The sequence below is a fragment of the Chryseotalea sp. WA131a genome (genome assembly GCA_025370075.1).
Taxonomy (GTDB): Bacteria; Bacteroidota; Bacteroidia; order Cytophagales; family Cyclobacteriaceae; genus ELB16-189.
On record CP073016.1, the window covers coordinates 2364532 to 2422202 of the forward strand.

Sequence of the window (57671 nt, forward strand, 5' to 3'; positions counted from 1 at the left end):
CTGACTTCTGCGTTTTGGTTGCGATTGGTACTGTTTTGGTTAGCTGTTTTTCTTCTTCGCTGGCTACTTTAACAATTTGTATTTGTGTGGATGGAGGAAACTCGATCGGCATCAACGCTTCGGGAATGTGAATAGTGTTTTTGGTTCGGGTAATTGCCACATAAAGCAGATTGATTTCTTCATTGAGTTTGCCATGATTTATTTCTTCGGCTTTCTTTTCGTTTTTTATGTTCTCTAGTTTTTCTTCTGATAGGAAGTCGTTCACTAGTTCAATGGAGTCATACTCCATCCCTTTGCAGCGGTGCACTGTGGAGAAAACCATTTCAGCTTTTTCTTTTTCATTGGTGTCAACATGTTTTTCTTTAATGGCTTTGATGATGTCTGGAATTTCATTTCCATATTCTCGTACGATTTCAACCATCATGGCAAGCTGTACATCTTCCGTTTTTTCAATATAGTCCTCCAACTCGTCAAGATCTTTCATGGCTTTGATGAGTTTGTCTTTTATCAGATCATGCTTTTTGTTGTAAAGATGTAGCACATCATACAGAGAGGCACCTTCTTCGGCATAGGTGTACGAGTTGATGTTACCTTCAAAATAGATGCGCTTTACTTTTTTCTTTTCGGTCACATACTCAATGGCTTTCAGCAACAACCCTAGATTGGTTCTGGCGATAACGGCTTGGGTTTTAATTTCCGTGTTAGTCCCTTTTCCGATGATGTTTACAGGTATGTATCTATTGATATGGTTTTTGAATTTCAAAACTTCTACGGCAAGGTTTGCTATGTTTTGACTGAACCTAAAACTGGTGGATAGATGATAGGTTTTAAAATCCAATTTTTCGAGCGAGTTAATAGCAAAACGCCAGCCATAAATTTGTTGGTGCGTATCGCCCACAATTACTTTGGTTGCTTTTTGCTTAGAAAAAACATCAAGCATGGCAGCAGAAGCATCCTGCCCTTCGTCAAAAAGTATAAAGTCGTAGCGCAGTGTTGGGTTTGAAAGCTGGAATTTTTTCAGGTAGAAGTCGTGTGTTACTTCAATCTCTCCCTTGTCCATTTTGCCCAACAGCAACCTGGTTTGTTTTACGATGTACTCATAAAAAGTAGACACAAAAGTTTTGGCTTTCGCATCGGTGATGGTGTCAAGATAGTTTAGATCCTGAACTTTCTGTTTGTCACTATTGCAGAAGTAAGCAATAAACTTGTTGATATGGTTTGCGATAACATATTCCGTATGCTTTTCTTCATTGCCTTGTAGATTGAGGAGTTCGGCAATTTCATTTGTCTTGTATGCCTGCGCTTTTACATTGTAATGGTTTTGAAAAACAACGTGCTTATAAGCAAGGGAATGAGCCGTTTCAACTCTTACGTTGTGAAGCCCTCTTGCGCTGAACTTTTTGGCCGCCTCAAGTTTTACAGATTTGTTGAATGCGAGGTATAGAATTCTGCTTGTGGAGGGCCGCGTTTTTGCATATTCTATCACCGTTGTCGTTTTTCCAGAACCAGCAACTGCATTGATTTTAATGTCGCCCGTGGACTGAAGTATCTCTATTTGCTCTTTTGTCAACTCCATAACTACAATGTCTAGCTTTTCTGTTCATTCAAGATAAACAGATAAACATTCTTTGTTGACAAGGTAAATTTTGTCAACGTATTCAAAAATAACAAAATAGTCGCCCCAAAGGAGTAAGAGTATATAATCGCGAAAAGCAAAACCATTAGCTTTGCTCCGTGAAAATTCCAAAATTCAAGTTTGAAGAGGCCATCTTGTTTCAAAACGATGATTATGTGCTTATCAACAAACCTCCGTTTATCTCAACCTTAGAAGACCGCAACGACCCCAATAACATTTTGGCTTCGGTAAGGCAACATTTGGCCGATCCGCAAGTATGCCATCGGCTGGATAAAGATACTTCTGGCGTGCTGGCCATTGCCAAAAACCCAGAGGCGTACCGTCACTTAAGCATGCAATTTGAGAATCGAGAAGTGAAAAAGGTATATCATGCGGTGGTGGATGGATTACATCAATTTGAAAATAAGCACGTAGATGCCGCTATTTTAAAACTAAACGATGGCACAGTAAAAATATCCAGGGATGGAAAATCGGCCCAAACCTCGTTTACAACCTTGGCCACTTACAAAAACCACTCTTTGATTGAATGCCGCCCGGTAACAGGGCGCATGCACCAAATCCGCATCCATTTGCGTTTGCTCAAGGCGCCCATTGCGGGCGATGAGGTATATGGTGGAAAGCCTTTTTTTGTTTCGTCTGTGAAGAGGGCCTTTAACCAAAAAAAAGAATCGGAAGAAAAACCCCTGATAACCAGGATGGCATTACACGCTTTTTCCTTAGAATTTGCCCTTTTGGATGGAAATGAACTTAAAACCGAGGCGCCTTATCCAAAAGATTTCAAGGCACTGGTTCACCAACTATCTGAAAATAAGCGATAAAAGGGACATAAGGCCATTAATTACCAAAAATCAAATCAGTGGGTGTTGGATATTCAGTTTCTTGCACCTACTTTTGTGTCCCTTTTTAAAGGGGGAACTACGTATTTACAAGTTTAACACATAAAAAAGTGGACCACAATAGTTATAAAACCACCAATACAAACAATGCCACCGCAGATAAGCAGTGGGTGTTGGTAGATGCAAAAGACCAAGTTTTGGGTCGTGTAGCCAGCCAAATTGCCCGTGTATTGCGCGGCAAACACAAGCCATCCTACACCCCTCAAACCGATATGGGCGATCATGTAGTGGTGATCAATGCCGAAAAAGTAAGAATGACAGGTAAGAAGTGGGACAACCGCTTTATGTTCTTTTACTCAGGGTATCCGGGTGGCCAAAAACAAATTTCCCCCAAGATGATGGTTCAAAAACATCCTGCACGTTTAATTGAACATAGCGTGCGCGGCATGTTGCCAAAAAATACCATGGGCCGTCAGTTGTTCAGAAGCTTGCACGTTTATGCGGGCACCGAGCATCCGCACACCTCACAACAACCCAAAGAAATTAAATTCTAAACATGGAAATAATCAACACACTTGGAAGAAGAAAGACCTCGGTAGCCCGGATTTACATGCAGCCAGGCAAAGGTCAAATCATCGTTAACGAAAGAGAGTTAAAAGATTATTTCCCTTCAGAAATTTTACAAACTACCGTGCGCCAAGCATTGACGGTGGTGAAGCAAGAAGCCAACTACGATGTAAATGTAAATGTAGAAGGTGGCGGCAGCAAAGGACAGGCAGAAGCCATTCGCTTGGCCATTGCCCGTGCGTTAGTGACGATCAACAATGAAAATCGTCCTGCTTTGAAAAAAGAAGGATTGATGACCCGCGATTCGCGCATGGTGGAGCGCAAGAAACCAGGTCGCAGAAAAGCAAGAAGGAAGTTCCAATTCAGCAAGCGTTAATCGATAAGCATGGAGAAGATAACAACACAAAGTTTAATGGATGCAGGTGTTCATTTCGGGCACTTGACCAGAAAGTGGAACCCCAAGATGGCCGAGTACATCTACATGGAGAACAACGGTATCCACATTATCGATTTGAACAAAACCTTGAGCTGCTTGGAAGAAGCAACGTTTGCCATCCGCAACATTGTGCGCAGCGGCAGAAAGGTGATGTTCGTTGCGACCAAAAAGCAAGCAAAAGATGTAGTGACCGAAGAGGCTACGCGTTTGAACATGCCTTTTGTTACTGAAAGATGGTTGGGCGGTATGCTTACCAACTTTGCTACCATCCGCAAGTCGTTGAAGAAATTGGCGCAGATTGAGAAAATGATGAAGGACGAGGCTTATGAAAACTTGACCAAAAAGGAAAAGTTGATGATGAGCCGCGAGAAAAGTAAGTTGACCAAACAGTTGGGTGGTATCAGCGATTTAAACCGTTTGCCTGCTGCTCTTTTTGTGATTGATGTAAAGCGCGAGCACATTGCTGTGGCAGAAGCACAGAAGTTGAACATCCCCGTTTTTGCGATGGTGGATACCAACTCTGATCCTTCCGATATCGATTTCCCGATTCCGGCCAATGACGATGCTTTCAAGTCGATCTCTATCATCACCGGATATTTGGGCAAAGCCATCGAAGAAGCCTTACAAGAACGCAAGAAAGATAAAGAAGAGGCTGGCCAGAAGAAGGAAGAGGAAGACAAGAAAAAAGTAGACGAGGCGGTGCACGAAGCATGAAAATGAATTGATTGGCCGATGTCTGCTTATCGGCAGACAGGTGCTAATGTGCGAATACAAAAAAGCATCGGTCGAAAGCCGATGCTTTTTTTTGAGGTAGCCAAAGCGTAAAAATTTGATAACAATACCAACAGTAAAAGTGAGTTTTTAAAAATCGTAATTCGTAAATCTTAAATCATAAATAACTATGTCAGCAATTTCAGCACAAGATGTAAACAAGCTGCGCACCATGACGGGTGCCGGTATGATGGATTGTAAAAAAGCATTGACCGAGGCCAACGGAGATTTTGAAAAGGCCGTAGAGATATTAAGAAAAAAAGGACAGAAAGTTTCGGCTTCCCGCTCTGACAAAGATGCCAAAGAAGGTTCTGTATTCGTAAAACTTTCAGACGACAAAAAAACCGCAATTTTGATTGCCCTAAATTGCGAGACTGATTTCGTAGCCAAGAACGAGGAGTTTCAAAACTTGGGCAGGTTGATTGCTGAAACAGCTTTCACAAAAAAATCGGCAACCAAGGAAGCGTTGTTGGCTGAACAACTGGGTGGATTGACCATCAACGACAAGATCACTGAATTGGTAGGAAAGATTGGGGAGAAATTAGAGATCAGTGCCTACGTGCAAATGAATGGTGAAGCAATTGTTCCCTACATCCATGCTGGTAGTAAATTGGGTGTATTGGTTTCGTTGAAAGGCGTAAATGGTCAGGATGTAACGGATGCTGGCAAAGATGTAGGCATGCAGATTGCGGCCATGAACCCCGTTGCCGTTGACGAAAAAGGAGTGGATCAGGAGTTGATCCAAAAGGAAATTGAAATTGCCAAGGCGCAAATTTTAGCGGAAGGCAAGCCTGAGCACATGGTAGAAAAAATTGCGCAAGGCAAATTGAACAAGTTCTTTAAAGACAGCACCTTGTTGCCACAGGCTTTTGTAAAGGATAACTCAAAAACTGTTGCTCAATACTTAGATAGCGTTAGCAAAGGCTTAACAGTAGCTGAGTTTAAGCGTGTAGCGATTGGATAATCGTTATTGATTTTGGTTTGAAAGGGGAGGCTGTCTCAAAAGTAGAGACAGCCTTTTTTGTTAAGAAGTCTTTGCTGGTTTTTAATTAAGGGTGTATGTTTCTAGAGAAAAAAATGATGGATGATTTTATACCGCTAGCTTAGCCAGGTTGTGTGCTAACGCAAGCAATCCAGTTTCTATTTTGACTTTTACTAACCATTTGATTATGAACCTTTTGATTTTTTTGTTATGCTTAATGTTGGTAAAAGCAGGTTTCACATCCACTCCTCTTAGTCTGCGTCAGATAATCCCTTGCTCGCTTTTCAATCGCTCTTCCGCGTTGTTGTTTTAACCCCCTCAGCCCTTAAACTTTTTCAATAAAGGGCCTATGTTAGCACCGGATGTTTTTCCGTTAAGAGCTCCCCCAGGTTGAGGAAAAGCATCACCGCCTGGTCGGGCGCAGTAATACTACTTTTGGATTAGCACACACCAGCGAGATAGCGACTTGCACCTAAAGAGGAATGCTTCGGTTGCCCTTTTTTTTCTGAAAATAACAAAACAGGCTGCTCTTTTGAGACAGCCTCTCTATTTTTGCCATGGATTGAATGCAACCTCGCCCATAGGAATTTTTGACAGCGGCATTGGCGGCCTTACGGTAGCTCATGCTATTCGTAAAGCACTGCCCAACGAAAGTTTGGTCTATTTTGGTGATACCGCCCACCTACCTTATGGGGATAAATCAGAAGCAGCTATACAAGCCTACTCGATAAAGATTGCGGAAGTGCTATTGAAAAAAGGGTGCAAGGTGATTGTGATTGCTTGTAATTCTGCTAGCTCGGCAGCGTATGAATTGCTCAAAGAATATGTGCGCAACCAAGCACATATAGTAAACGTGATTGACCCAATGGTAGAGCTTGTAAAAGGTAAATTTAGTGGTAAGCGGGTAGGGCTAATTGGCACCAAGCGAACGGTTCAATCATCTATCTATTCAAAAAAGTTAGCCGCGCTAGATCCATCCATATCACTTCAACAATTGGCTACCCCGTTGCTGGCACCTATGATCGAAGAAGGCTTTTACAATAATAAAATAAGTCATGATATTATTGGTCAATACTTGCAAGATCCATTATTGCACAATATAGAAGCCTTGATATTGGCCTGCACACACTACCCTTTAATCAAAAAAGAAATTGAAAATTTTTTTCATCATCAAGTTTACATTTTAGATTCCTCCATTGTGGTAGCCACTAAATTAAAGGAATATCTAACGGCTAACCAGTTGATAAATAGCTCATCCGAGATTTCGCATTATTTTTACGTTTCGGACTACACGGAATCCTTTGAATCGGCTACGCAACTGTTTTTTGGAGCCAGGGTTCAATTAGTGTTGCACCGATTATGGTCGTAACTAATCAATTTGATGTAAGTTTTGAACAAATATTACCTATTTTATCATTCCTAAAACACTGACATTGCCTGAATAATCATTGTTGTGAAACGTTTCATCCACCTCACCTTTTCTACTATTTTATTTGCCAGCAGTGGCTTTTCTCAAGGCAAAATTGATAGCCTCAAAAACCTATTAAATGGTAATCTCTCCGATTCCTTGCGAATTAGAGCTCTTATTGTGGTTTCTCAAGAATATCAATTTATAGATATTGATAAAAGCATTCAATACGGTAAAGAAGCAACCACACTAGCTGATTCCAAAAATTACAAATGGGCGAAGCCATTAACCTACATAAATTTGGGTAGCTACTATAGTATCCAAGGAGATTATGCGTCTGCCTCCAAGCTAGTCAACCTTGCGCTGGGAATTGCCTACGAGTTAAAGGATAGCTCTCAAATTTCTGCGTGTTATAATAATCTAGGCACATACAATATGAAATTGGGAAGATTTGATGAAGCGTATTATTTTCATACCCAGAGTTACCGCATCGCTTCGCTTAGGAACGAAAAGCTTCAGCAAGCCATAAGTCTACATAATATTTCAGGTGTGTTTAAAGAACTTGCTCAATACGAGCGGGCAATTGACTACCTGCGACTTTCAGAAAAAATGAGCAAAGAAATAAATGATCACGAAGGAGAGGCTTACAATTTTGATGAGCTAGGTGATATATACCTCCGAAAAAAACAGTACGACTCTTCATTGGCTGCGCTGATGAAATCGTTGGAAAAAGCTAAAAAAGTAAACCTAAGAATTAACGAACTAAAGGGTGGCACATTTACCAAAATTGCGAAAGCTTATACAGGGAAAGGCGAAATTGTAAAGGCCTTTGCCTACTACGATAGTGCCAATAATTTTTTTGTAAAGAATAAGAGCGAGTTTGGCCAGGCTGAAGTAGAGCTAGGAAGAGGTATTTTGTTACTCAACCAAAAAAAGTTTGCCGAAGCAGAAACTACCATTTTGAAAAGTGCGAAAAAAGCGCATGAGCTAAAAGCGTGGACGTTGGAAATCCAGTGCTATCAAAAGCTATCAGAATTGTACGAAACGAAGAACGACTTTAAAAAATCACTTTCCTTTTACAAGCAAAATCAACAACTCGAAGACAGTCTCTTCAGTCAAGGGATGCAATCAAAGCTATTGCAGAGCGAAATTCGCTTTGAAACAGAATCAAAAGAAGAACAAATCAAAGCATTGACTAGGTTAGAAGAATTGCAAAAAGGTCAGATCAAAAAACAAGATTTGATTCGCAATATTCTGGTAATTGTAGTGGCCCTTACGGTCATTCTATTGTTCTCAGTTTATCGTAGCGGACAACGGAGAATTCGCATCAATAAATTATTGCTTCAGCACCAAGAAGAAATTAAGAAAAGAAGTGCCGAACTGGAGCAGCTCAATCAAGTGAAGGATAAATTTTTCTCTATCGTTTCACACGATTTACGCTCGCCCATGAATGCCCTAGCAGGTGTGTTGGATTTAATGAACAAAGACCAGATCACAGAAGAAGAATTTAAAACAATTGGTAAGGAATTGCAATTGCGTTTTAACCATACCCGGAGGTTAATCAATAACTTATTGGATTGGGCACTTTTGCAAATGGACAAATTCAAGATACAAGTTGAAAAAATAAATCTGAAAGACTTAATCGACTCCAATGTTGCCATGATTGAGTCGTTGCATCTAAAAAAGTTGCAAATTGAAAATTTAGTGGACCAGAGCTTAATCGCAACAGGCGATAAGGACATGATCAATTTAGTGATTAGGAACTTGGTCATGAACGCCATTAAATTCTCTGAATCAGGAGATAAAATTACCATTGCCGCAAAAGAGGACATCGATTTTTACATACTATCAGTGAAAGACAGCGGGGTGGGCATAGCGCCAGAAGTTCAAAAAATACTTTTTGAAAAAACTACCGGCTATAGTACCCGTGGCACTGCCAACGAAAAAGGTACTGGCCTTGGCCTGATCCTTTGCAAAGAATTTGTAGAGCGCAACGGTGGTAAGATTTGGCTAGAAAGTGAACTTGGTAAAGGAAGCACGTTCTTCTTTACAGTGAAGAAAGGGTAAGATTCTTGCCCCACCTTCCTACTTTTTTCTTCTACCCTGCCGATTGATTGGCATTGCTACAGTAGCAGTAGGCGAAAATGATAGCAGTTGTCTGATTGGAAATGCTATGACATTGCTGAGTACCTCTTGACCCAAGTTTGGCACCCCATAGTTAGAATGATAAAGCAGTTGTTTGTGGGAAGTGTTCATACACTGCTGACTCGTATCTTTCTTAATTACCAATGACAAATCCGATTTCTTTTCTGCATTCCCTAAAAAGCTTTCAACATCTTTTTTATCATGGATATTAAAGACTTTTACTTGAGCATTAACTGCCCTGCCATTCTCAAGAACCAACAAGAGCAGCATGAACAAAAGAAGTTTCATACTTCGTTTTTTAAACCAAAATCAATTTGCGCGAATGGCAATTACTGGATCTAACCGGGCAGCCATGGCTGCTGGCACAATGCCTGCAATCATGCCGATTACCGATGATACAGTAAGCCCCAAAATAATATTCTTCGCTCCCAATACAATTTGTAAACTGCCCAACGGGATAAAAGTGATGAGGTAAACTAAAAATAGCCCGGCCAAACCGCCCAACAAGCAAAGGAAAATAGATTCAAACAAGAACTGTGTAAGGATAAAATAATTTTGAGCACCTAATGATTTTTGTAAACCAATAATGCTTGTGCGCTCTTTTACAGAAACAAACATAATATTGGCAATGCCGAAGCCACCAACCAGCATCGAAAAACCTCCGATGATCCAACCGGCAATGGTTAAGATATTGAACACGGGGGCGATTGCTTTCATAATCCCTTCTGGGCGGTTCATCACAAAATTCTCTTTGTCCCAAGGCTTTAGCCCGCGTTTTACCCGCATCAAACCTTTTGTTTCATTTTCAAGCTCCACAAGACTTACATCGTCTTGCTTTCCTTTTAATCCTACAATCGAGCGGCTTTGAAATTCATTCCAGCGGCCTGTGCCGGTTTGGTAAATTTTTCGGAAAGCATCATACGGAATATAACATACATAGTCGCCATTATCGCCACCAAAAGCATTTTGACCTTTCTTCTTCATCACCCCAATCACACCAAACTTCTTGTTCTTAATTTTAATCTGCTTTCCATACGGATCTTCACCGTTGGGGAAAAGCGCGTTGGCCAATTCAAATCCAACAATCGCCACATCTCGGCCAGAGGACAATTCCGACTCACTAAAATATCGGCCATTGGTTAAACTAATGTCAAAAACCTTATCATAACCATCCGATGCACCCGTGACTTCAATCTGCCCAATACTGCTTTCATTTCGCTTTACAATTACATTTCCCACTTCCGCGTACACACAGATAGATGAATTTTGTTGCAGGTTGGCTTTCAAAAACCGATATTCATTGTAAGAAGTAGTTGGCCATTTGATATAACTTTTCCACCAGTCGCGGCCGCCACCGCCACCATCCCATGGAAATTTATCGATGTAGATGACATCTGAACCCAGTGTACTCAAACTGTTTCGTATGTCCCGTTCAAGTGAATCAACCAAGGTAAGCACGGCAATAATGGAAAAGATGCCAATGGTTACGCCCAGTAGTGATAAAATGGTACGAAGCAGATTCGACCTTAAGGCTCGCCAAGCAAATCCTAGGCTCTCAAATATTAAACGTAGTGTAAGCATGGCTTTTTAACGCAATTTTGCCCCTTTCGGGTTAACAATTTCTAAATTTATTTCAAGTACCAAACAAATCCCTATTTTTGCAACCTCAAATTTAAAAGTACGGAACGAACCGTGCTTTAAAAGCCCGTAAGCTTATTTATGAAACTGTCAGAATTCAAGTTTGATCTCCCCAGCAGCCTTATTGCCAACCACCCAGCCGAAAACAGAGACGATGCCCGCATGATGGTGTTACACCGCGCCACGGGAAAAATTGAACATAAAATTTTTAAAGACATCGTTAATTATTTTGATGATGGCGATGTGATGGTGGCCAACGATACCATGGTTTTCCCTGCCCGCTTGTACGGACGCAAAGAAAAGACTGGTGCAAAAATAGAGGTTTTCTTATTGCGCGAACTGAATGCCGAAATGCATTTGTGGGATGTGCTTGTTGACCCTGCCCGCAAAATCCGCGTAGGCAATAAATTATACTTTGGCGATGGCGATTTAGTGGCCGAGGTAATTGACAATACCACTTCGCGCGGAAGAACCATCCGCTTTTTGTTTGATGGCGATTCGGTAGCCTTTGACAAAGTGGTGGAGACATTGGGCGAAACCCCACTTCCCAAATACATCAAAAGAAAAGTAGAGCCTGCCGATAAAGAACGTTTCCAAACCATTTTTGCTAAGAACAAAGGAGCAGTTTCCGCTCCCACTGCTGGCATGCATTTTACCAAACAATTGGTGAAACGCTTGCAATTGAAAGGAGTGGACATGGCCAACATCACCATGCATATTGGTTTAGGTACTTTCCGAGCGGTAGATGTGGAAGACTTGACCAAGCACAAAATGGATTCAGAGAATTTTATTGTGGGTGCAGAACCCGTTAAAATTGTGAACCAAGCATTGGATAATAAAAACAAAGTGTGTGCCATTGGCACTACTACCATGCGCTCATTAGAATCTGCCGTATCGGCCAATAACCGATTGAAAGAAAAAGAAGGTTGGACAGACAAATTCATTTTCCCTCCCTACGAATTTAAAATTTGCAGTGCATTGGTAACTAACTTCCATCAGTCAGAATCAACCTTGTTAATGATGGCTGCTGCCTTTGGGGGATTTGATTTGGTGATGAAAGCCTACGAAACCGCCAAGAAAGAGAAGTACAAGTTCTTGACTTATGGCGATGCGATGTTAATCATTTAAGCATTCGGAATTAGCAGTGGTAGGTTATGCTTCATCTTTAATGAAGAAAAGAAATAGCCCAATTGCCACTGGGTATACGAGCACATAAATGGCGGAGACTTTTATGAAGCCCATCAAAATAGTTGTAGGCAATAGCAACAAAAAAATCCCAATTGCCAAAATCCAACCTTTGTTAGAACTGTAGGAGCGGTACACTTGCATCAGTCTGTAAACCATATAGGTGATAAGGGCAACATTGAAGGCAATTAAAAGAACTCGTAAAATCAGCATGGTAGCGTTGTGTTTGTTTTAAATTTTACTTCTAAATTTAGCAGAATACATTTCACTTAACAAGAAATTGTCTTGACCCGCGAAACAGCCCTCATTGTTGCCGGTGGCAAAGGCACCCGAATAAAAAGTGCATTGCCCAAGCAGTTTATAGAACTGCACGGCAAACCTATTTTGCTGCACACCCTCGAAGCTTTCATCCGCTACTCCCCCACCATTCCGATCGTATTGGTGTTGCCCGAAGATGATTTTGAAATCTGGCGCAGCATCTGCAAAAAATTCAATTTCACGTATCCCATCCTTTTGCAGAAAGGTGGTGAGACGCGCTTTCAATCAGTAAAGAATGGCTTACAGAAAATTGAAGAAGGATTGGTGGCCATACACGATGGGGTACGCCCACTGGTGAGCGAAGATATCATCGGTGCCAGTTTTCGATTGGCGGCTATTCACAAATGCGCCATTGCCGCTGTGCGCTTGAAAGAATCCATCCGCATGACCGACCAAGACAATACCAAAGCTGTGGACCGTTCGCGCTTTCGGTTGATACAAACGCCACAAACTTTTCAAGTGGACTTAATTAAAAAAGCCTACGAACAAAAAGAAGACAACAGCTTTACCGATGACGCCAGCGTGGCCGAGCGCGCAGGAAACATCATTTCTTTATTTGAAGGAAGCTATGAAAATATCAAGATTACAACACATGAAGATTTGGTGGTGGCGGAGGCGTTGATGGGAAAGAAGTATTGAGGTTAAAATTCAACAATTAAAATTTGCGGTTTACTTTATATCTTTGAATACCGCAACAAAAAATCCTGCCATGAAATTGCAAATATTAAAAGATAAAGCTGGCAACCAAACAGGAGTTTACATACCTGTTGAAGAGTGGGAATCTATCAAATCTGCCTACCCAGATATTGAAAACTTAGACCAAGAATTACCGCAATGGGAAAAAGATTTGATAGATAGAAGGCTGGATGCAATTCGCAATAACCCTGAACGTCTTAGACCTATTGAAGAGCTATTGACTGAACTTAATCGTAAAATCTAATGGCCTATCGGCTACAGTTTTTTGATGAAGTTATTGTTGATATTCAAGAGGCAAAAAATTGGTACAAAGAACAAAAGGACGGCTTAGAAATAAAGTTCTCGCTAGCGGTTGAAATTGCACTCGAAAGGATAACGAAATTCCCCACAGCTTATTCGATTCGATACAAGAATATACGTCTGATTTACACAAAAACTTTTCCATACGTAATTCACTATTATGTAGATGAACTTCATCAATTGGTGGTTATCACTGCCATCGTACATAGAAAAAGACATCCGGATACTGCTCGAAAAAGAGTATAGTACTACGGCTAACGATAAACAAAAAAGCCCCGACCAGCAGGGCTTCTAAATTCTGTCTTTCAAATTCTAAATTCTTCTAATACTCGTCCTCATTAAAAAAGAAGTCCTCTTTGGTCGGGTAGTCAGGCCAAATCTCTTCGATGCTTTCGTAGGGTTGGCCATCGTCTTCCAACTCTTGTAAGTTCTCTACCACCTCCAGCGGTGCGCCCGAGCGGATAGAAAAGTCGATCAACTCATCTTTGGTGGCGGGCCAAGGTGCATCCTCCAGATACGAAGCCAATTCAAGTGTCCAATACATATCGTCCCCTGTTAATTTTCCGCAAAAATAGAATTAAATACAGCATAGTCAATAGCTGTGGGTGCATGGCGGTAATTAAAAAAAAGTAACCCCAAAACTAAAATCTTGGCACGGCCAAAAGCGTGGACTATTGGCTTAAAAAAGCCATATTTGCCCCACTAACGAGCTACTACCGATTATGGCAGATGAAAAAATAATTTTTTCGATGGCTGGTGTAAACAAGATTTACCCGCCCCAAAAACAAGTTTTAAAAAATATTTACCTCGGCTTCTACTACGGTGCCAAGATTGGTGTGCTCGGTCTCAATGGCTCGGGCAAGTCTTCGCTACTGCGGATCATAGCCGGAATCGATAAAGAATTTCAAGGCGAGGTAGTTTCGGATTTGAGCTTTAGCGTAGGCTTGCTAGAGCAAGAGCCACAACTGGATAAAACCAAAACGGTGCGTGAGATTGTAGAAGAAGGCGTAAAGGAAACCGTGGCATTGCTAAAAGAATTTGAAGCCATCAACGAAAAGTTTGGCGACCCCGAAGTGCTGGAGAACCCCGACAAAATGGACAAACTGATTACCCGCCAAGCAGAGGTGCAGGATAAGCTGGATGCAGTGGACGCGTGGGGATTGGATGCAAAGCTAGACCGTGCCATGGACGCGCTGCGTTGCCCCCCATCGGATGCAAAAATAGAAGTGCTATCGGGTGGTGAAAAAAGACGTGTGGCGTTGTGCCGATTGTTGTTGCAAGAACCCGATGTGTTGTTGCTGGATGAACCAACCAACCACTTGGATGCCGAATCTGTCTATTGGCTGGAACAACACTTGAAACAATACAAAGGCACAGTGATCGCGGTAACGCACGATCGTTACTTTTTAGATAACGTGGCGGGCTGGATTTTGGAATTAGATCGTGGTGAGGGAATTCCGTGGAAAGGAAATTATTCGAGCTGGCTCGATCAAAAGCAAAAACGGTTAGCGCAAGAAGAAAAGTCAGAATCGAAAAGACAAAAAGCATTGGAGCGTGAGTTGGAATGGGTGCGCATGAACCCGAAAGGCCGACAAGCAAAAGGAAAAGCGCGCTTGAGCAACTACGAAAAATTAATCAGTCAGGAGACCCGAGAGAAAGAAGAGAAACTGGAGCTGTTCATTCCACCGGGGCCGCGCTTGGGCAATAAAGTGATTGAAGCGAATGGCGTATCAAAAGCGTATGGAGACAAGTTGCTCTACGAAAATCTAACTTTTTCCCTTCCTCCTGCTGGGATTGTGGGCATTATCGGACCGAATGGTGCGGGTAAGACAACACTTTTCAAAATGATCACAGGTGTGGAGAAGCCAGATGCAGGAACGTTTGCCGTGGGCGAAACCGTAAAATTTGCTTATGTAGATCAAGAGCATGATGATCTGAAACCAGAGGATACAGTTTTCCAAGCCATCACTGGTGGCAGTGACCTGCTGATGGTGGGCGGAAAAGAAATCAACTCCCGTGCGTATGTAAGCAAGTTTAACTTCAGCGGAACCGATCAATCTAAAAAAGTAAAGGAACTGTCTGGTGGTATGCGCAACAGAGCACACTTGGCCATTGCACTGAAACAAGGTGGAAATCTGCTATTGCTTGATGAGCCTACGAACGACTTGGACATTAACACACTTCGTTCATTGGAAGAAGCATTGGAAAATTTTGGTGGCTGTGCCGTCATTATCTCTCACGACCGGTGGTTCTTAGATCGGGTGTGTACACACATCCTCGCCTTTGAAGGCGACTCACAAGTATTTTGGTTTGAAGGCAGTTTTAGCGAATACGAAGAAAATAAACGCAAGCGCTTAGGCGATGAGCAGCCGAAGAGGATTAAGTACAAGAAACTTGTTAAATAATTTGAAAATTACTCAATTTGAAAATTTGAAAATGAGTTAGGGCTTTGACGAGACAGTGGGTGTATTTTGTTTTTAAGAAGTAGTTCAACTTGAAAATGAGCTAATTTGAAAATGGAGTATTCGATTTAGGAATCCAATAGATACCTTACTCCATTTTCAAATTGATAAATTCTCAAGTTAATTCCCCTCCTTATACCACCGAATATTTTTGGAGAAATACATGATCACCGCAATAATCAAGAACAAGCCAATGCTGCCCAGCAATAACGAGTAATCTTGCATTTGAATGATCACAAAAATGAAGGTGTAGAAAAATGCCAAGAACGAACTGAAAATCAGCACCAGTTTACGCGTCACCAAAAAGGTTATGGCATACAAACTCACCAAGGTTACGGTGGCAATCGTAGCTAGTAAATAGGCAATATCATATCCCACATGTTCGGAGAAAGAAAGCAGCAATGAATGGTAAATGATCAATGCCGCACCAATCAAAATATATTGAAAGGGATGGATGCGAACTTTACGCATGATCTCGACTAAAAACAACGCAACGAACGTGAGCAAGATTACCAACACGCCATATTTTGCTGTGCGCATACTTTTTTGATATTGGCCAACCGGTATCAGCAACTTTACACCAAACTCTGAACCCGAAAGTTTTTGCCCGTCTCCAATCCATTGCTGAGAAAAGGGGCGGTTGTAGTGGAGGATATCCCACTCGGCCAAAAAGCCTTTCTCGTTTACTTCACGTTTTGAAGGAGAAAAATTTCCTGTAAAACTCGGGCTTGGCCATGCGCCTTCCACTTTCACATGTGTAGTTTTACCGACTGGCACAAAATACAAAAGCGTGCTTCCTTTCAATCCCAATGTAATCAATACGTCTTTCTTAAAATCTTCAGCCGTAGTCCACTGAAGGGGAACAACCACCCCATTTTCGGTAGTGAATGATTGGGCATAAGGAACAACCGCTTGCTCTCCTTCATAGCTATCATTTGGCGATTTATGGAATTGGGTGGAAAGCCCGATTTGGTTGGAGGGTTCTGAGGTTTTTTCTATTCCTCCAGCAGTTATTATCGGATTCTTGCTAATGCCCCGAAGGTCATTGATGCCTACCACCAACCGTGCTTCTTTCCATCGCACGTCATTTTCTTCTACATTCAGTTTTGCGAAATCGGGTTTATCAAACTGGCTTTGCATGCTGATATCCGATTGATACACGGCTGCCTCAAAAATGCCTCGGTACAAAACTTCGGAGTTAACTTTTGATTGTACGTTGAGGTTATTGGGTAAAAAATAGGCTGTCTCCATCCATTCCTTGATTTCAATACCGTCCTTTCCCTTATCAATTCTCTCACGCTTGGTAAATGGAATGATAAGTACAGGACCCGATACCGTTTGCTCGCCTGACCATTTTTCGGAAATTTCTTTCACCACTGATTCGGCCCGCGACTGTCGCTCAACAATCAATGACTCGATCCAGGTAGTAGGAATCAGCAAAATCAAAATTAAAAAGCCGATCGACATCAGTTTGATGGTGACCGACTCTTTGATCCAATTGTTGAGCCGCTCGAAAAGGTTAGGCGATGGTGTGATGGTTTCCATAAGGATAATTTTTGGTTTTAGATTTATGATTTTTAAAAAGTACTTTGCATTTAAAAGTTAAATGGTAAAAAAATTATTTCTTCTGTTGTTTGATCAGTTCTTCCATCGCGTCCAAATGTTTTTTGAAAGCGGCTCTCCCCCTTTCAGAAATTTTGTAGCGCGTGTTTGGCTTACGATCTATAAACGACTTGCTGATTGAAATATACTTCTCCCGCTCCAGCGCTTTTAGGTGCGTGGCCAAATTCCCATCAGTCGCATCCAATAACTCTTTCAAGCCCGTAAACTCATACGATTCGTTGGCCGCCAATACAGAAATAATCTGCAGGCGCAACCGATGTTCTAACACTTTATCTAGATTTTCGAACGGATTCTTCACAATCAAAAATTAATCAGCGATCGTATTTTTTATACATCATACTACCATAGAGAATGTGGAGCAAACCAAATCCTATCGCCCAAAAATACAACCCAAAACCTGGCCAAAGCGCGGCACACACACCTACAATCAATTCACAATAACCCAGGTAACGAACTTCGTCATACAAATTTGAGCTGGCGTTGACCAAAGCCAATCCATAAAACAACAACACCGAAGCAGCGATTAAATTATAATAGCCATAATCGACCATGATCAAGGTAAAAAAACCACCAATCGATAGCGGCACGGCCAAGTTGATGAGCAACCGCTTACTGGTGCTGTCCCACATTTTCGTTTTTAACTTTTTTGCTTTGCGATAACTGAAGAACCAGCCTGTAACCAGTGATGCAGCCAAAACCAAGGTAGCGATCAAGAATAGACTTTTAACCATTGGGAAATGACCTCTATAATATTCTACCGTGCGCACTACTCTACCCGAATAAATTTCTCTGTAGGCCAACACCGCTCCTATCAAAGCATAAATCCCAGCCAAAATACCTGAAAGGCCACTAAGCGAAACAAACTTTACTGACCGCTCCATTAACTGGCGTATGGATTCTAGGTTTTGATGGACGGATTTATTCTCCATATAAAAGTACTTTTATTTTCAAAGTTAAAGAACGCAGCGAAACTTGCAAGGTTTCACTCATTAATAAATTTGTTGTGGGCAATCAGAGTCAGAAGCTATTAAGATAGAGCGATGGATAAAAAACCAAAAAAGTAAGAATTTGATTAAAAAGATCATCGCAGGAATACCCCTTTATGGGCCTGTAGCTAATTTGGTCAGGGTTTCAATTTGATTATCCCCAAAATTTAAAGCCTTGTTTTGATTATTGGCGGCCAATCCCGTAATATTGTAGCCTCAAATCCAGCAACACTCTCCCTTAGCTCAGCTGGTTAAGAGTCCCGCACTTGCGGGATTAATCGGAGATCAAGTGCAAGTATTTTACATTTACATCTTGTACTCTTCGTCTTCGGACAGATACTACGTTGGATATACTTCTGATTTTCGAAAACGGCTTCTGGAACACAATGATACGTCTAAAGGGAAAAGTTCATTTACCCGAAGAAATGGGCCATGGGAATTGAAATGTGTTTTGGATTGTGGGCAATCAGAGTCAGAGGCCATTAAGATAGAGCGATGGATAAAAAACCAAAAAAGTAAGAATTTGATTAAAAAGATCATCGCAGGAATACCCCTTTATGGGCCTGTAGCTAATTTGGTCAGGGTTTCAATTTGATTATCCCCAAAATTTAAAGCCTTGTTTTGATTATTGGTGGCCAATCCCGTAATATTGCAGCCTTAAATCCAGCAACACTCTCCCTTAGCTCAGCTGGTTAAGAGTCCCGCACTTGCGGGATTAATCAGAGATCAAGTGCAAGTATTTTACATTTACATCTTGTACTCTTCTTCTTCGGACAAATACTACGTTGGATATACTTCTGATTTTCGAAAACGGCTTCTGGAACACAATGATACGTCTAAAGGGAAAAATTCATTTACCCGAAGAAATGGGCCATGGGAATTGAAATGTGTTTTGGATTGTGGGCAATCAGAGTCAGAGGCCATTAAGATAGAGCGATGGATAAAAAACCAAAAAAGTAAGGATTTGATTAAAAAGATCATCGCAGGAATACCCCTTTACGGGCCTGTAGCTAATTTGGTCAGGGTTTCAATTTGATTATCCCCAAAATTTAAAGCCTTGTTTTGATTATTGGCGGCCAATCCCGTAATATTGCAGCCTCAAATCCAGCAACACTCTCCCTTAGCTCAGCTGGTTAGAGCATCTGACTGTTAATCAGAGGGTCCTTGGTTCAAGTCCAAGAGGGAGAGCAAACCCCGCTTTTTGCGGGGTTTTTTTTGATCCAATCAAATCTTCACAATCATTGACTTCTTAAACTAACTTATCTTTGGGCTGTCTTACAGTCATGTTTAATTTTCGGGTTGTTGTCTGTTCTATTGTTGCAATAATCTTTTTTAGCCCTAGTGGCCATTCTCAAACCAAAAACAAATATCCCACCAAGCAAACCGACATTGTTGAAGTTTTAGTAGAGGCCTTTCATATTTCTACCAAACCAAAACCGGCAGGCAAAAAGCGAGTGGCCTTTTCCATCATTCCTGCCACCACTAGTTCAGGTGGCAAACAGATTCTATTTTCTTCTATCAACGCTGCCTTTGTTTTGGGTAAAGAAGAAAAAACAAATTTATCTACCGTATTCTTTTTGCCCTATACTGACTTTTCAGACAATAAAGGCTTTGGACTTAAGTATAACATTTTCACACCGCACAATGTGTGGAACTTAACCGGTGAAACACGCATTAGCAATCTCACTCAGTACTCCTACGGCCTCGGCAGCAGCACTACTCGTTCAGATCAGTTTCGCTTCAACTTTAATAACTTACGATTTAATGTTATTGCCAACAAGAAAATAGCAAGTGCTTTTTTTGGTGGTCTTGGGTTTTTCTATGACCGAAACTTTAGTGTAGGTGTAAGCGAAGAACCACGCCAACCCGGTGACTTCGAAAAGTATGGCATTGGTACACAGTCGGCTTATGATGCTACTGGCATTCTGTTCAACTTGCTACACGATAATCGCAAAAATTCCATTAATCCGGCCGATGGCCTTTATGTTCAAGCTTCGCTGCGCGTCAACCCATCGTGGCTGTCCAATGAAGCGCTATGGAGTTCCTTTTATTTAGATGGCAGACGCTACTTCAGATTGAATAGTCAAAAAAGAAAAATCGTTGCCGTCTCTGCTTTTTATTGGGGGTCGTTCGGCAAAGTTCCGTATTTTAACTTGCCAGGCACGCAATTGGAATTTGCCGGGCGGTCAGGAAGGGGATATCCGTTGGCTCGCTTTCGTGGAAGGCACATGTTGTATGCAGAAGGCGAGTATCGATTCGATCTTTCACGCAATGGACTATTTGGCGGAGTAGGGTTTCTTAATTTTCAATCCGTCACAGATCAAAACAATAATCTCGATGGGATTAATCCCGCCATTGGAACCGGCCTTCGAATTAAATTCAATAAACAATCCAATACAAACCTTGCGATTGATTTTGGCTTTGCCCCCAATTCATTTCAGTTGTATATCGGATTGGGTGAGTGGTACTGAAGGTCTGAGTTAGGGTGAAGAACCATATTCTAGATTCTTCACTCCTATCTACTCAGAATTTTTTATGGTTCTGTAACGACACTATACCTTCATCGTCTTCCATTTCCCTCTCCTAAAAATAATGATCCCTGCCACGGCCATTAATGATTCTGCCAACGCAATGGCAATAAAAACTCCTTTGGGTCCCAAGCCCGCATGTATGGCCGCCCAATACGCAAATGGAATTTGGAATACCCAAAATCCAACCACATTGAGCAAAGTGGGTGTATAGGTGTCGCCTGCACCGTTCAGTGCTTGCATCACCACCATGCCATATCCATAGAAGACATACCCGAGACTAACATAACGCAATGCTTGCACACCATAATACACTACTTCTTCTTGTTTTGTAAACAAGCCAATGATCCACGGTGAAACAGTTAAAAATAAAATCATCACCACTACCATAAAGAATGCATTGTAGTAGGCTGCTCTCCAAACAGAAGTTTCTGCACGCTCGGGTTGATCGGCACCTAGGTTTTGCCCTACCAAAGTAGCGCCTGCATTTGCCAATCCCCAAGAGGGCAACAACGTGAATATAAAAATTCGAATCGCAGTGGTGTAACCCGCCACGGCATTGTCACCAAAGTTGGACATCAGTTTCATTAAAAATATCCAACTGGCAGAGCCGATAATGAATTGCAAAATACTGCCGCCCGAAACCTTCACCACGTTTAAAATAATAGAAGGATTGAACGGCATTTTGCCCCATTTGATTTTGATGATGCTCTTGCCGACAAACAAATAATACAATTGAAAAGCAACGCCCACGCCCCTACCAATATTGGTTGCAATGGCAGCACCTTCTACGCCCATGGAGGGTATAGGACCCCAACCGAAAATAAAAATGGGGTCTAAAATAATGTTGAGAATGTTTGCTAACAATAATGATTTCATGGCAATGGCAGCATTGCCTGCACCGCGAAACACTGCGTTGATCAAAAATAAAAGTGTTACGGTATAATTTCCTGCAAACATCCACAAAGCATAACGAGAACTAGACTGAAGCACGGCTTGTGAGGCACCCATCATGGCCAAAATATCTTTGTAAAAAAAGATCCCGATAATGCTGATGACGAACGCCATGCCCAATGCTAAATAAATAGCCTGCACAGCAGCAATGCTTGCGCCTTCTTTATCTTGCTCACCAATTCTTCGTGAAACAATTGCAGTAGCGCCCATGCCCAAACCCATGGCCAACGAATACAAAATACTGAGCACCGATTCGGTGTAACCTACAGCAGCCACGGCATCGCTGCTATTGAGTTTGCTTACGTAGAAAATATCCACCACGGCAAAAATCGATTCCATGCCCATCTCTACAATCATCGGTATGGCCAATAGAAAAATAGCGCGGTTGATACTGCCTTGGGTAAAGTTTTGCTCTTCACCTTTAATGGCTTTGATAAATAATTGAAATATAGAATCCTTTTGAGTTGAAGCTGTCATTTGAAAATAAATTAAAGAATGTAGAAAAACGCCTCGCGGCTTTTCAGCTGGCTGGCAATTGACCAACATAAACATCCCGACTCCTAAAAAAATTGGAGCGGCTCACGGGAATGTTAGAATACGAGCTTCATCGGCTTTTGAATTTGAAAGATCAAATATGAGGAATTGTGTTGAATAAAGTTTAACGCCTAGCGAGAAAATTTTAAACAACACAATGCTATTTAACAATCGCCAACTTTCCTTGCTGAAGGTAGCTCTTTCCGTCTACCAGTAAGTTGAGCTTATAGAGATATAATCCGTTAGGCATCAATTGGCCGTTATCATCGCTACCATTCCAAGTTAATTCGTTTATTCCAATTCTAAACAACGACACATCATTGGTAGTAAAATTTTGGAGGCGTTTTCCTTCCAAGGTGAAAATCTGTAATGAAAATTCAGACGGCAACGCATTGCCGCTCAATACAAAATTGAAATAAAACGCTCCCGAAGAAGGATTGGGATAAACGCTTCGCAATTCCAATGAATTGGTCTCTGCTACTCGAAAATTAACTTCATACGGTTTGACTCCACTTTTATTTCCACTCGCATCTTGCGCTTGGGCACGAAGTGTGTAGGTATTTGGCGCCAAATTGATCGGATTGAAATTTAGCTGAAAGTTGGTAGTGGCCGTGGCAGGGCTCCACGTAACATCCGATCCTTTAAAGTAGATGGGTTTAAAATTACAAGTCGCACACGACTGCAAAAACAACGTAACGCCAATGGTATCCGTTTTAAACAAATACGGATTGCTGTCTTTCACTGCCACTACTATTTGTGGGTTGGGCGAAACAAAATCGTTGTTTACCAATTCTCGCCCATCCACGCGCACTTCCAAAATGGGTGGATCATTATCTTTTTTTACATTCAAATAATCCGTTAATAAAAGAGCGTTGTTGTCATAATACTGCTCTGGTAAAATTCGGGGGTTAACAAAAACCGAAACATCATTCAAACCAACTTTACCCCTAGTGTCAAATACCATCTGGAACTTGGTACTATCGTTGGGTGAAGGCGGTGCAATCATCAGCATCGATTGTTTGCTTGCACCAATGGTTTTTGAAACAATAGCAGCCGTAACGGTGAGTTGACTTGCAAAATTTTTAGTAGAAATATTGACAAATGAAAATGGTAATTGAATGGACTGACCTTCTTGCACTGTTTGCGGAGAACTGTTGCCCCTATATACCAAAATGCCCTCCGCCACTGTTTCGTATGTAACAAACCATTTTTTTAGTTGAACCGCTGTCAGGCTAACTGGATCCTGCATTTGCAACACCACACGCAGATAAGGATAAACCGCGGTGCTAACGCTCGACAAATCTTGCGAGGATGAAACATTAGCAAACAACAAATCCTCCACACCATTCAAACGAACCCCATACAACCGATACGAAAACGCATCACCCACTTGCGCTTTCACTACTTGACCGCGGAATGAAAACCACTTGTTGGCCGGACCAATCAAAGAAGATTTTAATGTTCCACTAGAAAAACGCGCTGAAATAGTTTTGTTTACCATCAACGATTGTTGAGTTGATGGCGAAGCAGCGGTTCTGAAAATTTTAGCCGTTCCGGCTACAGCATTTTTTCTTCCATACACCACAAGAGGCTCACCATCTTGCAAGGATGTCAGTTGAGTAGCTGCAATACCCAATTCAGCCAATTTACTTTTCAAAGCAGTTGACCAAGTTGAATACGATGGGTTGCCAATGGAGAACAACACTACCGAGTCGCTCTGTTTCAAATTTGAGATGGCAGTAACCAAATCATCACCCAATCCGGTTTCCATTTCATTTACCAAAAAGCTATTGATTACTTGGGGTTCGCGCCCGCACGTGCGTGGATCTTGAAAATTAAAGGGAATGCCGGCATACGGAACCCCTGTGCTTTTATCAAAAGCAATCATATTGATGGTGTTGGTGCGGCACGGTTGCCCTTGGCTTCCAAGGTTATATTCCTCTCCATTAATCCTTACTGAAGTTGATGTAGGTGGTGAATAATTGCTACCATAAGTAGAAATGGAAACAGGGATAACTGTTTCCAAATATTTGAGCTGTTGCTCTTGCGCGTCTTTTAATAAACCTTCTACTCCATTATCCAACAATTGCGGAAACTGAAATTGACCCCATCCTTCTGGCCCATTGTTGATGTAGGTAAACGAAGAAAGATTCCACTCGGCACTTTCGCTTGCAGTCGGTTTATCTAACCTCGTTCTCCAATAGTAGGTGGTGGAATCGCGCGAAAGCAAATTCAAAGAAATTTTTGCCAACACTTTTGCGTTCGCTATTTGCTTTTTTAGAAAAGGGCTATTGAAGGCATTGGTAGTATCCAGCTCAAATTGAAAATCTCTTTTATCGGCCAATAGGTTGGTAGATTGAAAAACAAAAGTCGAGGCGGTTTTATTAACCATCGAAAAAGGCGCAGGGAACAAATTTTTGGTGGCGTTGGATGGAATCAATGCTGAGAAAACGGTAGAATTGTTGAGTTTATTTGTTTCGGCTACGGTATTGTTCGGATCGATGGTAACTGAAAAAATATTTTGTCCACCGCCCTTTGCATCACGCTTAATTTTAAAAACAATTGTATCCTGATTTTTAGGGCTGTTAAAAATTGAATCGTACATAACGGAAGTATTGTCAGGAAATGTTCTTACCACTCGAACAGGCATCGGCCTACCCGTTGTGGCACCCACATTCTTCACAATAATCTTCAACCCAAACGAACTGCTGAGCGCGGTAATCGGTGCACCATCTAGTGTTTGCAAAGAAACAGAAGTGTCATCAATAGCAAAGTCAGGCTTGGCAGTGCCGAATAATTTCACGGCCGGGTCGCCCAGCATCATCATTTGTTGAATTTGTGTTACACTAGAAATGCTGTTGCCGTATAAACCAAGGTATCGTTTGGCCACTTCTTGTTGCACTTCGCCAACACCTTTTTTGATAAAGACAGAATCAGCAAAACCAACTTGATAAAATAAATCCGAGTAGGCTCGCAAGGTGTTGGGGAAGCCAAATGAGCTGTGCGCAATAAAATTTCGCGCACCTTTATTAGACGATAAAATCCAATCTTCCCCAAAAATAACACCATTTAAAAAGAAAGCTCCAGCATTGCATCCATTGATTAAGAACACGGGGTATTTCCCAGGATTATTATAACCGAGCACGGGATCGGACACAAAGCCAATATCGATATCGATCGTGCCAGGAGATGAATGCCCGAAAAAAGTAATCATGTTTACGCCCTTATTTATTTGGTCAGACACATTGATTAACTGCACGGGGTTAGGATCGCGCTTACCGATGGTGGATATTGAAGCACCCCAAAAATTAGAAGATGCAATTTGCTTGAACCCATCTACATAACTTCGAAAAAGGGGAAGTTCAAAAGCTTGTATGCCTCCACTTAAATGAAGGCCAGATTTTTTCCAGCTATCAGCAACTGGTGCGCTTTCAATCTCTTTTATTTTGTTCAAATACGATGCTACTTGCAGCGAATTGATCGCAGGCAAACGACCCGTTGCTACTTTCGGATCAAACGTTGAGCCACCTATGCCGGCCGAAAATGCCATATCCGCTCCTGGCAATCCGGCAGATGGCACTAAATCCTTTACCTCACCAGTAGTTGGCGGCTTTCGTTGATAAGCGGAATAAGAATAAATATCTCTCCCTTTACCAATCAAAAAAAGAAATTTTGGATTACTGACTGCAACCAAATATCTCATGCACTCATAAATTGCCAACGAAGAAGTTTCTCCATAGTTAAATTGATTGTAGAGTTGATCCATGGTGAGTGTAAGCGTATCATACTTTCCGCCTTGCACGCTGGCGCGATAAGTGGCATAGGCTTGAACAGGATTTGAATAACCTCCCGAAGCTTGTGTCAAACTTCGGTGGGTAATAACAATAAAATTAGCTTTCGTCCCGGCTAAATTTCTAAATGAAATCGGCTTTACGCTAGCGGTGTTTACTGCATTGCTGGTGAAAATTTTTCGGGAAATGCTCGTATTATTTACTACTGCGCTCAACGAACTTCCTGCCGTGCGAGTACCAATGACATAGACATTGTTTTCATCGGTTACATCCCACATACGCAATCCAGTGGCGGGGTTATCAATTTCAATGTATGATTTGTTGCTTGGATTGGGATTGATGAAATAAAATTTTTCAGATGCCGATGCAGAACTAAAGCTTTGGGGAAAAGTAACTTTTATAGAACAGACCGCCATTTGGAAGCGGTTATTGGAAGCCGATGAAGCTGATAATCGAACCGCTAGTTTTCCATCAATTGAAACATCGCTCCATTGTAGAGGAACTGAAATCACTTGGGTATCGTACCCAAAAAAATTTAAATTGCTTACGGTGCGCAAACTTGTACCTACTTGTACTTGGCCTACGTGTTGAAATCCATCATACCCAACCACTAGCATTTCTAATTGCGGAGGGCTCACGACAGGTACCGAATTGGTTATCAAGTCTACCACATAATCTACCGATTCATTTTGTTTGATTGGCTGGCCAGTCCAACCTTCCCCTTGATCAAATGAGGTAAATTGCAATTCATCTCCTTGCTTAAATCCTCCGCTATAAAAACCAGTGATCAATCGCATCCGCTGTTCATTGTGCGAAATTTCTTTAGGGATGTTTGTCACATTCACTTCAGAAAATAAATCCATCCGTTTGCCCGCAGGTGGTATCAACCGATAGGTTAAAAAATAGGCCGTAGTATCGCTGTATAAATTATAGTTTGGATTTAGCTGAGCGGAGGCAGGCTGATACAGTTTCCCATCCAACGTGCCATCATTTCGTTGGCCAAAAAATTCGATGAAATCGTTGATATTAAATACTGCATCGCTTTCACCTTGCACGAAAATGGCTTGCTCTACACCCCGATGAAAAATCTGAATCAAGCGGGGGTCAACTGAATTGACCGGAAAATTGGCAGACTGTAAGTCAGAATAGGTAATGCGATAAATACCGTCTTTCGAAACAGGGATTTTAAAATAAGACTGATTGAAGTTGATCCAATTGTTGGCTGTTTGCCCGTTAGCAATCGAAACGACAAAATATAGTATGAACCACAGGCCGCAAGCTACAAGCTGTTTACCTCTTAATTCGGAAACCATCCTCTTGCCCAAAGATCTTGAAGCATGCGGCCTGAAGCCTGAAGCCTTGAATTCAATCGAACACATTACGTCTATATCCAACTTCAAAAGTAGTAGTAACAAGCCACACTAACTATTCTCCTTTCAAGGAAATAAAGGCAAGCCAGAGACAAAAGGTATTTTTAAAATGGCAAAGTATTGTTACTTTAAAGTCGATAGCTAATTACATCCTTACAGCTTCTGAAGATCACTAAAACAAGTATTAACACATGAAATCGCCATTAAGATGCCCTACACCCAACGGAATGATAATCTCAGCGATTCCATGTGGCAACTAACAAATAATTATTAACACATGAAATCAATTCTTCTATCGATTGCCATTGTCGGATTACTCTCCGCTCAAGCTCAAACATTAAAAGTGACAAACGAAAAAGACAAGCAACTTGCCTTGCAAAACCTAAACAATAAATATCCTGCATATGCCGCCATTGCCAAACAAATTTGGGCCAATGCAGAGCTAGGATTTCAAGAAGTCAAAAGCAGTACGCTGCTGCAAGAAACCCTAAGGAAGGAAGGTTTCAACGTGCAAGCAGGTGTTTCAGAAATGCCGACCGCCTTTGTAGCGACCTATGGATCGGGCAAACCAGTGATCGGAATATTGGCAGAATTTGATGCCTTGCCAGGCTTATCGCAAGATAGTGTAACGACCAAGAAGGCATTGGTAGAAGGCAAAGCCGGTCATGCTTGCGGCCATAATCTTTTTGGCACCGCATCGAGTGCTGCGGCCATCGAATTGAAAAATTGGTTATCGAAAAACAAAAAATCAGGAACAATAAAATTGTTTGGAACGCCTGCCGAAGAAGGTGGCGGTGCGAAGGTTTACATGGTGCGCGATGGTTTATTCAAAGAAGTAGATGCTGTGTTGCACTGGCATCCATCCAACGCCAACAATGCCAGTCCCGAGTCGTGTATGGCCATCAAGCAAACTTTGTTTCGATTTTATGGAAGAGCGGCACATGCGGCAGCCGCTCCCGAAAAAGGTCGTTCAGCGCTGGATGCCGTAGAAGCCATGAACTACATGGCCAACATGATGCGCGAGCATGTTCCTTCCGATGTGCGCATCCACTATGTCATTACCAAAGGCGGGTTGGCCGCCAATGTGGTTCCTGAATTTGCAGAGGTGGAATACATGGTGCGCCATCCGAATGCGGCCGTGGTAGCCGAGATTTGGAATCGCTTGGTAAAATGTGCCGAAGGCGCAGCAAATGGAACAGAGACCACCATGAAGTACGAAATAATCTCTGGCTCTTATAATTTGTTGCCCAATGAAACGCTGTCGCGGATTATGTACGAAAATTTGAAAAAAGTTGGTGGCGTAAATTATTCACCTACCGAAATTGAATTTGCTAAAAAGCTTCAAACCAGCTTTACCTTTAAAGCACCTGACTTGACGGATGCACAAAAAGTTCAACCGTTCACCCTTGGCGGATTTTTTCCTGCCTCTACTGATGTGGGCGACATTACATGGGTGGTGCCTACTGCTGGTTTAGGCACAGCCACCTGGGTGCCGGGTGTGCCTGCTCACTCGTGGCAAGCCGTAGCAACCGGCAGCACAAGCATTGGGTTGAAGGCGATGATGAACGCTGCAAAAACTCTGACACTTACGGGGATGGATTTATTTAACAATCCAGACATGTGCGAGAAAGCCAAAAAAGAACTGACTGAAAAAACTGGAGTCGACTTTCAGTACAACTCATTGATTGGCGATCGAAAGCCACCATTGGATTTTAGGAAGGGGCTGAATTGATGAATCCTATTAAAAAGTTGGATCTAAAAAAAACAAAATTTTTAAAGAAACCAGTAAAGAGTTTGAGGGATAACAAACTATGTATCATGGGTTGAAAATGCTTCGACAGACCACAAGGTGCAATTTACGCGTCAATTCGATGATGTAAGTTGTTGGTTCATCAGACATAAGATCAGCAACCATGTATCCTAAGTGATGACTGGAGTAGTGTGTAGTGGATACGAAGCCGCCCTTCGCCTCCAAGAAGAAAAAAAATACAAGAGGTATACATATTAAAAATCATTGTTCGTTAGTATCAAACTAACCAAACTCTCAATCCTTTATGCCTATACGTCTATTTCTCATAGTATTGCTTTCACTTGCTCTAATTTTTCACAACTGTTTTTCTCAAAATTTTCTCAAGGGTAAACTAGTAGAGCAAAATACCTTGGCAGTTGTACCATATGCAAATCTTAGCTTGGGAGGCAGCGGAACTGCTTCTTTAGATGATGGTTCGTTTTTGTTAAAAGTAGATGATGCCGATCGAAACTCGAATCTTATAATTTCCTGCATTGGGTACTATTCGCAAAAATTATCTGTAGATAGCTTACTGGGATTAGAACATAACGCCTTGGTCATTCTCATGGATCAAAATGTTCTTCCATTAGAAGAAGTAAATGTACAGACTCAAAAATCAACGGCTAGGGACATTGTGAAGGAAGCAATTGATGCCATACCTCAAAACTATTCTCAACAGCCTTTCAATATGGAATATTATTCTCGGGTATCAGAAAATGATGGGGTTACTTCATTGTTTCTTATGGAAGCCATTGTAAAGAGTTATCGTAAAGGTTACTTTGAAGGTGCCCTCAATAGATCATCCATTATCCACCAACGCACTAGCGGCAAACCAACATTGACTCGGTTTGACAAAAAGAAAAAGATAGACTACTTTTTATACGAGTCGGTACCGATGTTTGATGTGTTTTTGGTAGATATGATTGGTGTAGGCTCGAGACTAAAGTACACCATTTTTAATGAAAATTATTTCAAAAAAGTGGATTTCAAATTAACGGGTATTAGTACGTTTGAAGGTGGCCATGTATTTATGATTGAGTACGGCAAAGGGGAAGCAATTGACGGTGATTTAGAGGTATTCAACGGAAGACTTTTTATTGCAACCGATGACCTCGGGATTTTAAAGCATGAGCGAAGGATAGGCAAGAACTATCATGAAGTGATTTATAAAAAAAAACATGGAAAGTATTTCCCGTATTTTATCAAATCAATTTACCCTGAAAGAAAAGAAGGAAATACTTACCGTATGAGCATAACCCATGAATCCATTATCACAAAAGTCGTTACAGAAAAGGTGGAAGATGTGCCCAATGGCTTGTTGATGGATTGGCATCTTACTGATACCCCTTATGTCCAATCATTTTGGGATGCAAACCATCCTCTAAAAAATTGAGTTATCCTCCCGTTATCGCTTTCGCAATGTCGTTATAGAAAACAAACACCATCAGCAACAACAAAATAGCCATACCTACTTTGATGGCATTCTCAAAGAATTTCTCTGATGGCTCGCGACCACTGATCATCTCATACAACAAGAACATGACATAGCCACCATCTAATGCGGGTATGGGCAAGAAATTCATAAATGCCAATACCATAGAGAGCAGACCAGTCATACGCCAGAAACCTTCCCAGTCCCATTCGGAACTAAACATTCCAACCATGGCAACTGGTCCTGACAACGATTTTCTTGGATCCATTTTTCCGGTAAAGAGCTTGCCAAATGCTTTGATTTGTAACCAAACAACACCAAAGGCACGTGCCGTTCCTAAAGGTATTGCTTCACCAAGACTGTATGTTATATGTCTAAGATCATCCTTGTTAGGCCCTAAGGGTCCAAAACCTATTTGGGCTTGGTTCTTAAAGGCTGCTTTAAAGCTTAGTACATTAGAGCCTCTTTTTATTTTGAACGCTATCGAATCCTTAGCTCCATTTTTTATAATGGATGATACCTCATCGTAATACGTAATTGGCATCCCTTCCATTTCTATAAACTGATCACCTTTCTGCAAACCCACTTTTTTTGCCAGCGATTCAACTGGTTTTTTCGATTCAACAATAACGCCTTCTTCACTGTAAATCAAATCTACCTTATCAGAAGTTCTACCAACTGTGGCCGGAAATCGGGTTTGCATAAAAGTAGAGGCTGCTTCCTTCGAATTGAAATTCTCTAGAAAATTTTCTGGAATTGGGACAATGATTTCTTGACCATCGCGCAAAACGGTATAACTGGCATTATCTGAAAGCAGGAAATTGGGCTTCATCAAATCATCAAAATTCTCATAGTCTTGCCCGTTGATTTTGATAATTCTATCACCCGTTTTCAACCCAATCTGCTGAGCAAGTTCCAAGGCATGAATCCCTCCATTCCTTTCTACATATTCCTTGGGCAACGTTGTATCACCAATAAAATAAACGATTCCAATAAAAATTAAAACACCCACTACCACATTTACTATTATTCCACCCATCATCACAATCAATCGCTGCCAAGCGGGCTTCGAGCGAAACTCCCATGGTTGGGGCTCTGCTTTCAACTGGTCTTTGTCCATGCTCTCGTCAACCATGCCAGCTATTTTTACATAGCCGCCCAAGGGAAACCAGCCAATGCCATATTCGGTATCTCCTTTTTTGTATTTCAACAACGAGAAGTTTAGCACGTTGGCCATGGGGAACAGAAAGTCGAAGAAGAGATAAAACTTCTCAACCTTAATGTTGAACATGCGGGCTGAGAAATAATGACCCCACTCGTGCACCACAATTAAAATTGACAAACTCAAGAGCAGTTGAGAAATCCGGATCATTAATTCCATATTCTAATTTGAAAAATTGAAAATTCGTTAATTTGAAAATTGTTTCTTGGCAATCAATTCGCCTGCTAGTTGTCTTGTTTCTGTATCGGTCACCACATAATCCTCAAAGGTAGGTTTAGACACATAAGTGATTTTCTCCAAGCATCTTTCCACCACTTCGCTCATCTGCAAAAAACCGATGTTATCCTTCAAAAACTCTTGTACCGCTATCTCATTCGCGGCATTTAGCACGCAGGGCATGTTGCCCGCTTTGGCCATTGCCTGAAAAGCGAGTGCAAGATTACGAAAAGTTTCCGTATCGGGCGGCTCAAATGTGAGGTTGGGGTATTGGGTAAAATCAAATCGCGGATAGTCAGCCTTTAGCCTTTGGGGATAGCCCAACGCAAACTGAATGGGCAACCGCATATCGGGCAAACCAAGTTGTGCTTTGATGGAACTGTCTCGGAATTGCACCAAGGAATGAACAATCGACTGCGGATGCACAATCACTTCTATTTGTTCAGGTTTTAAACTAAAAAGCCATTTTGCCTCAATCACTTCCAACCCCTTATTCATTAAACTGGCCGAGTCGATGGTGACTTTTGCACCCATCGTCCAGTTGGGGTGCTTGAGAGCTTGTGCTTTCGTAACCGATTTTAACTCATGTCTTTTTTTCCCCCGAAAAGGGCCACCCGAAGCAGTCAGAATTATTTTTTCAATGGGGTTATCAAATTCACCAACCAAACATTGAAAGATAGCAGAGTGTTCGGAATCAACTGGGTAAATGTTAACACCCTTTTCACGGGCTAATTGGGTAATCAATTCACCAGCAACTACCAATGTCTCTTTGTTGGCAAGCGCGATATTTTTTCCTGCTTCAATTGCCTTAATGGTGGGTTTCAATCCTGAATAACCGACCAAAGCGGTAAGTACCATATCGATGCTGTCCATCTGCACAATGGATGCAAGCGATTTTTCCCCTGCAAAAACTTTGATGTCAAGCGGCACCAATGCGTCTTTTACTTGTGGATAAAAATCTTCGTTGACGATAACTACAGCATTTGGTTTAAATTCTTTGGCTTGCTGAATAAGGAGTTCGGCATTGTTTTGTGCAGTGAGCACTTCCACTTCGAAATTTTCCGGGTTAGCAGCGATTACTTCCAGCGCTTGCGTGCCGATAGAGCCAGTAGAGCCAAGGATGGCGATATGTTTTTTGGGTGTCAAAAGAATTGATTAGTGATGGGTAAGTTTCTAAAATTCCAATTTCGTTGATGGATAATAATTAGTTAGGGACTATTTGTAATGGCCAGTTAAGTGATCACTCAAGTTCCCTAATCTTAGCAACCTGAATTTTCAGTTCGAAAATATCTACCTCTACCACATTCCAAAGTACTTCAAGATCAATACCAAAATATTCATGAATAACTTTATTTCTCATGGCCATAATCTTTCTCCAAGGAACTTGCGGAAAAGCATCCTTTATGTCTGAAGGAATTTTTTTGCTTGCTTCTGCTATTACGGCAATGTTTGTAATAACTGCATCTTGAACAAGGAAATTATCTAAAAATTGTTGCTTAGACATACCATTAGTGTATTGCTCAATCCGATCGATGGCTCCTAGAATATGAGAGGAAAGGACTTTGTGACTTTTCACTTAAAAATATAGTTGATGTCCTGCTCAACATAAGGGCGTATAAGCGGACTCAGTGATTTTTCAGTTACCAAATCAACCTTAATGCCTAGCTCATCTGAAATGTCCTGCTCAACTCCGATTAAGTCTAACAATGATATTCTTTTCGAGTAATCAAGGCTTACCAAAATATCTAAATCACTTTGGCAGGAGTTCTCACCTCGTGCATAAGAACCGAAAATTCCAACTTTGAATGGATGGAGTGGCTTTAGATGCTTGAGCACAATTTCCTTTTGTTGGTCGGTAATCATAAAACAAATTTAGCCAATTCCTCGGCAATTTTTCTATCGTTACTCAACCGTGGCACTTTATTTTGTCCACCCAATTTGCCCAACGATTTCATGTAATCAATGAAAGCATTTTTCTTCAAAGCAGTGATTTTTAGCTTGGTCAAAATGCTGCCCGTAATCAAATCATCGTAATAAACATTCAACTTCCGCAATTGTTCATCTAGTTCTAACCGAAACGATTCCATGTCTTTTGGAGGTTGGGCAAATTCAATTAACCACTCGTGATGGGGCATACCTTCTGCCGGTGCAACATTGGGTGCTACGGTAAATTCCACCAACCCCACCTCTGGAAATTTTTCCATGGCGAACTTCATGGCCTTTTCCACTTCTTCGCCAATTACATGCTCGCCAAAAGCAGAAATGAAGTGCTTGATGCGACCGCTGACGATAATTCGATATGGTTTTTTAGAAACGAACTTTATCGTATCGCCAATGGAGTAACCCCATAGACCAGCATTGTTATTGATGATGACTGCATAGTTTTTACCAAGGTCTACTTCTTCAATCGATAAGCGGGTTGGGTTTTCATTAAAATATTCTTCAGTAGGAATAAATTCAAAAAATATCCCCGTATTCAATAACAACAACAAGCCTTCGGCCTGTTGGGAATCTTGGTAGGCAATAAATCCCTCTGATGCTGGATACGTTTCGATCGAGTCAATTTTTTTTCCAATCGTATCAAACAGCTTGGCACGATAGGGTTCAAAGTTTACACCTCCATACACAAACATGGAAAAATTGGGGAATACATCTTTTATTTTTTTTCCGGTCTTCGCCTGAATTCTATCAAAATACATTTGCGCCCATGGTGGAATACCTGAGATGAGCGTCATATTTTCATGAAGTGTTTCGTCAATTATTTTATCGAGCTTGGTTTCCCAATCGTCAATACAATTGGTTAGATAGCTTGGCTTTTGGTTGGAACGTAAATACTGCGGCACATGGTGATTGACAATGCCCGAAAGTCGCCCGGTTTTTATTCCAGCTTTTTCATCCAACTCAGGACTCCCCGATAAAAAAATCAATCCGCCATCTAAAAAAGAACCATTACCTGTCTCATGTACATAGCTGAGTAATGCATTCCGTGCGCTGTTGATATGGTTAGGTACAGACTCTTTTGTGATAGGAATGTATTTTGTGCCCGAGGTGGTGCCGGACGTCTTTGCAAAATATTCTGGTTTGCCTTTCCATAAAATATTTTCTTCGCCATGCAGCACGCGCTCCACATAAGGCTTCAGTGCTTCGTAGTCGCGAATGGGCACTTGCTTTTTAAAATCGGCATGTGACTTGATGTCTGCAAAGCCGTGGTCTTTCCCAAACACGGTTTGCTTCCCTCCTTCCATCAATCCGGCAAAAACCTTTTGTTGATAGGCAACAGGATTCAACGACCACTCTTTGGTCTGCTTATTGATGTATGCGGCAAAAGGTTTGGCTAAAACAGAACGGATACCCATAGAGTGCAAATATAGTTGGCAGTTGGCAGTAAGCAGTAGGCAAATGATCAAAATCTTAAACCGATTAAACTACTTTTACGTTCTAGTAGCCAATCTTAACTTTGCTATTTGATATTGTAGACAGTCTAATTTAAAAAAATGAACTCATTCAAAACGATCATTATCGGATTTATAGCAGGCTTGGCTGGAGCTTATGCCTTCTTTGCCTATCAAACTGAAAAAACAAAGCGCGAGGCCGTCACTGCACAGCAACAAGTTTCCAATATTGAACCAAACGAAATCTACCGACCCACGATTGTCGATCCTTCTACCAGCAACGCAACCGAAACAAGTGATTTTAGTTTGGCGGCCACCAAAGCAACACCTAGTGTCGTTTATATCAATAGCATTTCGCAAAGTGGTGCCAGCTATTCGTATTGGGATTTGCTTTTTGGCGGAGGGGGCTCGCAAACGCAAGTCAGCAGCGGTTCAGGAGTCATTTTCACACAAGATGGATATATCGTTACCAATAACCACGTAATCGAATCGGCAGAAAAAATTGAAGTGCTCTGGAACAAAAAATCGTATGAAGCAGAACTTGTGGGTACAGATCCATCCACTGACTTGGCAGTCCTAAAAATTAAAGAATCGGGTTTGCCTGCAATCGCGCTGGGCAGCTCAAAAAATTTGGCCGTGGGCGAATGGGTGATAGCCGTGGGCAATCCGCTTTCGCTCTCATCCACCGTTACAGTAGGTATTGTAAGTGCCAAAGGCAGACGCATCAATATTGTGGACGATAAATTTCCGATTGAATCATTCATCCAAACCGATGCGGCCATCAATCCGGGCAATAGCGGGGGTGCACTGGTAAACAAAAATGGAGATTTAATCGGCATCAACACTGCCATTGTTTCTCGGACTGGTTCTTACACGGGCTATGCTTTTGCAGTGCCCATTGACATTGCGAAAAAAGTAGTGGAGGACTTGATCAAGTATGGCTTGGCACAGAAAGCGATTTTTGGTGGCGAGATTTTGGAGTATGATTTTCAGAACGCTCAAAAATTTGGCATGCCCACCAATGTAAAGGAATTCAAAGGCGTGTTGCTGGGAGACATCACCAAAGGAAGTGCCGCAGCCAAAGCAGACTTAAAAGAAGGTGACATCATTACCAAAATCAATAATGTTGAAATTAACAGTAAAAGTACCTTTGAAGAGGAGTTAAGCTATCGCTATCCAGGAGATGAAATCAACATTTCATTTTTGCGTGAAGGTAAAGCTACCACAACTGCTGTAAACTTACTCAACAAAAACGGTGATACTGGCATCATTAAAAGGCGCATCTTTAGCGATGCTACGTTGGGGGCTAACCTTGAGGCGGTGGAGTATGGTGTGAAGGTGAGCAAAATAAAAAATGGCTTGTTTAAAGAACTGAACCTTCCAGAAAACTATACAATCATTTTAATCAATCGGCAACGTGTGAAGGACCCGCAAGATGTAATTGATTTTTTCAATAAGTTTAAAGGAAGGGTCTTGCTGCAAGGGCTAAACAGTTCAAAACAAGAAGTACCGCTTCAATTCTATTTGAGATAGTTAAGCGGTTAATGCTAGTGTAGATTGCCCAGCATTTTTTAAATACAAGTTGGGCAGCTGAATTACAAATTTTGTTCCTATGCCCAGTTCTGATTCAACTGTCACCAGCCCTTTCAATTTAGCAATTGTTTCTTTAAATATAGGGCATCTCTAAAAACCCGTTTTAAATTTTTTCACTTCCTAGTTTATCGAATTTTTTCTTTGCAATCTTAAAAAATAGTGATTAAGGGCTCTTTTGACTTTTTCTTTTCACCCTTGGCAGGATGATGATTGACCATTTGGTCAAACTATCGGCCATTCAAGTTCACTTTTATCTGCGTTAGCCTGAACAAATTGTAGGTGAGGTTCATTAAACCAATCGTTGCTTTGGCCCTCACAAAGTTTCGGCATCGGATATACATTCGGTTCATCGAGTTGGTCATGAACCCAAAAATGTGCTCCACTCTTGCCCTTGTCTTTGATTTCTTCTTGTTGCGCTTTTGCTGCGCATTGGTAAGGGGTTTATTGCGGTATCCTTTTTCATGGATCATGGAGGTCATATTTTTTCCGTTCAACTCTTTTTCAATTTTCTCACTCCGATAAGCACTATCAGCATATACTTTTTGTCCGCGATCCCTTTTGTCAATCAATGGTCCAATCATTTCACTATCGTGAACATTGGCAGGGGTTACCTTATAACCCGTAATGAGTTTGGTGCGCGCATCGGCTTTCACATGGTCTTTATACCCATAGTAACTTTTTCCATTGTGCGTAACCCATTTGGCATCAATATCTTTCTGGCGTAGCTTGTTTTCTTTATCTTTCCAATCTGGGGGAATAATCCCCTCATTGAGTTGTTGGTTCTCATCGCGGCTGTTTCGTTGAATAGGGACTTCCACAATGGAGGCATCTATCATTCGGCCTTTGTTAAGAATTACACCCCGTTGGCTCAAGGTTTTATCCAGCAAGGAAAACAATTTCTCCACCATCTTGCCTTTGGCAAGTTCATTTTTAAAGTTCCAGATTGTTTTGGCATCGGGCACCGTATCAGATATGGTCAACCCTAAAAAACGCATGAACGATAAACGATCTAAAATCGCATATTCCGTGCCGTCATCGCTTAAATTATAATAGCGCTGCAAAATCAATATTTTGAACATCATCAGATAATCAAAGGAAGGGCGACCGCCTTGGCTTCTGTCTTTTCCCGATTCAAAATGTGCCTCCAAGGGTTTGCGGAAAATCCCAAAGTCAATGTGGGCTTGCAATTTTAACAATGGGTCGTTTTGCTTACCGATTTTATCCAACCGAAACTGCTCATCAAATAATCCTCTCGATTTATTTTTCATCTATTTTCTCCTTTTTCTCAAGAAACAAAATTTACAGATAATTTCGTAGGGTTTTTAGAGATACCCTATAAATAAACCAAGGCCACTGCCTTTGGATTTGGTGTTGGCGCGATAAAACATGTTAAAAATTTTTCCTATGTGCTCCTTACCAATCCCCACTCCATTGTCTGAAAATTCTATAAAAATTTCGGTCTCATTTATCACTACATTAATTCTTATGTATCGATGAACTTTGGACGTGTCTGAATAGCGAATAGCATTGGAAATAAGGTTATTGAATAAAATCCAAATGCGCGCGCGATCAGAATAGAACGGAAATTTATCTTTTACCTCCACTAGCATTTCAATTTTGCTAGCACCCTCCACAAACCGATGGCTTTCAAAAATTTCACTTATCAGCAAATACACATTTACATTTTCGGGTGCCAGTTCTAATCGTTTGTTTTTTGAATAACCAACTATCTGAGAAATGAAGTCTTCCATTCGGTGGATGCTACTTTCCATCATATCAAAATAAGTCTTCAAATCTGGTTGGGTGTTTTCCATTTTAGCCAAATGCAACAACCCTAGCAACGAAGTAAGCGGAGAGCGCAGATCATGTGCCGTGCTATATATGAAACTATCCAGTTCCTGGTTCAATTTCTTTAATTCCTCGTTTCCCTTTTCCAATAGAGACGATTTTTTTTCAATTTCTTTCAACTGACCATTTGTTTGCTCGATCAATTGCAAAAAAGAAAAAGTTAAGATGTTGATTTCTTGAGCGGCATTGTTAAGGGAAAAGTCAACTTGCTTCACATTGTGTTCGCGAATGGCGGTATTCATCATTCGCGAAAGTCTGGCAATGGGCGAAGACAACCGCTTTGCGAGCCAGAAGCTCGAGAACAAACTGATAAAAACGGCCACCGTTACCAACAAGCCAAAATAAAAAAATGCGTTTCGCTGGGTGGTGCTGGCCTCTCTGCTCGAGTATTCTGAAAGCGAAAGAAATTCTTGGCTCAGTTTATCGGTCAACAAGTTTAGTTCATGTCGTAAGCCCGATTGGCTATCAATCCCAATTTGTGTTTGAATGGAAACCAACCTATTAAAATAGTTTACATACTCGTTTAAATGCTGAAGCGCAAGGCTGTTTTTGCCTAACACTAACTTTTGCCGAAACTGTTGAGCCAAGTCATTCAATTGAATCACATAGGCGAAATCGTTTCGTAAAAAGAAATCTTTCTCATGGCGCCTCAGCGACAACAAATCAACCATGCTAATAGCGGAGGCAATGTGCTCTAGTTGGTGGGCGTGCGATCGCATCTGTCCCTCCATCCCATAATCACGAAATCCTTTTTGATAGAGCAAACCCTCAAGTGCCAAAAACTTTTGGTTATAGGTAGCCAGCGTATTCTGAATGGTGGCAAAGTTCAATTCAATGGAAGTAGCATTAGAGCGAAGCCGTTGGATGGTGACTGTTAATCCAAGTTGAATTTTTTTATTCAAACTATCTCGCTTAACGATATAATTGCTATAATGGCTCTTGAAATAGACAGAATCGGTCGCTCCAATATCAAAAAAATCATTGTCTGATTTAATCAGTATTAGCGTGTTGGATTGAAGTTGATTAATACTCCGATCAATATTGGTGGCATACCTAATATTGTTGAGCGTGTACAGAGATATAATTGCAATTAAGACAATTAACAGTGTCAGGACTAAAAATCCTGCCAGCATCCGACTTCGGATCGAGTTAAACTCAAAAAATTTTCGCATATCTAACAGAAATACAAAGTAAGTCTCTTAAACCATTGTTGCATAAAAAGGGCTGTTATCAAATTATTATGCTGATTGTGAATCATCATTTTGAATAATCTCCAAAAAGCCTGATGCACCAACCTAGCAAAATGTAAAAATGCAGACAAATCGTAGGCGGATTTTTTACTAGGTTTGCGGCTTGTAAATTCTACCACTTGAGCGTACCGAAAATTGTTGTGATCATTCCTGCCTTTAACGAAGAAAACGGTGTGGGGCATGTCATAAAAGAAATCCCAAAAGATATCGTGAGCGAAATCGTTGTGGTAAACAATGCGTCTACCGACAATACAGAACGGATTGCGAAAGAAGCAGGGGCCACCGTTTTGCGCGAATCAATCCCTGGCTACGGACGGGCATGCTTAAAAGGAATCGCCTACGCTCAGCAGTTGGAAACGAGGCCTTCCATACTTGTTTTTTTAGATGCCGACCATTCCGATTACCCCGAAGAAATGGTTGAGTTGCTTAAACCCATTCAAGAAGGCAAGGCTGATCTGGTGATTGGCTCACGTGCAATGGGCCAAAAAGAAAGTGGCAGCATGACACCTCAACAGATTTTCGGCAATTGGTTAGCAACGTTTCTTTTAAGAATTTTATACCGTGTTCGGTTTACCGACCTTGGTCCCTTTCGGGCAATACGGTTTGAATCACTGATGTTGCTAGACATGCAAGACAAAACCTACGGCTGGACAGTGGAGATGCAATTGAAGGCGGCTAAAATTGGATTGCGATGCACCGAAGTTCCCGTTCGCTATCGCAAACGAATTGGCTTTTCAAAAATTTCTGGCACGGTGAAGGGAACGGTGATGGCGGGGTATAAGATAATTAGTACGATATTTAGATATTTATAAAATTGCCTCCTGCCCACGCTGCAAGCCTCCTGCTTGTTGCGTGCAGCCTAGGGCATTAAGTAAATGGAAATTGTAGTTACCATTATTTACACGCTCTGCCTCTTTTATCTCTTTGCCTTCAGCATAGGGCAATTGCACTTAACATGGATTTACACCAAAGCAAAAAAAACAAATCCCAAGCCGAACGTAACCATCTCTCACTTTCCTTTGGTCACTATTCAACTTCCCATCTACAACGAAAAATATGTAGTGGAAAGATTGCTGGAGGCCGTTAGTAAATTTGATTATCCACATGAAAAATTGGAGATACAAATATTGGACGACTCCACGGATGTAACTACCCAAATCATTCTCAAAAAAATAGAATCACTTCGTCCGTTGGGGTTGGATATAAAACTGCTGCACCGAGAAAACCGAACAGGATTCAAAGCCGGTGCATTGGAGTACGGTTTTCACGCAGCCAAAGGCGAGTTCATCGCCATCTTCGATGCGGATTTTATTCCCTCTCCCGATTTCTTGCGAAAAACGATGTCATTCTTTCAAGATGAAAAAGTAGGTGTGGTGCAAACACGTTGGGCGCACATCAATCAACATTATTCGATGCTTACCGAACTTCAGGCCTTTGGCTTGGATGCCCATTTTTCGGTGGAGCAAGTGGCCAGAAATACCCATGGAAGTTTTATAAATTTTAACGGCACGTGTGGTGTCTGGCGAAAATCATGCATTGAAAATGCGGGAGGCTGGAGCTTTGATACGCTCACCGAAGATCTAGATTTAAGTTACCGCGCCCAATTAAATGGCTGGAAATTTCACTATTTGGAAGAAGTGAGTACACAAGGCGAGCTGCCTGTGATTATGCCCGCCATCAAGTCGCAACAATACCGCTGGAACAAAGGTGCTGCCGAAACGGCCAGAAAGATTTTTTCGGATGTTGCTTTGTCAAATATATCGTTCAGCAAAAAAGTCCATGCCTTTTTTCACCTTTTCAATAGTTCAGTTTTTGTTTGTTTATTGATTGCTGCGCTGTTAAGCGTTCCCATGCTTTACATTAGGCAGGCCCATCCCGAAATCAGGTGGCTGTTTCATGCAGGCATTATTTTTCTGGCGGGCTTTCTCTCCATCACCTTGTTTTATTGGACGGCCACCAAACAATTTTATAAAAAGCCCATCAAAACATTTTGGTCGTTGTTCCCACGGTTTCTAATTGTATCCATGGGCTTATCGTTTCACAATGGATTAGCCGTGCTAGAAGGTTTGATAGGAAAGAAAACAGCCTTTGTCCGAACGCCCAAATTTAATGTGACTGACAAAAGAGAATCGTGGTTGGGCAATAGCTATATCCGTACTGCCATTGGTTGGCAAACAATCATGGAAGGCATACTCTGCTTGTATTTCATTTTTGGAATAATTGTAGGAATACAAATAGGCGACTTCGGCCTCCTTCTTTTCCATTCCATGCTCACCTTAGGTTTTGGTAGCGTATTCTATTTTTCTGTAAAGCCCGCAGTCAATGCCTAAGGCAACAAGGTGGATAGTGTTGCTCACCCTACTTGCTTCATTTTATACTATTGGCAACATACCGCGTCATCACAAACTTGAACTATTCTCATTATTCGTTTTCGCTTTTGTTACCTATGCGATCATCCTAAAATTCGATCGAGAAAATGTTCATTTCTGGGTACTAGGCTCTTTCGGATGCCGGATGCTTCTCTTTTTTCATCTGCCCAATCTGTCCGATGATTTTTACCGATTTATTTGGGACGGACGATTGTGGCTGAACGGAATGCATCCCTTCACAAAACTTCCTCCGGAATTTTTATCAATGAACTTGACGGGCATCGACCAATCCCTCTTTGATAAACTCAACAGTAAGAACTATTTCACCATCTATCCACCTGTGGCACAAGGCATTTTTATGCTTTCAGCAAAATTTTCAAATTCGATTGAAGGAAGTGTGTTGGCAATGCGTGTGTTGATTTTGTTGGCTGAAGCCGGGTCGATTTATCTGCTCTTAAAAATTATTGCAGTTTACAAATTACCAAAAGGAAATGTTCTGTTGTATGCACTTAACCCATTGGTGATTGTTGAACTCACTGGGAATTTGCATTTCGAAGCGTTCATGATTTTCTTTTTGGTGCTTTCCTTTTTTTGGTTTACAGATGATAAACTTGTTTTGGCTTCTGTAGCGTTCGCTCTTGCAATTGGGGTAAAACTGGTACCCATTATTTTTCTGCCGATTTTCATTTTCATGATGCCTTGGAGAAAGTCAATAACTTTTTACTTTTCTATACTCATGATTTGCGTTCTCTTATTCATTCCGATGTACAATCAGCAAGTGATCGATGGGTTTAGTCAAAGTTTAAATCTGTATTTTCAAAAATTTGAATTCAACGCGAGCTTGTATTATCTCGTTCGGGAATATGGTTTCTGGAAATACGGTTACAACACCATTCAAACTACGGGATTGAAAATGGCAGTGTGGTGCAGCGTTGTCATCATGATTTTTATTCTCTTTCAGAATTTTGCGCTCTTAAAAAAAATCAAAGGTCAATGGTCAATAGTCAATACTCCTTTGACTATAGATTATCGACTATTGACTACCTACCTATTTATTCTCACCATCTATTTCACCTTTGCTACCACCGTACATCCGTGGTACATTACTACTTTGGTGGCGCTTTCTACTTTGTCAAACTACAGGTATGCAGTGCTGTGGTCGGGATTGATTTTGATGACTTATTCAGGGTATTCTGTCAGCAACTATTCTGAAAATTTGTGGTTAGTAATGGTAGAATATCTTTTAGTGTTTGCTTACCTTAGTTATGAAATTGCATGGAAACCAAACACCTCCTTTTACTCGTTGTAATCTTCACAACCGCTTCTGTTGTTTACGCCCAAAGCGACTACGACAAGAAACTGAAATCGCTTTACCGACACACCGTAAAAACGATTTCTCCAACTGATGCAAAAAAGTTAGTCGGTAATCCAAAAACAGTTTTTATTGATACTCGCGCACCAGAAGAATTTAAAGTAAGTCATTTGCCAAAAGCCCAATTTTTGAACTACAATAATTATTCAACCAATGACTTAAAAAGATTTCCGAAAGACTGCAAATTGATTGTGTACTGTAGTGTAGGTTACCGCAGCGAGCGCATTGGAGAAAAACTATTGAAATTAGGCTATACCGATGTGGTAAACTTGTATGGTGGGATTTTTGAATGGAAGAACCAAGGACTGGATGTTTACAATTCTTCAAATTACCCAACCGATAGCGTTCATACCTACAACAAAAGTTGGGGCAAGTGGTTAGTGAAAGGGATTAAAGTTTACTAAATTTGCTTAGCAACAATTCCAATATGAATACCAAAGAGACTCTTCATAAACTCATAGATGAAATTAAAGATGAAAATGTCTTGAAGGGATATCTTGAATTAATTAAAAGGCTGAACCTCAATCAAACAGGCGAACTTTGGAATGAACTAAGCAAAGAGGACAAAGATGAGCTATTACTCTCCTACGAAGAGAGTTTTAATGCGGATAACTTAATTAGTCACGCTCAAGTTAAAAGCCAACACAGTAAATGGTTAGAGAAATAGTTTGGACGAAACGAGCCAACTACAAATTCAATACAATTTTAGAATATCTAGAACTAGAATGGGGTGACCGTGTTACTAGAAATTTCATTAAGCGAACTTACGATATAACTCAGCTCATCTCTGAGAATCCCGAATTAGGAACACTAGAAAATCAAGAACGCAACATTCGTGGGTTTTTGCTCACCAAGCACAATCGACTCTTTTATCGATTTACAGATACAGAACTTTTCGTTCTAAATTTTTTCGATACTCGATCAGGGCCAAAGAGAATTAAATTCTTAAGTATGGGTAAACAACTTCTCCTCATTTTCTACCGCAACCCTGAACTGGGAAAAGTAAAAACCCGCTTGGCAAAAACAATAGGTGACGAAAAGGCATTAGCGATTTACTTTAAACTTGCAGAGCACACAAAAAACATTACGACAAATTTGAAGTGCATCAAAACTGTTTACTATTCTTCTATTGTGGAGGCGCAAGACATTTGGCCTAAGGGAATTTTTCAAAAACAAGCACAAGCAGGTTCTGACTTAGGTGAAAAAATGCACCATGCTTTCGCTGAAGGTTTTGCAGCAGGCTATCAATCCATTTGCATCATCGGCACAGATTGTTTGGAACTAACTACTGAAATAATTGAAAAGGCCTTTCGTGAATTAGAAACGCACGATACGGTGATTGGGCCAGCAACCGATGGTGGTTATTATTTACTGGGAATGAAAAAACTTTACCCCGCATTTTTCCAAAACAAAAATTGGAGCACAGATTCTGTTTGCTCAAACACGATTAGTGATTTCAAAAACCTAAACCTAAGTCATTTTTCTTTAGAGACCTTGGCAGATGTGGATGAAGAGAAAGATTTACCTGCTGGATTCTAAGTCTAATCTGCTCAAAACTTTAAATCAAAAAATTAAACCTGTGAATCGGTGTTCGTGAAAATTCTACCTCAACGCCTCCAAATCCCTTACTAAAATCCGCTTTCTGTCAAAGTTGATTAGATTCTTGTCTTTCAAATCGTTTAAAATCGTTGTTACCGTTTGGCGCGAAGTGCCCGTGAGCGAAGCAATATCTTGGTGAGTAAGTTTCGTTTGTATCAAGGTTTCATAGCCTACCTTCTTTCCTTTCCAACTGGCCGCATCTTTAATAAACTCCACCACTCGTGTGCGGGCATCTTTAAAGACGAGTAGTTCTAATTTGCGTTCCAACTTCATCAGGCGCAAGCCCACAAACTTCAACATCTTAAAACTCAACTCACGATTTTCTTTCATCAAATCTTTCATTTCTTCCAAACTTAATGGGCAAATTGTGCAGGCATCCATCGCCCTGGCAAAATCTCTTCGCTTATCTTCGCCTGCCAAGGCCAATTCTCCAAAAATTTCACCTGTAGATAAAATGGCTGTGATTACTTCCTTTCCGTCCTCCAAATAATGCCCAAGCTTCACGCGACCATTCACAATCATGTAAATATGAGTGGCCGTTTCATCGGGAAAATAAATAAACTCATCTCGTTTGTAGTGGTTAAACGTATGCTTCTCGGCCATCGATTTCACTTTATGCGGGCATAAAATGTTGTACAAATTCACACTTTCAAAATACCAAAGAGCTGCAGAGTTCGTCATTTCTTTCTTATTGACTATGTTAGCACAAATTTTGTAAAATTAGTTCATGCAAGGGTTGAAGGTAAGCGAAATTTGGATTTATCCCATCAAGTCATTGGGTGGCATTCGACTCACATCAGCAAAGGTAATGCAGAAAGGCCTACAATACGATAGGCGTTGGATGTTGGTGGATGAACAAAATGGTTTCTTGACGCAGCGGGTACATCATCAAATGGCTATGTTTAAGCTTTCGGTTGAAAAAAGTGGATTTACAATAGTACACAACGCAAATACTTTTTTCTTGCCTTTTGAAAATGAACTGCTAAGCCAACCCATTCTATCAAAAGTGTGGGACGATGAAGTAATCGTATTGGAAGTGAGCCACCAAGCAAGTGAATGGTTTTCGAAACAATTAGGATTCGGTTGCAAGCTGGTTCAATTTCCTGAAATAAATCCAAGGCCGGTAGATGAACGTTATCATATCAACCAAGAACATGTTAGCTTGGCAGATGGATACCCGCTTTTAATTATTGGCCAAAATTCACTGAATGATTTGAACAGCCGGTTGCAAAGCCCTGTTCCGATGAATCGCTTCCGACCCAATCTCGTTTTCACAGGAGGCAAACCTTACGAGGAAGACGAGTGGCGAAATTTTTCGGTTGGAAAAAATAAATTTGTTGGCGTGAAGCCTTGCAGCCGTTGTGTGCTCACCACTATTAATCAGCAAACCGGTGAACAAGGAAAAGAGCCATTGGCCACTTTGGCCTCCTATCGCAAAAAAGAAAACAAAATCTATTTTGGGCAAAATGTTTTAGCAATTGATTATGATGAAATACAGGAAGGAGATGAAATTGTTGTTGAATAGTTACTGGTTGTTGGTTACTGGTTGCTGGCTATCGGTTATCGGCAACAAACAGAAACTAGGAACAGGAAACTGGAAACTATGTCTATTGCCAATTGCCTACTGCCTACTTCTTCTAACAAGCTGCACCCGAAAAGAAAAGCCATTGCCAATTTTCGGTCAACGAGAAGTTGTCGGTACTGACACGGTTTATCATACCATTGCCAAATTCAGTTTTGTAGACCAAGATAGTGCCATCATTACCAACGAAACTTTCAAAGATAAAATCTATGTGACAGATTTCTTTTTTACAAGCTGCCGCACCATTTGCCCGATTATGAAAACCCAAATGTTGCGCGTTTACGAAGCCACCCAAGAAATGCCTGATGTACTTATCCTCTCGCACACCATCGACCCCGAATACGATACCGTTGCCCTACTTCGAGATTTTGCGGAGAGGCTAGATGTGGAAACTAAACGCTGGCATTTTGTAACGGGAGTGAAAGACTCGATTTACAAAATAGCTCAAACCAGCTACTTTGCCACCGCTATGGAGGATAAGACAGAACCCGATGGTTTTATTCACAGCGGAGCATTCCTTCTCATTGATAAAAAAGGAAGAATCAGAGGAAAATACGATGGTACTAAAGAGGACGAAGTGAATCGATTGATCGTTGACATTAAAAGATTGCGAAGATTGTGAATTCAACATTCAACATCCAACATCCAACTTTAAATGTCTTTTTTTGGATAGTATACGGCTGCGTACACCTTGCGGCTTGTGGTCAATCATCCAACAAGGACACGAAGTTTCAACAATACTTTGTACAAGGTGAGCAACTATACCTAAAAAACTGCAGTAATTGCCATCAAAAAAATGGAGGAGGATTGGGTCGGCTATACCCTCCTTTAAACAAATCAGACTACATGGATCAACATTTCGAAGAAGTGATTTGCATCATGAGAAATGGAGTGTGGGGCGAGCTGCTTGTAAATGGCAAAAAATACAACAAGGAGATGAAAGGGATTCCTTCCCTAACAGAACTTGAAATTGCTGAGATCGCCACTTATATCTACAACTCATGGGAACACCAGCGTGGGATAATAGAAATACCAAGCGTAGAAAATGCATTGAAAAAGTGTGAACCAAAATAGGTTATCTTAGTACTAGTTAACCATGCCATGTCCATTAGCTTAGAGAACATACTGTTGCTTGGTTCGTTGCTACTGTTTGTCAGCATTGTCGCGAGTAAAACATCGTTTCGTTTAGGCATTCCCACCCTTCTTTTGTTTTTGGGGATCGGCATGCTAGCCGGCTCTGACGGAGTAGGAGGAATTCGCTTTGATGACCCTAAAAGCACTCAATTTTTGGGCATCATCGCAATGGCGCTTATTCTGTTCTCGGGGGGTATGGATACCAAAACCGAAAGCATACGACCTGTTTTGAAAAATGGTATCGCCTTGGCAACCATTGGCGTGCTGGTGACCGCGCTTAGCGTGGGTTGGTTTGCCAGTTGGTTGTTAAAAATACCTTTAATGACTGGTATGCTTCTTGGGGCTATTGTTTCATCTACCGATGCAGCTGCCGTTTTCTCTATTCTGCGCACTCGAAACATCGGGCTCAAAGGCACCTTGCGCCCGTTGCTGGAATTTGAAAGTGGCAGCAACGACCCCATGGCTTATTTTCTTACGATTGCATTTATAGACTTGGTACAAGAACCCAATACCTCCATTATTTTTTTGCTTCCTAAGTTTTTAAATGGAATGCTTCTGGGGGCGGCCTGCGGTTTTGGCAGCGGGCGGTTAATGGTGTTTATACTCAATAGGATTAGACTGGATGTTGAGGGACTTTATCCAGTGTTAGTGCTGTCGATGATTTTCTTTACATTTTCCTTTACTGACAGCATGGGCGGCAACGGATTTTTGGCTGTGTATTTGTCGGGCATTATCCTTGGCAATGGCAATGTGGTTCACAAAAAAAGTTTGATTAAATTTTTTGATGGATGGGCGTGGCTAATGCAGATAATCATGTTCTTAACGCTCGGGCTATTGGTGTTTCCCTCACAGGTGGTTCCCATCATGTGGGAAGGCCTAATACTTTCCATTTTCTTGATAGTAGTCGCTCGCCCACTTGCTGTATTCATTTGTCTTTCGTTTTCAAAAGACTTGAACATAAGAAAGAAAATATTTGTCTCATGGGTTGGTCTGCGTGGAGCTGCGCCTATTGTGTTCGCCACGTTTCCGTTGGTTGCAGGCATTGAATATGCTCATTCAATTTTTAATTTGGTCTTCTTTATTTCTGGAATTTCAGTGCTGTTGCAAGGCAGTACACTCAGCCTAATAGCAAAGTGGCTGCATGTTTCAGTGCCTTCAGGGCTAAAAAGACAATTCCCAATTGACTTGGAGTTGAAAGATAATTCGAAACGAGAACTGCTAGAATTAGACATCGCCAAGGAATCAAAAGCAATTGGCAAAAGGGTAGTTCAACTGGGTCTGCCAAAAAAATGTCTCATTGTACTCATCCATCGCGGCAGCGAATACATCAGCCCCAATGGCGAAACCGTGATTGAGCAAAATGACCATTTACTGATATTGGTGGATACTAAAGAAACTGTTGGTGAGGTGACCTCGAGTTTTGAAGCCTCTTAACTTCAATCTTGATTTAAGAATGCTGTGCTTCCATTGCACCAACTATAAAAACCACGTGGTGATAATCGGTTGGAATGAATTTGGTAAATCAGTAATCAGTCATTTGATTGGGGTCGGCAAGTAAGTAGCTATTATCACAATAGGCCGCGCCAGTATTGACTTCTGAGTGCAACAAAAAGGGCGAACATTTCTGCTCGCCCTCAATTTATTGACAGATTCCTTCGCTAACGCTCGGAATTTATTTGGTTGGTTGTGAACCTTTACCCGTACCCGAAATTGAATTTCTCATTTCGGTATCGGCTTGCACATTTTGCATTTTGTAATAGTCCATCACACCTAAATTTCCATTCAGGAATGCCTGTGCAATTGATTTAGGAATTTCAGCTTCTGCTTCAATAACTTTTGCACGCGCCTCTTGTGCTTTTGCCTTCATTTCTTGTTCTACGGCTACCGCCATAGCTCTGCGCTCTTCCGCTCTTGCTTCGGCTACACGCAAGTCAGCAGCAGCTTGATCGGTTTGCAATTTTGCACCTATGTTAGCACCCACATCTACATCGGCAATGTCAATAGAAAGAATTTCAAAAGCCGTTCCGGCATCCAATCCTCGAGAAAGAACAAGTTTGGAAATCTTATCAGGGTTGGCCAATACTTCTTTATGCGAAGCAGCTTGACCAATAGAGGTAACAATACCTTCACCCACACGGGCTAAAATTGTTTCTTCACCTGCACCACCTACCAATTGCGCCAAGCTAGCACGCACGGTTACGCGTGCAATAGCAATCAATTGAATACCATCGGCTGCTACGGCTGCCACCTTTGGCGTATTGATTACTTTCGGGTTTACCGAAATCTGAACTGCTTCAAATACATTACGACCTGCCAAGTCAATGGCAGTGGCTTGTTTGAAAGTCAGACTGATGTTTGCTTTGTCGGCTGAGATCAATGCTTTAATTACGTTAGGCACATCGCCACCTGCCAAGTAGTGAGTCTCTAAATCGCTTGGTGTTAAAGCAATGCCCGCCTTGGTAGCTGTAATCAACGAATTGACAATAATGCTGGGCGGAATTTTACGAAGGCGCATACCAATCAATTGGCCAATGCTCACCCTTACACCTGAGAAAATGGCTGTTATCCACAAGCCGACAGGTACAAAATACGTGAATAAGAAAAATGCAACAATGCAACCGAACACGATGAGAATAAATACTAAATCCATAGTTTTAATTTTAATGAATAGGTTCTATAATTATTTGATTTGATACAATTTTAACGATCCGAATGCGACTTCCACTGTCCAAGTAGTCGCCACTTGTTTTTACTTCCACAATTTGATTGTTCAACTCCGCTTTACCCATTGGCCTTAGAGCCGACAATGCTTTCCCCTCCATTCCAACGGTTAACTGATCTAACTCTCCTTCGTTTACTTTGCTATTGATGGATGATTTTAGCGAAAACCGCTTCCAAACATTGGTGGTAAAAGAAAAGTAAAGTAATCCACCACAAGCAACAGAAGTACAACCAAACGTTACCCAACCGATCTCTCCCCCAAAATATTTAAAACTCAGTCCGACCCCAGCAATTAAAAAACAAAAACCAACAACACCAACGATGGTAGTGCCCGGCACGAAAACAACCTCCACCACTACTAATAGAAGACCAAAAACTAACAGCGATATGATGGTTGTCCACTCGGCCATTGTTGATTTACGAAGGTTGATTTAAGTTCAAAGCTACTCAATTTACCTAAACTTGATAGGCCAGCCTTAACGCTGATCCATTATCTCTTAATACGCTCTCGCAAATACCACTCTCCTATTCGATGGTTTTCCAGAATACACACAAACGCCATTTTCATCTTTGGCATCCAATGGAATGCAGCGGATAGTTGCTTTTGTTTCGTCTTTTATCTTCGATTCGGTTTCAGCAGTGCCATCCCAATGTGCCATCACAAAACCTCCTTTATCATCCAGCACTTTTTTAAAGTCTTCATAGCTATCCACGCGCGTAGTTGCCTGCTCGCGGAAAGCAAATGCTTTTTTATAAATGTTCGATTGAATATCGTCCAACAATGTAGGAATGGCCTCTATGATCTCCGCCATCTTCATAATGTTTTTCTCTTTGGTATCCCTACGTGCCACTTCCACCGTTTTGTTTTCCAAATCGCGTGGGCCAATGGCGATGCGCACGGGCACACCTTTTAATTCGTATTCGGCAAACTTAAATCCTGGCTTTAGGTTTTCGCGGTTGTCAAACTTTACTGAGTAGCCCTGTTTACGCAACGCAGCCGCAATTGTATTCGCTTCCTCAGAAATTTTACTCAACTCTTCTTCATTTTTGAAAATCGGAACGATGACCACATGAATGGGTGCCAACTTAGGCGGCAACACCAAACCATCATCGTCCGAGTGCGCCATAATCAACGCACCCATCAAACGTGTACTTACACCCCACGAGGTGCCCCACACCTTTTCAAGCTTCCCCTCTTTGTTGGTAAAGTTTACATCGAAGGCATTGGCAAAATTCTGACCCAAAAAATGTGATGTGCCTGCCTGCAACGCTTTGCCATCTTGCATCATCGCTTCAATGCAATAGGTATCCACTGCACCAGGAAAACGTTCGCCTTCCGATTTCCTTCCTTTAATCACCGGCATCGCCATAAAGGTTTCTGCAAACTCGGCATACACATCCAACATTTGTTCGGTCTCGGCTATTGCTTCTTCTTTGGTGGCATGTGCGGTGTGCCCTTCCTGCCAAAGAAATTCTGCCGTGCGCAAAAACAAACGCGTGCGCATTTCCCACCGCACCACGTTGGCCCATTGGTTAATCAACAACGGCAAATCGCGATACGATTGAATCCATTTTTTATACGTGCTCCAAATAATGGCTTCGCTGGTTGGGCGCACCACCAGTTCTTCTTCCAATTTTGCTTCGGGGTCCACCATCAATTTCCCCGGACGTTGCGGGTCTGTCTTTAGTCGGTAATGGGTAACAATGGCACACTCTTTCGCAAATCCTTCGGCATTTTTTTCTTCTGCCTCAAACATGCTTTTGGGCACAAACAAAGGAAAGTAAGCATTCACGTGCCCGGTGTCCTTAAACATTTTGTCAAGTGCCTGCTGCATTTTTTCCCAAATGCTATAGCCATAGGGCTTAATCACCATGCAACCGCGCACGTCAGAGTTTTCTGCCAAATCGGCTTTCTTTACTAAATCAATATACCATTGCGAATAATCTTGCGCACGGCTAGTAATCTCCTTTCCCATTGAATTTTAAGTCGATTTTAATGCAATTTTAATAAACAGGCAGCAAATATAGGTTTGAATGGCCAAGTAACAGAGCCCGAATAGATTTAGCACAAAAATTGTTACTTAAAACATCTAAATTGAGTAGATTTACGTTACTAAGATTACATACCATTAAATCTAAGATTATGAAAACGAAAATAGCCTTGTTTTCTTTGTTGGCAATTGCAATGAGCGCAAGCGTTTTTGCGCAAGAAGAAATCGATGACATGTACTTTACCTCAAAAGACCGCGTTGCAGAAAATGCAAAGCGGCAAGTAGAGGTGGCCTCCCTTTCAAAGCGTGTTTTGGAGAGCGAGTCTGCTCCGGTGATAAACCCTACAGACAGCTATTCTTCTAGGGGAGTTAATCCAGAATATATTTCAGGATCGAAAGTAGGCACGGTGGCAACCACCGGAAACAATGTTTCTTATTTCAGTGCCAACTATCAACCTACGGCAGTTAACCAATCTTTGAACAATAATAGCAATATGGCCTACAATGGTTTTGGTGGCCCTATGGGTTACAACCGTTTCGGCTCACCTTACGGGATGATGGGTGGAATGGGTATGATGGGCATGGGCGGAATGGGAATGGGTTTCTCACCTTGGGGTTTTAATAACATGGGCTTGATGAATCCTTACATGAACCCCTACATGGATCCATTTATGATGAACAACTGGGGTGGTTATGGAATGAACGGTTTCTATCAACCCGGTTTATCATTTGGGTTTGGAAGTGGATGGGGCAACCCTATGTTTGGTTTTGGAAATAGCTTCTATAATCCTTGGGGATTCAATAGCTGGGGAATGAATTCGTTTTATGGAGGATGGGGAAATCCTTGGGGAATGAACAGTTTTTATAATAGAGGATGGAATACCTGGGGGAATGGTTGGTATGGAGGAAATACTGTGGTGGTGGTTGACAGGCCTAGAGCCGAATCAGCTCGTAATGCAGAAGTGGAGCGATATTATCGTACCGATGCCACGGGCGGAAGCAATGCTGGAGGCAGAGTAGCCTCTCAAGAATATTATAATCGAAGTTGGAGAAATGATGTTCAACAAAATAATGGCACCGCGTGGAACTCGCGCCCAACGCAAAGCACAAATGCTTGGAACAGCGGTTGGAATAACAACAACAGCAATAATGGCTGGAACAATAGCAACGGCTGGAACAGTAATCAAAATAATGGCTGGGGCAATTCAAGTGGCCGCTCTTTCTCTACCGGAGGTGGTGGTGGATTTAGTGGAGGAGGCTCAGCTGGAGGTGGCGGAGGTGGTGGATCTCGCAGAGGTCGTGATTAACGGTTAGTCTCAAAAATCTTCCAAAAAAAAGTAAGCATGAAGCTTAAAAGTTGGGGGCTTTGCCTCAGTGTTATTGGTGCGTTCTTTTCTCAAGTAAGCTTAGCCCAAAACTATTTCATTGAACAAGCTTTATTGTTTTCGCGTCAGAATGCAGGTGGTAGCGCGCGAATTCAGGCGATGGGTGGGGCACAAGTAGCCCTTGGCGGAGATTTCAGTTCTGCTCTTTCGAACCCAGCAGGATTGGGTATGTACAATCGCAATGAATTTAGCTTAACACCTGCTATCACTTTTCAAAATGCGAGTGGAAATTATTCAACGTATGAAGTGCAGCAAGGAAATTTAGTAACCAACCAAAATAGCTCTTCCTCTTCTAGTTCAAACGTAAGCTTACCCGGATTGAGCATCGTGTTCGGATCAGGAAAAAACACAGACCGGGAGCCTTTTTACGGAGGAACATTTGCCATTACACTTAATCGCATCAATGACTTTAATGGCTCCATGCAATACAATGGTCAAAACAATGGCAGCTCTATGATTAATTATTTTTTGGATGTTTCCACAGGCTATTCAAAAGATCAGTTTGATCCAAAATTCGACCCAAACGCCCCTAACGTTGCTACTGGCTTCGGTGACAATGTAAATACTCAAGCTTATTTAGGGTATAATAACTACCTATTTGGTCCTCTAACTAAAAATGGAACCGACTATTTTAGCGATCTATTCGGAGGTTCTCCTTTTCAAAAAGAAACCATAAAAACAAGTGGGGCACAAAATCAGTGGAACATTTCGTATGGTGCCAATTTATTAGATAAATTATACTTAGGTGCTGGCCTCGGAATTACTTCCGTTCGATACCAATATGACAAGACCTACTATGAGGACTTTAGCGGACAGACAACAGGCGACATTAGACCTTGCATCAAGTGCTTTAACAATTTTACCTTAAATGAAAAAAGAACAACAACTGGATCTGGAATTAACTTAACGATCGGTGCAATCTTTAAGCCATTGGACTTTGTACAATTTGGAACGTCTTATGTTACTGGAACGTCCTATCAACTTACTGATTCCTACTCAGGAATTATGAAATCAAGTTGGAATAATTTCGATTATTACGGAGACGGTTCATTTATTCTACAAGAAGTAACATTTGATACAAATGAGGGTGGAACAAACTCAGGAAAGGTGATAAGCAGAGCCATAACAACTCCAGATCCTGTAAATTATAGTCTAAGCACTCCCGGAAGATTTACTTTTGGTACAGCCATTTTTATTGCAAAAAAAGGTTTCATAACTGCCGATGTAGAATTAGTCAATTATGCCAACGCATCGACAAGCAGTTTTAGCGAGCAACTCTACAGTTTATCCATTGATGCTGGTTTGGACGTAAACAAAACCGTTTCCTCCAGATTTAAATCGGCAACAAACATTCGCATCGGTGGGGAATATCGATACAAAAATTTTCGTTTTCGTGCGGGATACGGCATAATGGATAATCCATATGCCAATAAACCCACTAATAGGATTAATTATTCACTCACCAATCTTTCCTCAATATCCGGTGGAATTGGCTACCGAACGGCCAAATTTTTTGTAGATATGGCAGTGATACAAACGCAAGGGGACGGCTATTATTTACCTTATTCTCTTAGTAATTTTCCTGCGCCTAACTACACGTACTCCAATGCAACTACTCGTGTGATGTTTACGGTGGGCATTCCCTTCTAACTTCTCAATTCATTCATCACATCACTGATCTGGATCGAGCTTCCTTTCACAATCACTTTCGCCTTTCTGTAAAAAGGTTTTCGCTGACTTCTCAAAAACTCGATCTTATCTTTTAGCTGCTCAAAATTCAAATCCAACAACAGTGGACGGGTGTCGGATTGGCTTGAAATGCGCTTGGCAATTTCTTTGGCAGGCACGTCTAAAAAGATAGTTGTGCCTGTTTGGTTCATTAATTCGAGATTATCAAAAAAGCAGGGTGCCCCTCCGCCCGTGGCCATCACAAAATTATTCTGGCCCTGGCTCCACTTGCGTAACTCCGTGGCCTCGCTGCTTCTAAAATAATCTTCACCAGCTTCTTTAAAAATAACCGCGATAGCTCTCTTTTCAGATTTTTCTATTTCTGTATCCAAATCAACAAAATCGATCTTCAACTGGGCTGCCAATTGTTTGCCTAACGTAGTTTTGCCTGAGCCGGGAAGACCAATGAGGTATATCTTCATCTTAATTTGAAAATTTGAAAATGAGCCAATTTAAATATGGCTGGATAGCGCGAATTTTCAAGTCTTCAAATTGACACATCTTCACATTACATTTTTGTAATCAAATCCAATACTTCAACAGCACTCGGTGTATCGTTGTGATGCCAATTGCCCAGCACTGTTCCGTTTTTCCACAAAGCAATACCAGGGTTTGAGCGGATAATTGTTTTTAACACCGTAGCATCTGCATAATAATAAGGTATAGCCAATTGATTTTCGTGGCGGAAAGCTTCCATTGCTTCCGCAGTTGATGCCGTCACAATAAAACAGTCTACTTTTCCTTCTAGTTGTTTGGTCAGTTCGCGAAGGGTGGTGATATTCTTAACGGAAGACTTTCGCAGATCGCTGATCACGATCAACAACCGGTTGCCCTCAAAGGTATACTGTGTTTGGTCTTCACCCTCTGGGCTGCTTACAGCATAGTCGGTAATCTTTGGTTTGATTTTGTCTTCATTCAATACTTTGGATGACACATATTGATAACCGGGCTCCATCATGTATTGAGTCGATTTTACCTCTTTACCATCTTTGGCAAAGGTGTATTCAATCACGGGTTGCTCCGTTGGTTTCATTTGTGCGGGAATGTTGTTCCCTACTTTGTATGCTCTAAAATCGATGAAGGGCAAGTGATCGATCGCATAGATACCCACGAAAAAAGAAATCACGACAGTAGCAATAATCACGGCATGGCCTTCGCGCGTTCGCAAAACAGGCTTGTATTTTTTTCTGTACCAAAATAGGTGCAACACAAAAATCATCAATACCAAATCTTTGATGAATGACTCCCACGGAGTAAGCTTGATTGCATCGCCAAAGCATCCACAATCGGTCACTTTTTCTAAGATGGCAGAGTAGCCGGTTAAAAAGGTAAAAAAAATCATGAGCAACAAAAGTGTCCACGTGGTGAGGTTCATGCGCCAGTAAATAAGTATCGCCAAACCTATGGCCAACTCCAACACGATCATGATCATGCCAATCTCGAGCGACCACGGAATGAAATAGTGGAAGAACGAACCAAAATCTTCGGTAAACACTTCAAAGTATTCTTCCATTTTGATTTGCGTACCGATGGGGTCGTTGAGTTTAATCAGCCCCGAAAAAATGAAAAGTGTGCCTACAAAAAAGCGAGAGAATTGGTCTAAAATTTTTTGAATCATAATCTATTCATGTATCCTCAAAAATAAGAGAAAAACAAAGGATTAGCCACGTTTGGTTCTTAATGATTCGTTAATTGCGTTTATTTAATCGAGCAGAATAAAATTATCATCTTTGAACACTTTTAAATCTATGAATAAATTTCTACGAGCGAGTGCGCTGATTTGTTGTCTAATAACAACATTGGTTTCAAAAAACTGGGGTCAAGTAATTTTAACAACTTCTCCCTACACACAGGATTTCAATAGCATCTCTTCGGGGCTACC

Annotated in this window: 55 protein-coding genes and 1 tRNA gene (2 of these 56 only partly in view); 32 read left to right on the forward strand and 24 right to left on the reverse strand. The window is 41.4% G+C overall.

The genetic code is table 11. The features are described from left to right. A protein-coding gene (locus tag KA713_10565) for an ATP-dependent helicase (protein ID UXE64954.1) crosses the window boundary here: on the reverse strand, nucleotides 1-1576 show its 5' portion. It extends 212 nt beyond the left edge of the window; only the first 1576 of its 1788 coding nucleotides appear in the window; the start codon lies at nucleotides 1574-1576; its stop codon lies off the left edge, out of view. A 164-nt stretch (nucleotides 1577-1740) separates the two neighbouring features. Between KA713_10565 and KA713_10570 the strand changes: the two genes are divergently transcribed. From KA713_10570 to KA713_10590, 5 genes are all read left to right on the forward strand, one after another. Beyond that, nucleotides 1741-2454 (forward strand): RluA family pseudouridine synthase, encoded by a 714-nt coding sequence (locus KA713_10570; protein ID UXE69096.1) that lies wholly within the window; start codon nucleotides 1741-1743, stop codon nucleotides 2452-2454. A 128-nt stretch (nucleotides 2455-2582) separates the two neighbouring features. Continuing rightward, nucleotides 2583-3026, forward strand: coding sequence for a 50S ribosomal protein L13 (gene rplM, locus KA713_10575; protein UXE64955.1), 444 nt, complete (start codon nucleotides 2583-2585; stop codon nucleotides 3024-3026). A 2-nt stretch (nucleotides 3027-3028) separates the two neighbouring features. Continuing rightward, nucleotides 3029-3415, forward strand: coding sequence for a 30S ribosomal protein S9 (rpsI, locus tag KA713_10580; GenBank protein ID UXE64956.1), 387 nt, complete (start codon nucleotides 3029-3031; stop codon nucleotides 3413-3415). A 9-nt stretch (nucleotides 3416-3424) separates the two neighbouring features. Continuing rightward, a complete protein-coding gene (gene rpsB, locus KA713_10585; protein UXE64957.1) occupies nucleotides 3425-4189 on the forward strand; it encodes a 30S ribosomal protein S2 in 765 nt (254 codons plus the stop codon). A 187-nt stretch (nucleotides 4190-4376) separates the two neighbouring features. Continuing rightward, on the forward strand, nucleotides 4377-5210 hold the full coding sequence (locus KA713_10590) for an elongation factor Ts (GenBank protein UXE64958.1): 834 nt from the start codon (nucleotides 4377-4379) through the stop codon (nucleotides 5208-5210). Between the two features lie 126 nt (nucleotides 5211-5336). Here KA713_10590 and KA713_10595 read toward each other — a convergent pair whose 3' ends face one another. Then, on the reverse strand, nucleotides 5337-5468 hold the full coding sequence (locus KA713_10595) for a transposase (GenBank protein ID UXE64959.1): 132 nt from the start codon (nucleotides 5466-5468) through the stop codon (nucleotides 5337-5339). A 322-nt stretch (nucleotides 5469-5790) separates the two neighbouring features. Here KA713_10595 and murI point away from each other — a divergent pair, with 322 nt between their 5' ends. Together murI and KA713_10605 are read left to right on the forward strand one after the other, a co-directional pair. Then, complete coding sequence (gene murI / locus KA713_10600) at nucleotides 5791-6597, forward strand: glutamate racemase (protein ID UXE69097.1); 807 nt, start codon at nucleotides 5791-5793, stop codon at nucleotides 6595-6597. 84 nt (nucleotides 6598-6681) lie between these two features. Then, nucleotides 6682-8703, forward strand: coding sequence for a tetratricopeptide repeat protein (locus KA713_10605; protein UXE64960.1), 2022 nt, complete (start codon nucleotides 6682-6684; stop codon nucleotides 8701-8703). Nucleotides 8704-8721: 18 nt separating this feature from the next. Here the strand turns inward: KA713_10605 and KA713_10610 are convergent, their stop codons facing one another. Together KA713_10610 and KA713_10615 are read right to left on the reverse strand one after the other, a co-directional pair. Beyond that, entirely contained in the window at nucleotides 8722-9069 is a 348-nt protein-coding gene (locus KA713_10610) for a hypothetical protein (protein ID UXE64961.1), read from the reverse strand. Between the two features lie 21 nt (nucleotides 9070-9090). After that, nucleotides 9091-10362, reverse strand: coding sequence for an ABC transporter permease (locus KA713_10615; GenBank protein ID UXE64962.1), 1272 nt, complete (start codon nucleotides 10360-10362; stop codon nucleotides 9091-9093). A gap of 138 nt (nucleotides 10363-10500) precedes the next feature. On the opposite strand from KA713_10615, the gene queA reads away from it, so the two are divergent. Then, complete coding sequence (gene queA / locus KA713_10620) at nucleotides 10501-11547, forward strand: tRNA preQ1(34) S-adenosylmethionine ribosyltransferase-isomerase QueA (GenBank protein UXE64963.1); 1047 nt, start codon at nucleotides 10501-10503, stop codon at nucleotides 11545-11547. Nucleotides 11548-11571: 24 nt separating this feature from the next. On the opposite strand, the gene KA713_10625 is transcribed toward queA, so the two are convergent. After that, on the reverse strand, nucleotides 11572-11817 hold the full coding sequence (locus tag KA713_10625; protein ID UXE64964.1) for a hypothetical protein: 246 nt from the start codon (nucleotides 11815-11817) through the stop codon (nucleotides 11572-11574). Nucleotides 11818-11883: 66 nt separating this feature from the next. On the opposite strand from KA713_10625, the gene KA713_10630 reads away from it, so the two are divergent. The 3 genes from KA713_10630 to KA713_10640 all read left to right on the forward strand — a co-directional run bounded on the left by KA713_10630 (nucleotide 11884) and on the right by KA713_10640 (nucleotide 13164). Continuing rightward, nucleotides 11884-12561, forward strand: coding sequence for a 2-C-methyl-D-erythritol 4-phosphate cytidylyltransferase (locus KA713_10630; protein ID UXE69098.1), 678 nt, complete (start codon nucleotides 11884-11886; stop codon nucleotides 12559-12561). 70 nt (nucleotides 12562-12631) lie between these two features. Further along, nucleotides 12632-12862, forward strand: coding sequence for an addiction module protein (locus KA713_10635; protein ID UXE69099.1), 231 nt, complete (start codon nucleotides 12632-12634; stop codon nucleotides 12860-12862). After that, complete coding sequence (locus KA713_10640) at nucleotides 12862-13164, forward strand: type II toxin-antitoxin system RelE/ParE family toxin (GenBank protein ID UXE64965.1); 303 nt, start codon at nucleotides 12862-12864, stop codon at nucleotides 13162-13164. The genes KA713_10635 and KA713_10640 overlap by 1 nt, the downstream gene beginning before the upstream one ends. A 76-nt stretch (nucleotides 13165-13240) precedes the next feature. Here the strand turns inward: KA713_10640 and KA713_10645 are convergent, their stop codons facing one another. Then, nucleotides 13241-13462 (reverse strand): DUF2795 domain-containing protein, encoded by a 222-nt coding sequence (locus KA713_10645; GenBank protein ID UXE64966.1) that lies wholly within the window; start codon nucleotides 13460-13462, stop codon nucleotides 13241-13243. Nucleotides 13463-13640: 178 nt separating this feature from the next. Here KA713_10645 and ettA point away from each other — a divergent pair, with 178 nt between their 5' ends. Continuing rightward, nucleotides 13641-15323, forward strand: a complete 1683-nt coding sequence (ettA, locus tag KA713_10650) for an energy-dependent translational throttle protein EttA (GenBank protein ID UXE64967.1) — start codon at nucleotides 13641-13643, stop codon at nucleotides 15321-15323. Nucleotides 15324-15500: 177 nt separating this feature from the next. Here the strand turns inward: ettA and creD are convergent, their stop codons facing one another. From creD to KA713_10665, 3 genes are all read right to left on the reverse strand, one after another. Further along, nucleotides 15501-16925, reverse strand: a complete 1425-nt coding sequence (creD, locus tag KA713_10655) for a cell envelope integrity protein CreD (protein UXE64968.1) — start codon at nucleotides 16923-16925, stop codon at nucleotides 15501-15503. A gap of 73 nt (nucleotides 16926-16998) precedes the next feature. Beyond that, nucleotides 16999-17301, reverse strand: coding sequence for a transcriptional regulator (locus tag KA713_10660; GenBank protein ID UXE64969.1), 303 nt, complete (start codon nucleotides 17299-17301; stop codon nucleotides 16999-17001). Nucleotides 17302-17314: 13 nt separating this feature from the next. Continuing rightward, nucleotides 17315-17932, reverse strand: coding sequence for a hypothetical protein (locus KA713_10665; protein UXE64970.1), 618 nt, complete (start codon nucleotides 17930-17932; stop codon nucleotides 17315-17317). 346 nt (nucleotides 17933-18278) lie between these two features. On the opposite strand from KA713_10665, the gene KA713_10670 reads away from it, so the two are divergent. The 4 genes from KA713_10670 to KA713_10685 all read left to right on the forward strand — a co-directional run bounded on the left by KA713_10670 (nucleotide 18279) and on the right by KA713_10685 (nucleotide 20460). After that, entirely contained in the window at nucleotides 18279-18584 is a 306-nt protein-coding gene (locus KA713_10670) for a GIY-YIG nuclease family protein (protein UXE64971.1), read from the forward strand. Between the two features lie 135 nt (nucleotides 18585-18719). Then, nucleotides 18720-19025: a GIY-YIG nuclease family protein gene (locus KA713_10675; GenBank protein ID UXE64972.1), complete on the forward strand. Its 306-nt coding sequence runs from the start codon at nucleotides 18720-18722 to the stop codon at nucleotides 19023-19025. 78 nt (nucleotides 19026-19103) lie between these two features. Continuing rightward, nucleotides 19104-19177, forward strand: a tRNA-Asn gene (locus tag KA713_10680). Nucleotides 19178-19272: 95 nt separating this feature from the next. Then, the gene (locus tag KA713_10685; GenBank protein ID UXE64973.1) at nucleotides 19273-20460 is read left to right on the forward strand and encodes a hypothetical protein; all 1188 of its coding nucleotides are present in this window, start codon (nucleotides 19273-19275) and stop codon (nucleotides 20458-20460) included. 81 nt (nucleotides 20461-20541) lie between these two features. Here the strand turns inward: KA713_10685 and KA713_10690 are convergent, their stop codons facing one another. Together KA713_10690 and KA713_10695 are read right to left on the reverse strand one after the other, a co-directional pair. Next, the gene (locus KA713_10690; GenBank protein ID UXE64974.1) at nucleotides 20542-21948 is read right to left on the reverse strand and encodes an MATE family efflux transporter; all 1407 of its coding nucleotides are present in this window, start codon (nucleotides 21946-21948) and stop codon (nucleotides 20542-20544) included. A 217-nt stretch (nucleotides 21949-22165) separates the two neighbouring features. Continuing rightward, the gene (locus tag KA713_10695; protein ID UXE64975.1) at nucleotides 22166-27109 is read right to left on the reverse strand and encodes a hypothetical protein; all 4944 of its coding nucleotides are present in this window, start codon (nucleotides 27107-27109) and stop codon (nucleotides 22166-22168) included. A 334-nt stretch (nucleotides 27110-27443) separates the two neighbouring features. Here KA713_10695 and KA713_10700 point away from each other — a divergent pair, with 334 nt between their 5' ends. Both KA713_10700 and KA713_10705 read left to right on the forward strand, forming a co-directional pair. Next, a complete protein-coding gene (locus KA713_10700; protein ID UXE64976.1) occupies nucleotides 27444-28898 on the forward strand; it encodes an amidohydrolase in 1455 nt (484 codons plus the stop codon). Nucleotides 28899-29325: 427 nt separating this feature from the next. Further along, nucleotides 29326-30348, forward strand: a complete 1023-nt coding sequence (locus tag KA713_10705) for a hypothetical protein (protein UXE64977.1) — start codon at nucleotides 29326-29328, stop codon at nucleotides 30346-30348. 1 nt (nucleotide 30349) lies between these two features. Here the strand turns inward: KA713_10705 and rseP are convergent, their stop codons facing one another. From rseP to KA713_10730, 5 genes are all read right to left on the reverse strand, one after another. Beyond that, the gene (gene rseP / locus KA713_10710; GenBank protein UXE64978.1) at nucleotides 30350-31768 is read right to left on the reverse strand and encodes an RIP metalloprotease RseP; all 1419 of its coding nucleotides are present in this window, start codon (nucleotides 31766-31768) and stop codon (nucleotides 30350-30352) included. A 27-nt stretch (nucleotides 31769-31795) separates the two neighbouring features. Continuing rightward, entirely contained in the window at nucleotides 31796-32971 is a 1176-nt protein-coding gene (locus KA713_10715; protein UXE64979.1) for a 1-deoxy-D-xylulose-5-phosphate reductoisomerase, read from the reverse strand. Between the two features lie 94 nt (nucleotides 32972-33065). Continuing rightward, nucleotides 33066-33401, reverse strand: a complete 336-nt coding sequence (locus tag KA713_10720; GenBank protein ID UXE64980.1) for a DUF86 domain-containing protein — start codon at nucleotides 33399-33401, stop codon at nucleotides 33066-33068. Then, nucleotides 33398-33688 carry a nucleotidyltransferase family protein gene (locus tag KA713_10725; GenBank protein ID UXE64981.1) on the reverse strand — a complete coding sequence of 97 codons (291 nt, stop codon included), beginning with the start codon at nucleotides 33686-33688 and terminating at the stop codon, nucleotides 33398-33400. The genes KA713_10720 and KA713_10725 overlap by 4 nt, the downstream gene beginning before the upstream one ends. After that, complete coding sequence (locus KA713_10730; protein UXE64982.1) at nucleotides 33685-35181, reverse strand: GH3 auxin-responsive promoter family protein; 1497 nt, start codon at nucleotides 35179-35181, stop codon at nucleotides 33685-33687. The genes KA713_10725 and KA713_10730 overlap by 4 nt, the downstream gene beginning before the upstream one ends. Before the next feature lie 138 nt (nucleotides 35182-35319). On the opposite strand from KA713_10730, the gene KA713_10735 reads away from it, so the two are divergent. Then, a complete protein-coding gene (locus KA713_10735) occupies nucleotides 35320-36750 on the forward strand; it encodes a trypsin-like peptidase domain-containing protein (protein ID UXE64983.1) in 1431 nt (476 codons plus the stop codon). Between the two features lie 287 nt (nucleotides 36751-37037). Here KA713_10735 and KA713_10740 read toward each other — a convergent pair whose 3' ends face one another. Both KA713_10740 and KA713_10745 read right to left on the reverse strand, forming a co-directional pair. After that, the gene (locus KA713_10740; protein ID UXE64984.1) at nucleotides 37038-38078 is read right to left on the reverse strand and encodes an IS5 family transposase; all 1041 of its coding nucleotides are present in this window, start codon (nucleotides 38076-38078) and stop codon (nucleotides 37038-37040) included. A 54-nt stretch (nucleotides 38079-38132) separates the two neighbouring features. Continuing rightward, complete coding sequence (locus tag KA713_10745; protein UXE64985.1) at nucleotides 38133-39830, reverse strand: HAMP domain-containing histidine kinase; 1698 nt, start codon at nucleotides 39828-39830, stop codon at nucleotides 38133-38135. A 197-nt stretch (nucleotides 39831-40027) separates the two neighbouring features. On the opposite strand from KA713_10745, the gene KA713_10750 reads away from it, so the two are divergent. From KA713_10750 to KA713_10775, 6 genes are all read left to right on the forward strand, one after another. Then, nucleotides 40028-40720 carry a glycosyltransferase family 2 protein gene (locus KA713_10750; GenBank protein UXE64986.1) on the forward strand — a complete coding sequence of 231 codons (693 nt, stop codon included), beginning with the start codon at nucleotides 40028-40030 and terminating at the stop codon, nucleotides 40718-40720. 63 nt (nucleotides 40721-40783) lie between these two features. After that, entirely contained in the window at nucleotides 40784-42238 is a 1455-nt protein-coding gene (locus tag KA713_10755) for a glycosyltransferase family 2 protein (protein ID UXE64987.1), read from the forward strand. After that, nucleotides 42231-43586, forward strand: coding sequence for a DUF2029 domain-containing protein (locus tag KA713_10760; protein ID UXE64988.1), 1356 nt, complete (start codon nucleotides 42231-42233; stop codon nucleotides 43584-43586). Before KA713_10755 ends, KA713_10760 begins: the two co-directional genes overlap by 8 nt. Next, a complete protein-coding gene (locus KA713_10765; protein ID UXE64989.1) occupies nucleotides 43553-44053 on the forward strand; it encodes a rhodanese-like domain-containing protein in 501 nt (166 codons plus the stop codon). The genes KA713_10760 and KA713_10765 overlap by 34 nt, the downstream gene beginning before the upstream one ends. 23 nt (nucleotides 44054-44076) lie before the next feature. Then, on the forward strand, nucleotides 44077-44316 hold the full coding sequence (locus KA713_10770) for a hypothetical protein (protein ID UXE64990.1): 240 nt from the start codon (nucleotides 44077-44079) through the stop codon (nucleotides 44314-44316). Nucleotides 44317-44600: 284 nt separating this feature from the next. Beyond that, the gene (locus KA713_10775; GenBank protein UXE69100.1) at nucleotides 44601-45188 is read left to right on the forward strand and encodes a TIGR04282 family arsenosugar biosynthesis glycosyltransferase; all 588 of its coding nucleotides are present in this window, start codon (nucleotides 44601-44603) and stop codon (nucleotides 45186-45188) included. A 63-nt stretch (nucleotides 45189-45251) separates the two neighbouring features. Here KA713_10775 and KA713_10780 read toward each other — a convergent pair whose 3' ends face one another. Next, on the reverse strand, nucleotides 45252-45929 hold the full coding sequence (locus tag KA713_10780; GenBank protein UXE64991.1) for a Crp/Fnr family transcriptional regulator: 678 nt from the start codon (nucleotides 45927-45929) through the stop codon (nucleotides 45252-45254). Nucleotides 45930-45984: 55 nt separating this feature from the next. On the opposite strand from KA713_10780, the gene KA713_10785 reads away from it, so the two are divergent. Genes KA713_10785 through KA713_10800 form a run of 4 tightly spaced genes read left to right on the forward strand, consistent with a single transcriptional unit; the run spans nucleotide 45985 to nucleotide 49398 of the window. After that, complete coding sequence (locus KA713_10785; protein UXE69101.1) at nucleotides 45985-46773, forward strand: MOSC domain-containing protein; 789 nt, start codon at nucleotides 45985-45987, stop codon at nucleotides 46771-46773. Further along, nucleotides 46754-47452: an SCO family protein gene (locus KA713_10790; protein UXE69102.1), complete on the forward strand. Its 699-nt coding sequence runs from the start codon at nucleotides 46754-46756 to the stop codon at nucleotides 47450-47452. Before KA713_10785 ends, KA713_10790 begins: the two co-directional genes overlap by 20 nt. 47 nt (nucleotides 47453-47499) lie before the next feature. Further along, nucleotides 47500-47904, forward strand: a complete 405-nt coding sequence (locus tag KA713_10795) for a cytochrome c (protein UXE69103.1) — start codon at nucleotides 47500-47502, stop codon at nucleotides 47902-47904. A gap of 27 nt (nucleotides 47905-47931) precedes the next feature. Next, nucleotides 47932-49398 carry a potassium/proton antiporter gene (locus KA713_10800; protein UXE64992.1) on the forward strand — a complete coding sequence of 489 codons (1467 nt, stop codon included), beginning with the start codon at nucleotides 47932-47934 and terminating at the stop codon, nucleotides 49396-49398. A gap of 238 nt (nucleotides 49399-49636) precedes the next feature. Here the strand turns inward: KA713_10800 and floA are convergent, their stop codons facing one another. The 3 genes from floA to KA713_10815 form a co-directional block, all read right to left on the reverse strand. Beyond that, nucleotides 49637-50614: a flotillin-like protein FloA gene (gene floA / locus KA713_10805; protein UXE64993.1), complete on the reverse strand. Its 978-nt coding sequence runs from the start codon at nucleotides 50612-50614 to the stop codon at nucleotides 49637-49639. A 10-nt stretch (nucleotides 50615-50624) separates the two neighbouring features. Beyond that, entirely contained in the window at nucleotides 50625-51095 is a 471-nt protein-coding gene (locus tag KA713_10810; GenBank protein UXE64994.1) for an NfeD family protein, read from the reverse strand. A gap of 87 nt (nucleotides 51096-51182) precedes the next feature. Continuing rightward, complete coding sequence (locus tag KA713_10815; GenBank protein UXE64995.1) at nucleotides 51183-52661, reverse strand: proline--tRNA ligase; 1479 nt, start codon at nucleotides 52659-52661, stop codon at nucleotides 51183-51185. A gap of 167 nt (nucleotides 52662-52828) precedes the next feature. Here KA713_10815 and KA713_10820 point away from each other — a divergent pair, with 167 nt between their 5' ends. After that, on the forward strand, nucleotides 52829-53983 hold the full coding sequence (locus tag KA713_10820) for a hypothetical protein (GenBank protein ID UXE64996.1): 1155 nt from the start codon (nucleotides 52829-52831) through the stop codon (nucleotides 53981-53983). Between the two features lie 36 nt (nucleotides 53984-54019). After that, nucleotides 54020-55711, forward strand: coding sequence for a hypothetical protein (locus KA713_10825; GenBank protein ID UXE64997.1), 1692 nt, complete (start codon nucleotides 54020-54022; stop codon nucleotides 55709-55711). Here KA713_10825 and KA713_10830 read toward each other — a convergent pair. After that, a complete protein-coding gene (locus KA713_10830) occupies nucleotides 55708-56211 on the reverse strand; it encodes a shikimate kinase (GenBank protein UXE64998.1) in 504 nt (167 codons plus the stop codon). The two genes, KA713_10825 and KA713_10830, sit on opposite strands and share 4 nt — an antisense overlap. An 86-nt stretch (nucleotides 56212-56297) precedes the next feature. Further along, nucleotides 56298-57407, reverse strand: a complete 1110-nt coding sequence (locus KA713_10835; protein UXE64999.1) for a DoxX family protein — start codon at nucleotides 57405-57407, stop codon at nucleotides 56298-56300. A 130-nt stretch (nucleotides 57408-57537) separates the two neighbouring features. Between KA713_10835 and KA713_10840 the strand changes: the two genes are divergently transcribed. Then, nucleotides 57538-57671, forward strand: partial view of a choice-of-anchor J domain-containing protein gene (locus KA713_10840; protein ID UXE65000.1) — the 5' portion only. The gene runs 3730 nt beyond the window's last position; the window shows 134 of its 3864 coding nt (coding positions 1-134); its start codon is at nucleotides 57538-57540; the stop codon falls past the right edge of the window.

Bases quoted from the DNA above. Each gene is read 5' to 3' on its own strand.
- KA713_10755 (UXE64987.1), top strand. From the start codon at position 40,784: ATGGAAATTGTAGTTACCATTATTTACACGCTCTGCCTCTTTTATCTC.
- KA713_10625 (UXE64964.1), bottom strand. From the start codon at position 11,817: ATGCTGATTTTACGAGTTCTTTTAATTGCCTTCAATGTTGCCCTTATC.
- KA713_10590 (UXE64958.1), top strand. From the start codon at position 4,377: ATGTCAGCAATTTCAGCACAAGATGTAAACAAGCTGCGCACCATGACG.
- KA713_10810 (UXE64994.1), bottom strand. From the start codon at position 51,095: ATGGCCGAGTGGACAACCATCATATCGCTGTTAGTTTTTGGTCTTCTA.
- KA713_10770 (UXE64990.1), top strand. From the start codon at position 44,077: ATGAATACCAAAGAGACTCTTCATAAACTCATAGATGAAATTAAAGAT.
- ettA (UXE64967.1), top strand. From the start codon at position 13,641: ATGGCAGATGAAAAAATAATTTTTTCGATGGCTGGTGTAAACAAGATT.
- KA713_10610 (UXE64961.1), bottom strand. From the start codon at position 9,069: ATGAAACTTCTTTTGTTCATGCTGCTCTTGTTGGTTCTTGAGAATGGC.
- KA713_10760 (UXE64988.1), top strand. From the start codon at position 42,231: ATGCCTAAGGCAACAAGGTGGATAGTGTTGCTCACCCTACTTGCTTCA.
- KA713_10685 (UXE64973.1), top strand. From the start codon at position 19,273: ATGTTTAATTTTCGGGTTGTTGTCTGTTCTATTGTTGCAATAATCTTT.
- KA713_10765 (UXE64989.1), top strand. From the start codon at position 43,553: ATGGAAACCAAACACCTCCTTTTACTCGTTGTAATCTTCACAACCGCT.
- KA713_10665 (UXE64970.1), bottom strand. From the start codon at position 17,932: ATGGAGAATAAATCCGTCCATCAAAACCTAGAATCCATACGCCAGTTA.
- KA713_10730 (UXE64982.1), bottom strand. From the start codon at position 35,181: ATGGGTATCCGTTCTGTTTTAGCCAAACCTTTTGCCGCATACATCAAT.
- KA713_10740 (UXE64984.1), bottom strand. From the start codon at position 38,078: ATGAAAAATAAATCGAGAGGATTATTTGATGAGCAGTTTCGGTTGGAT.
- KA713_10775 (UXE69100.1), top strand. From the start codon at position 44,601: ATGGGTAAACAACTTCTCCTCATTTTCTACCGCAACCCTGAACTGGGA.
- KA713_10800 (UXE64992.1), top strand. From the start codon at position 47,932: ATGTCCATTAGCTTAGAGAACATACTGTTGCTTGGTTCGTTGCTACTG.
- KA713_10690 (UXE64974.1), bottom strand. From the start codon at position 21,948: ATGACAGCTTCAACTCAAAAGGATTCTATATTTCAATTATTTATCAAA.
- KA713_10695 (UXE64975.1), bottom strand. From the start codon at position 27,109: ATGGTTTCCGAATTAAGAGGTAAACAGCTTGTAGCTTGCGGCCTGTGG.
- KA713_10790 (UXE69102.1), top strand. From the start codon at position 46,754: ATGAAATTGTTGTTGAATAGTTACTGGTTGTTGGTTACTGGTTGCTGG.
- floA (UXE64993.1), bottom strand. From the start codon at position 50,614: ATGGATTTAGTATTTATTCTCATCGTGTTCGGTTGCATTGTTGCATTT.
- KA713_10635 (UXE69099.1), top strand. From the start codon at position 12,632: ATGAAATTGCAAATATTAAAAGATAAAGCTGGCAACCAAACAGGAGTT.
- KA713_10835 (UXE64999.1), bottom strand. From the start codon at position 57,407: ATGATTCAAAAAATTTTAGACCAATTCTCTCGCTTTTTTGTAGGCACA.
- KA713_10700 (UXE64976.1), top strand. From the start codon at position 27,444: ATGAAATCAATTCTTCTATCGATTGCCATTGTCGGATTACTCTCCGCT.
- rpsB (UXE64957.1), top strand. From the start codon at position 3,425: ATGGAGAAGATAACAACACAAAGTTTAATGGATGCAGGTGTTCATTTC.
- creD (UXE64968.1), bottom strand. From the start codon at position 16,925: ATGGAAACCATCACACCATCGCCTAACCTTTTCGAGCGGCTCAACAAT.
- rseP (UXE64978.1), bottom strand. From the start codon at position 31,768: ATGGAATTAATGATCCGGATTTCTCAACTGCTCTTGAGTTTGTCAATT.
- KA713_10815 (UXE64995.1), bottom strand. From the start codon at position 52,661: ATGGGAAAGGAGATTACTAGCCGTGCGCAAGATTATTCGCAATGGTAT.
- KA713_10780 (UXE64991.1), bottom strand. From the start codon at position 45,929: ATGACGAACTCTGCAGCTCTTTGGTATTTTGAAAGTGTGAATTTGTAC.
- KA713_10745 (UXE64985.1), bottom strand. From the start codon at position 39,830: ATGCGAAAATTTTTTGAGTTTAACTCGATCCGAAGTCGGATGCTGGCA.
- KA713_10830 (UXE64998.1), bottom strand. From the start codon at position 56,211: ATGAAGATATACCTCATTGGTCTTCCCGGCTCAGGCAAAACTACGTTA.
- KA713_10820 (UXE64996.1), top strand. From the start codon at position 52,829: ATGAAAACGAAAATAGCCTTGTTTTCTTTGTTGGCAATTGCAATGAGC.
- KA713_10825 (UXE64997.1), top strand. From the start codon at position 54,020: ATGAAGCTTAAAAGTTGGGGGCTTTGCCTCAGTGTTATTGGTGCGTTC.
- rpsI (UXE64956.1), top strand. From the start codon at position 3,029: ATGGAAATAATCAACACACTTGGAAGAAGAAAGACCTCGGTAGCCCGG.
- KA713_10735 (UXE64983.1), top strand. From the start codon at position 35,320: ATGAACTCATTCAAAACGATCATTATCGGATTTATAGCAGGCTTGGCT.
- KA713_10725 (UXE64981.1), bottom strand. From the start codon at position 33,688: ATGATTACCGACCAACAAAAGGAAATTGTGCTCAAGCATCTAAAGCCA.
- queA (UXE64963.1), top strand. From the start codon at position 10,501: ATGAAACTGTCAGAATTCAAGTTTGATCTCCCCAGCAGCCTTATTGCC.
- KA713_10615 (UXE64962.1), bottom strand. From the start codon at position 10,362: ATGCTTACACTACGTTTAATATTTGAGAGCCTAGGATTTGCTTGGCGA.
- KA713_10640 (UXE64965.1), top strand. From the start codon at position 12,862: ATGGCCTATCGGCTACAGTTTTTTGATGAAGTTATTGTTGATATTCAA.
- KA713_10645 (UXE64966.1), bottom strand. From the start codon at position 13,462: ATGTATTGGACACTTGAATTGGCTTCGTATCTGGAGGATGCACCTTGG.